Below are 57,671 nucleotides of genomic sequence, written 5' to 3'. Positions count from 1 at the left end.
AATAACGACTAAAAATAATAGTAAAGGCTTGAAGCTTCGTCTGTTGTTCTCAACTCTACTATTCACATTTATCACTTCATTTCATGTGGTTTAATACTACATATGTAGTAATTTGATTATAACTACATCTGTAGTATTTAGAAAATTATAGCACATTTTTTTGTTAAGGCAAATTAACTTTGGTAAATATGCTTAATTAATTGCGAAGAAGCTAAAAGGTGATTTTATTCTAAGATGGGAATTTCCCTTACAATAGTACCTGTCACACATATTGCTCGCTTAAGTTTGCAAAAAAAGCATCCTCTTCAAGAAGATGCGTCCTTTACACTATTTCTTACATTTAATCATAATAAAGTTAATTGCTGGTGCATTTTCATGGTGCTTATTAGGTTCGTCTATGGCTGAAAACTCTGCTAGTCCATATTTACCAAATTCTCGTTTTACACTTTCAGCATCATAAAAGAACATTTTTAAGCCTTCCATAATCTCAAAATAATCTTTATCTATTTGTTTGCCCTTGCCAAACATTGGCGCATCCTGTGAAACAGTTGTAATAATCATATAACCGCCTGGTTTTAACTGGTTATAGCAATCGCTAATAAACTTTTCTCTCTCCTGTTTATTTAATAAGTGAATAAGCCCGTGACTAAATATTCCATCATAAAGCTTATTCTCAAAAGGCATCTCATTAACTGAACCATGAAAGATATTAATATCGAGCCCATTGTCCCGCGCCAGTTCAATCGCTGTCTTGGAGATTTCAATACCTGTAACATTTATGCCGTTTTCCATAAAAACCTTTGCATTTCTGCCATAGCCTATACCTGGTATTAGTATGTCCTTCATATTTTTTTCGAGAAAAAAATCCTTTGTTAAGATTGCTGAATCTGTAGGATCAAATCCCCACATCGTTTGTTTTTCAAGAAAGCTTGATTCCCAGAATTCCATTTTCCCTATCTCCTTTTGGTTTTTATTGTGTACAGCACCATTTTAATTAAAGACAAAAAGACTCTCTAATAACTATAATAGGTGTTTGTATTTTTGTAAATCATTATTAGTGTACTGTTTACATATCCCTTGAAACTCTTTCAAACCATATGATAAAAACAGTATGCCTGCTTAAAGACAAACTGTTTTTATCATACTTCATCTATTTCACGAATTAATTCTTTTTATCTGTTGATGCGAGTAATCTAGATAAGGTAATACGGCTCCCGCCTGGTAAATTGACTAACCAGATACCTACAAGAACAAAGGAAATTCCTAGCAATGTAATCACTTTGAGCTCTTCATTCAGAAATAAAAATCCAGACAAAGTACCAACGACGGGAACAATCAGTAAAGAAACTGACGCTTTACTGGCTTCTGTTTTAGAGAGGACATAAGACCATAAAACAAAAGCCAATGCAGAAGCTAAAACGCCAGAATATAATAGATACAATACAGCCATAACATTCCAGTTTGCTGTTCCACTTTCAAAACAGAAGGAATAAAGAAACAGCCCTGCTGCTCCTGCCCCCATCTGCCATGTTGTAAATTGCACATTATCACAGCCTTGTAATTTCTTCTTGAAAATTAAACTGGATAAAGCCCACGTAACTGCGGAGCTTAAAGCGAGAATTGGCGCCCATATTGTTCCTCCTAGGTGTATATCCATTGCTAGAAACAAGCCTATTATTCCGATTAATATTCCAATTGTTTTGTTGAGAGTTAGTTTTTCTCCAGGAATGAAATAATGGGCGAGAACAGATAAAAACAGTGGCATGCTATATGTTAATACAGATGTAAGACCTGCACTTATGTAATTCAATGAAATTTGGATGGCGATATTGAAGTATGTTGTCTGTAGCAATCCGCATAGTATGTACCACTTAAGCTGCCCTTTTGCTGGCATAGGAGTTCTTTTTAAGAGAGATAACCCAAACAGCACGATAGTGCCCAGAAGGAAGCGATAGGCTGCAAACAATACTGGCGGAAATAAGTCATTGCCCATTTTCATGATTACAAAATTAAATCCCCAAATTAAACATAAGAAAAGCATAATCCCCTTCATGACCTATATCCTCCAAGTCTATTATCTATATAAATTTCTATGACAAAAAGGACCTAAAATGGCCCTTTTTGAAAAACAATGTTATTTATCTAATTGCTCTCCATTACTCGCAATAACATTTTTATACCAATCAAATGATTTCTTCTTAATACGGCGCTTTGAGCCTCTGCCTAAATCATCTTGATCAACATAAATGTAACCGTAGCGTTTAGACATTTGACTAGTTGATGCGCTTATCATATCAATACAGCCCCAGCTTGTATATCCAAATACGTCTACGCCGTCTGTTATGGCCTCTTTAATTTGTAAAATATGATCTCTTAAATAAGAAATGCGATAATCATCATTAATAACGTCGCCTTCCTTCAATTCATCCACTGCACCCAGTCCATTTTCAGCAATAAATAATGGTTTTTGATAGCGATCAAATAATTGGTTCAAGGCAGTGCGCAAGCCCTTAGGGTCAATTTGCCATCCCCAATCACTAGTAGGCAAATACGGATTTTTTATTCCTCCAGTTATTAAGTTACCAACAGCTCCTTCAAGATTCTCAGGATGGGCACTTACCGCACTAGACATATAGTAGCTAAAGGAAATAAAATCTACTGGATAATCACGGATAATTTGTTCATCTGATGCTTCTGTTTCAAGGACAACATTTTTATCAGCCAGCATTCTTGCTGTATAGCCAGGATAGTAGCCTCTAGCTAAAACATCCGTAAAGAATAAGGACTCTCGCTGTTTTTCAACTGTTTTTTGAATATCATCTGGGTCACAGCTGTATGGCACTAAAAGCTGATAGCTGATCATGCATCCTATTTTCGCATTAGGATTGCTTTCTAGACATGCTTTTTTTGCTAAAGCACTAGCAATAAATTGATGATGTGCGCCCTGATATTTTGCTTGTTCAATATGTGGATGATTTTCCTCCACAACCCCGACGCTTACAAACGGATGATGCTTTACACAATTGATTTCATTAAATGGAACCCAATATTTGACCTTATCTTTATAGCGCTCAAATACAGTTGAGGCAAAACGAACATAAAACTCAATTAATTTTCTGTTTACCCAGCCTCCATATTCTGTTGCAAGATAAAGAGGCATCTCATAATGAGATAGAGACACAAGTGGCTCAATTCCGTGCTTATTTAATTCATCAAAAACACGGTCATAGAATGCCAAGCCTTCCTCATTTGGCTCTAACTCATCTCCTTTTGGGAAAATACGTGTCCAGGCGATCGACATTCTGTACACTTTAAAGCCCATTTCTGCGAACAAAGCAATATCTTCCTTATAGTGATGATAAAAATCCACCCCATGCCTTTTGGGATAATATTTTGGACTATGCGGGTCTTGTGCTTCTTCTACCTGCTTGTGTGTCATCATATGCCACTGATCTGTCCACTGCTCTTTCGGCATGTTCTCATCAAAAATATATACATCTGAAACAGATAGGCCTTTTCCGCCAACATCACTTGCCCCCTCTACTTGCATTGCAGCTGTAGCGCCACCCCATAGAAAATTTTCTGGAAATGTTGTTTTCATATTTAACATACTTAATAGCCTCCTATATATTTCAGTCTATTTTTATAATAATAAAGATAATGCCTCTTCCCCATGTATAATTTGGTTTTTCTTTAAAGGAAGAATATCTAAATATTTATCTGAATTTGTTACAACAATTGGTGTTGTTACATCATAGCCAAGCTCTTTTAACTTTTGGATATCAAATTCTGCAATTAAATCTCCTTTTTTCACCTTTGCTCCTGTCTCAACAAAACTAGTAAAGCCTTCCCCGTTTAATTTAACGGTATCTAAGCCAATATGAATGAGGATTTCTCCTCCAGAGGTGGATGTAAATCCATAAGCGTGTTTTGTAGGGAAAGCCAAGGTTACTGTTCCATCAACTGGTGAGTAAACTTTTCCATCTTCAGGGATGACAGCAATCCCTTTACCCATCGCTCCACCCGCAAATACAGGATCACTTATTTCTTCTAATGGCTTCGCGTAACCTGATATCGGACTGATAATACTTTCTCTTTTTATCATGGAGTTATCTACAGTTAACTCTGATTTATCTGTTTTTTTTACATCATCTTCGCTTGATTCTTCTTTAAAGCCGATTAAGATAGTTAGAATACAGGAACCTATTAAAGCAAAGAAATAGGCAATAATATACCCAGTCATACCATGAGCAACTACTGGAATAGTCAGGATACTTTTTTGTACTTGGGCAATGGCAGCAGATCCAAATCCACCTGCTATTCCTCCGCCAATTGCTCCCATCGTACAAGCAATAATAAATGGTCTTTTCAGCTTTAAGGTAACCCCATAAACAGCAGGTTCCGTTATACCCATTAATCCTGCAAAAAAGGCGGATAGAGATAAGCTTTTTAGTTTTTTATTCTTTGTTTTAAAGAATACGCCAAGTGCTGCTCCTGATTGAGCTGCAACAGAAGGGCCGATCATAGCATTGATAGAGTCTTTTCCATAAACGGTAATATTGTTAAGCATGACAGGTACAAATCCCCAATGTAACCCAAATATAACGAGAATTTGCCAGCAAGCTCCTAACACGATACCTGAAATAATTGGACTTAAATTATAGATAAATAGATAACCAGATGCTATTAATCCACTTGTATAAATAGCTACAGGACCGATAGCAAGCAAGGTTAAAGGCAGCATAATTAGCAAACAGAAAAATGGCGTTAATAGGTTGCGGATACTTTCGTGAAGAAACCTTGTAAAGAAGCCTTCCACATATTTCAATATCCAAATAGCTATAATGATGGGAATAACCGTACTGCTATACTTTGCTAAAACGACTGGAATTCCTAGGAAACTTAGAGATTCATTTGCGTTTAAGGCATTTACTAAATCCGGGTATATTAATCCACCTGCTAACGCAACTGCTATAAACTGATTTACTTTAAACTTTCTTGCCGCAGTAATCGCTAATATAATCGGCATAAAATAATAGAAACTGTCACCAGCTGCGGCAATAATCCTATATGTTCCTCCAGCAGGGTCAAGGATTTCATATTTTCCGAGTACAAAATTCAACCCTTTAATTAAACCTGAAGCTGCCAATAAGCCGAGCACAGGGCTAAATATACCTGAGAGCAGATCAATAAATCGCTCAAATAAGTTACCTTTTTTTCCATCTTCCGCTGTTTGCTGTTTTGTACCTAAACCTGTCTGATCCATAATTGCATCATGCACCGATGCCACATTATTCCCGATAACAACCTGGAACATGCCCCCACTCTCTGTAACTGTAATAACACCATCTAAGTTTTCGATTGCATTTCTATTTGCTTTATTGTCATTTTTTAAAGTAAACCGCAACCTTGTAGCGCAATGATACAGGTCAGATATATTCTCTTGACCACCAATATGCTCCACTATGTCTTTCGCTAATTTTTGAAAATCCATCTAAAACGCCTCCAGATAATAATAAAAAAAGACTTGGATTCAACTAAAAATTCATGACTTTTACATGAGTTTCAAGTATAAATCCAAGTCTAGCCTCCCGCAGAGTAACAAGTTTGAATAATAATATTTAGTTTTTCCTTTCTAACAAGCGCTGAATATGAATGGTAAGATAAGTAACCTCCATATCAGATACTTTATAGGAATACTGCAAATTAATATGCTTCTTCACTTTTTGAGCAATTTCAAATGCTGTAGCGTATCTTTCCTTTACTACTTCATATAAAAAGGGGTCATCTGAGCTTTCATTTACCTCTTGTGAAAACATCCTATTTGCAAAAAATTTCAAGTGAGTAATAAACCTAAAGCCACTTAATGATTCTTCATCTATAGTCATTTTCAACTGGTAAGTTACAATATTAATAATCTCACTAATAAACTTAGTAATTTTTGCAACCGTGTTCATTCCACTGTTTAGTTGAGCATTTACAAAGTGAAAGGCAATAAATCCAGCTTCATCATCACCAAGTTCTATGTTAAATCGTTCATTTATTAATTGTACTGCCTTTTTAGCAACCGAATACTCTTCTTTGTACAATTTTTTAATTTCCCAAAGCAAACCATTTTTAACATTTAGCCCAGTTTTTATCCGATTGACAGCTAAACTGATGTGATCAGGTAAAGAAATATAGATACTTTCACTAAGCTCTTTCTTTAATTCTCTTCTGGCTAAACTAATAATATCGTCCGCTATATTTATTTCCTCGACAGATACTTCTTGAAGCAGCTTCTTGAATTTAGCATATAAACCTTTGTCCTCTAAATAAAAACGTTTTTCTATTTTCTTATTATCGATCTCCTCTCCTTTTTTCTTACTAAATGCCAGGCCTTTTCCAATTAGGATGACTTCATCCCCTTGGGAATCAATACTTATGGCAATATTATTATTGATAATTTGGTTTATTACCATATTACTACCTCCAATGAAACGTAAAAAGGCAAAACTTCAACAAATAAAAGGACATTAATCCCCTGCATTTGTTGAAGTCTTGCCTGCATAATCAGTAACAACCTTCAATTGAATTTATTTACTTGAGTCCATAATACAATATATTCTGATTTATGTAAACCTTTTCTTTTTGCTTTATTTTTAAATTTTTGCATGTAGTCAGCTTTTTATTGTTCACAAACCTTATAACTAGGCTGTCCTGCTAGTTGTATTAAGAATGTCATAACTTCTTTTTATTGCTCGACATTGTTTGACTGAGTATTAAAAAAGCTAAGTATAATGGTCAAACCTGCAATAGTTCCAACAATATTCATGGAAAATATTTTTTGTAGCCCAAACGTAATTGGAGAGCTTTCTACTATCTCTGGTAGATGTCCACTCAATGAAAGGCTTGCTAAAATCGGAAAAGCGGCTGAAAGGATAAGTGATGGAATAGCTACACACCATATTAAAGAGAAATCTAGTTTAATGGACCATTTTTTTACTAAAATAAGAGAAATATATAGACCAAATATTATTGAAATGACCAGTTTACTCCAAATAACAGGTAATAAGCTATATGTCTCACTTGCAGATTGTTGAATTTGATTATCTAAATGAAAAGCTATAATGGCTAAAGCGATTAATCCAATAAGCCAAATGAATTTTATGAAGTAGGATACCCTATTCGTTTTTTTCACTTAAAATCCTCCTTTTATTTATCTACGTTTGAAAAGTGAGTATAGTTTCAAATAATTGTATAAAAGGACATGTATGTTCTGTTTAATCATTATTGCTACTACAACACCCTATAATAAATGACTTCGTTGAAGAACAGGAATGAATAAGTAAAAATACTCAGGTAATCTAGGTCTTTCTAACTTCATTTTATTGGGGTATAACATGATAAGAAATTAAATAAGCCAAAAGAAGCTGAGATGAATTTCCAAATTTATTAACATCAGCTTTAATAATAAAAAGGTAAGCTCATGCTTTACCCATTACAGCAATAAAGAACCTGGAGATTATGCGAAGTTCCACATAGTCGTCCAAGGTCCCTTTCTTTTTTCCATTAACAAGTCTTGGATCCACCATTTAATGTTGTTAATGCTTCAATCACTTCTTGAAGCTTAAATTCTGTGACAATTTGGGATTTAACTACAGTACGCAGCGTTTTTTCTACACTTTGATTGACAGCTAATAAATCATATGGAGTTGGGTTATTGCCTTCGCTAAAAATAGCCGCTTGGATTTTTTCGCCTTCTGCATTAATAATATGGGAAAGCCCGATTTCTTCTAATGCAATCGAGACTAATACTAAAGATAAAGCATTCTCAGGTTGAATTTCAGGCAGGTTTGGAATTGCAGGTATATTCGGTAAACTCATATGAACCACCTCTCATTTTTTGTACTCTGTAATTGTATGCTTTATAAATTTATCGGGATAGGCAATTTCCTTAGGATAATAGGATTATGTTTCGAATAAAGAGATTTTTATCGAGCAAGCTTTCTAGGTGTTTATTCCTATTTTCTAATTTGCCTGTTATTTTCTAAATATATAACGCAAATATTCAATTTCAACAAAAAAACAGCTGCAAAAAAGGCAGCTGCTTCAAATAAGATAATTAGGAAATCAGAAAAAAATTAACAATAAAGTTCCGACGCTAAAACAATAGTATGTAAAATATATTAGCTTTCCTTTTTTCATTATTCCCATAAACCATTTCATTGCAAGATAGCTCATTATTAGCGTTGCAATAAATGCTGATAAGTAAGGCAAGACTAATTCCGCTTTATTTGGTTCCCCAATAAAGTCAGAGAATCCGAGGATAACTCCGCCAAGACTAACGGGAATATACAATAAAAAGGAAAATCGAAGTGCTGTTTCCTGTTTTATCCCTACTGCAATACTTGAAATAATGGTTGCACCTGAGCGGCTTATTCCTGGCGCTAAAGCAATTGCCTGCCCTAATCCCACAAGAAAAGCATCTTTAGCTGTAATATCAGCCTCTCCCTTGACTCCATTCCTATTTCGAATGAGCCACAGAGCAATTCCTGTGACAAACAGCATGATAGCAATTGTAGTCATACTTACATTTGCAGCAATAAAATCACTTAACAACACGCCTAGGACACCTGCTGGAATCGTACCGATAATGATAAAGCAAACAAACCGAAAATCGTTTTTATATTTATTATCTTTTGTCTTTAAGTACTGAAGCGTATTAAATGCTAGTCTTAGAATATCTTTTCGATAGATAAATAGGATTGCAAGTAAGGATGCAGTATTCGTTAATATTGCAAATGTAAAGCCCTGTTCTCCCAAACCTAGAATTTGACTGGCTATCATAACATGTCCGCTCGAGGAAACAGGAATCGGTTCAGTAAATCCTTGCACTAATCCGATAATGATCATTTTAATGATTAAGATAATATCCATTTTTCGTATTTTTATCTCCTTAAGTATTATTCTTTCTAATTAAAAAAGGATTTAATAGCAGCTTTATTTATGTCTAAATCTGTCTTTAAAACAGCTCCTACATTCACTACATCATTTTCATAAGAATCTTGAACAGGGATTCTTATACTATCCAATCCTTCTGATCCATTCATTATTAGCCCTTTGCTCAATGACAATAAGGATGGAGTATCTAAGTTTGTATCAATATAAGGGGTTGAGAGTCCAATAATTTTTGGCAGGTTATAAATAGTATGAACTGATATTGCTTGTTCCTTCAGCTTTGACATTACTTCCTGCTGTCTCGCGACTCGACCAAAATCACTTAATCTGTCATGACGAAAGCGGACATATCCCAACAAATCTTTACCGTGCAGTACTTGATTACCTGGTTTTAAAACCGTTCCAATTCCATAAGACATTTCATACGGAATATCGACCTGTATGCCATCTGGAGCGATAATGTCTACTAACTTAGAAAAACCAGTAAAATCAACAATTGCATAGTAATTAACATCTAAATCAAAGTTTTCCTTCAATGTTTTTCTCACTAATTCTGGACCGCCAAATGCGAATGCTGAGTTTATTTTTTGAAGCCCATGCTCTGGTACTTCAACATATGTATCTCTCATTATGGAGGCTAGTTTTATATTGTTAGTATTAGAATTATAATGGGCAACCATTAACGTATCAGAACGAGCATGTTCTTCTCCTCTTGAATCACTGCCAATCAATAATATATTTATTTCTCCTAATTGAGGTTCTGTAGGCAGAAAATCATAATCCTTTTGTCCTTTTATATTTACATCCTTTGTAGACTCTAATACGCCGCTTCTAAATTGATAAACGCCAAACGCAACAATAACAATCATCAGCAAAACTACGGCAGATAGGAAATACCGTATTCCTTTGCTTTTCCTTTTTATTGAATTTCTCTTTTCCAATTAGCTTCACCTTCTATAATTTCGAGTTATAATTTGATTTCCAAAAACACAGCTTCCACTTTATATAGTGCATATCACCGTAGATAAATCCTTCGTTCTACGATGGTAACGAATCCATCAATCTTCGTTTCTTTGCATTCCAGTATAAATAAGAATTAACCGGATCAGCTCTAACACCGCAACCGCGGCTGCTGCCACATATGTCAATGCTGCTGCGTTCAACACTTTTTTTGTTTGTCTTTCTTCTTCATTACTGATGATTCCAAGTGAAACCACCTCATCCATCGCTCGGTTGGATGCATTGAATTCGACAGGCAATGTAACAAACTGAAACAAAACAGCTACTGCCATAAAGATAATTCCTAATAATAAAAAGTTCGTTAATCCTGCAATCATTCCTATCATGATTAAAATCCATGAAAAGTTACTCCCGATATTTGCAACAGGTACTAATGCATGCCTTATTCGTAAAAAGAAATAAGCCTGTTGGTCTTGGAGAGCATGTCCCACCTCATGTGCTGCAATTGCGGCCGCCGCTAAAGAATGCCCATGATAATTCTCACTAGATAATCGGACTACTTTCGCTTGGGGATCATAATGGTCAGAAAGAACTCCATGTGTTTCTTCAATATAAACATCGAATAATCCATTTGCGTCCAATATTTTTCTAGCTGCTTCTCTTCCTGTTAAGCTCGAAGACGAGTTTATTTTTGCATACTTTTTGTAGGTTCCTTTCACTCTCAATTGTGCCCATATTGGTACAATCAAAATGATGATAAAATAAACGAAAAACATTTCTCTTCTCCTCCTGGGTAAACCATGTAGATACTAACCTTATAAAACCTCTAATTAAATCGTAAAGATTACGCTTTTCTTGTTATCTCTGTGATTAAATATTAAACTAGTATCAGCTTAGTATATCCGTTGACATTTTGTCAACAAAGGAGTATATTTCAATTGTGAAAAACGGAGGCTGAATATAAATGACGAGTAAGGCTATAAGCGAACATAAACTCGGACAACTTTTAAAGACCACATTAGAAAAACAAAATATTTCAATGAGCAGGTTAAGCATAGAAACGAAAATTGACAAAGCAACAATCTCAAGAATCATTAATGGAAAGCGAAGGGCAACACCACAACATCTGCAAGCAATTTCCGATTCTCTTAAGATTCCTGTCTATGAATTATTTACTGCAGCAGGCTATACAGAGAAATCCAGTCAAGCTGAAGATCATTTTGATCTACACTCCAAAATAGATGTTATCCAAAATATGATTAATTTATATAGTGATGACTTTAAAGTGGAAAAAGTAGAAGACCAATTAAATGGTTATAAAAATCAATTTGCATCACAAGTTGACCATAAGGATCTATTTAGCCAATTTAAGAAAAAAGTTAAAAACCTGGGCGGTGAGGGTCACTTTATAAAGCAGTTGGAGGATTTATACAACAGATTAAAATATAAAAAAGGAACTCCAGCTCAACTTATGTTAATCGGAAGCGGACTATTGTATTTTGTTAGCACTATAGATGTTATTCCAGATTACTTAATTCCAGTTGGATATCTCGACGATGCTATAGCTATTAATATCATTCTGGATAAAATATCAAAATTATAATGAATTAGAATACATTCATTATTAACAGTTTAGATGATATCCCATTGTGTATCACTATCCATACGTTCGGGATATTTATATAGTGCAGTATCATTTAGGAGTTTAAAATGCGAAATTATTTTATTAATTACATTCTGTTAGTAGGAGTCGTACTTTGGATTTCATTCTTTGGCTGGATTAAGCTAATTAGACAAGGATTATCCCATAATTTCGGATAAATGCACATGAAATGAAGTGCGATCGGTCGCTTGCTAGAGGATGATTTATTTGGTCTAAAAAGTTATAATATATATTATTAATGAGATTATTATTCAGATTAGGGCGACCGTTGTAAAAAAGGATCGCCTGCATCAGCTTAAAATGATAGTCTATTTTACCAATAGTATTAATGTCACCATAGAGATAACTTTTACATAACGGAAGAGGTAATCAAAAATGAAACAACAAAAATATATAACTTGGAAATTAATATTAAGATTAGGGACACTTGCAATAATTCTTTATTGGTATCGTGGAGAATACAACGCACACTTCAAGGAAGTAACTATGTTCCATCAAATTTTATTATATATCTCCTATCTTGCTGTCATACACTTAACCTTAGAAATAATGAAATGGAAGTTCTGGAATAATTGGTTTTATGAAGAAGTTATAAAGAACAAAGGAATTCATGAGTGAAATAAGGGTTGGGCAACTTTACCTAAATATAAATTCCAATTTAAGGGATCTCAAAAATATAAGGGAGGAATTTCATGCTAAAAAAAGGCGATATTGTTTTATATCAAATGAAAGAGTATGAAATTCTTTATGTATATTCAAGTGGTTTTGCTGAGTTAAAAGAGAAAAAAATAATAACTAACTTTTTCGAGGTGCAATTGGTTTCAATATCGCAAATAAAAAGGAAACTAACCTGAAACCCCTGCTATGTTAATTTCCTCTGTAATTGCATTTCATTAAACATAGTCCCAGAAATTACCTTTACTTATTAACCGAAGAATAAATCAAGTATGTTTGATGCACCAGAGGTTTGTTTATTATAAAACTCAGAATACCCACATTTTTTACAATACACAACGATAAACGTATTATGTTGTATATCAAACATTTTAGATAACCCTGTTCCCGTCATGGCAACTTCCTTTTTGTCAGCATCTTTGCTTCCACATTTTAGACAACCTTTACTTGTCATTATTAATCCCTCTCTAACGAGTTGATGTATTTAAATGTAGTACGGAGAAAACTCGAAAAGGTTTCAAAAGAAATTATCCTTTATTATACTTTCGTTCTTTCCTATATCTCCTCTCTGCGAAGAATAAGATGACCCCTGCCAATACTGAACCAGCATAAACAATTCCATAAATTATTTTATTTTTCATTTGCCTTTCCTTTCGATATGCATCGTCAGATCCAGATCAACTTATAATTATTAATTATAATGAGCTTCTAAAAAGAAAAATATAGTACATTAGGGTATCCACCTTTTTTCGATTAGGTACATACTCTTAGTAAATTTCTTTTCCTGTTACGGCTGACACTATTTCTGTCCTAAAAATTAGGATGTATTCTCTCTCATTCTGCACAAATATTTATGATAACTTACCTTTATAACGAGAAATAGGACAATAATAGGTAAAAAGGTTTAAAATTTATTTGAATAGTGCTTATCAGTCATTAGATTAGAAACAACTTAATTTATAAACAATGCTAGTAGGGTGCCTTTAAACACCCCAAACAGCGTTTTCGCATAAAGATCAGCAAGCAATTGCCTATACCTTTCAAATTACACTTGCCGATTCCTTTATTTATTTTACCTATTTTTTCATAATAAATTATTGTATACTCAACACCTTCTTAACTAGTACATTAAGGACTCATTATGTCCGTTATTAACACAAACCCCTCTATTAACAGATACAAATACATTTGTCATACCTTTAATCTAAGGAGGAATGTGTTTCACTAAAATATTTCCAGGTATTATGTTGACTGTTTGTGTGCAATGTCTACAATTTTAGTCTCTTTTAAATACTGCAGCATTTTTTGCTCTGCATTTTTCATTTCCGCTTGAATTAGACATTCGTCTCCGTGGACAAAATCACATTCAAACATGGAAGAAGTACCTTCAATTGCATGAATTATATCTAAAAATGTTATTTCGTCTTTGTTTCGTGTCAATCGGTATCCTCCTTGAGCACCAGAAGCAGACTCAATAATACCGGCTTTCGCTAACTTTGTTAAGATTTTAGATAGGTATGTGGTCGAAACATCTTGAGATTTCGCAAGTTGTTGAACCCCAATTGGTTTAACAGAAGAAGCAGAAACGAGAGCAAGTGTTGTATGCAGAGCATAATTTGTAGCTTTCGAAAATTTCATTTTAACACCTCATAGCAGACTTATTGACTCTATAATATCTCCGTTTAAATTTATATGTCAAGGGTAACGCAAAACCAAAAGCCACATTGTGTAGTATGAAGTACGGTTTTATTTACTTGAGATAAAATGTTGTGAAATATACGCCAAGGAGAGCTCTTGAAATTCAGGAAATCCCTCCCGCTATAAGTATCATTAGTCTTATGATACTGCTTTATAAAGCTTATTTACTACTCTGTCTATACTGAAGCTTTACGCGAAAAAATATTTATCAAATATTGAAATACTGGTCCTTGCGAGCTGCTTTTGCGATAGAGTAATTGACTATAGAAATGGAAGCCTTCATCCTGAAAGGGAATTCCAGCTACTTGATCATGCCCCTCTATACTGAATTCAGGCAAAAAGCCAATGCCCCATTTATTGTGCACAGCTTTCTTTATTGTCTCTATACTGCTTAACTCCATTGATAAAGTGAAATCTATATAATTTCTTTCTAATTGGTTCAATAAATAAGCTCTGTATGTACACCCTTCTTCTGTCAAAATGATGGTTTCATCCTTAAAATCAGCAAGCGTAAAAAATGTTTTTTTTGTGTATGTATGGTCAGGTGGCACAATGACTTTCATCTTTTGTTTTTTAATAGATATACTTTGGATTCTTTCAGAAATAAATGGTTTATCAATAATTAACCCAAAATCTAGTTCTTTATTATTAATTTTGTCTATTATCACTGCTTCTGTATCAGGAATGATTTGTACCCTTACTTCTGGATATCTTTTCTTAAACTCTGCTAAAACATGAGGTAATTCGTAAATTGCTAACGATTCAATCGTACCAATTCTTATTGTTTTGACTTCTTGATTGTTTAATATTTGCTGTGATTCTTCATATAATGCCAGCATTTTCTCAGCATAACCATATAGAAGCTCGCCTGAAGGAGTTAGTTTCATTGTTCGTCCGTGTCTTTCTAACAGTCGCTTTCCTCCATACATAGTCTCAAGCTTTTGAATATGGGTTGTAATACTGGATTGTGCATAATCCAAAACATATGCAGCTTTGGTATAATTCCCGCTTTTCACAACTTGAACGAATGTTTTGAAATATAGCAGTTCCACCTCTTTTTCCTCCTCCAACTATCGATATTATTGATAGTATATATCAAGAACTATCTGCGTTGTTAAACTTTTTCCACCCTATAATGAAGGAGAGAACAATAAGGGAGGAATTAACTTGAAAATAGAACCAAAATACTCGTTAACTTTGAATATCCAGCCTAGTGAAACAGAGGCCGCTTATGATCACTTTATGAAGAAATTATCCTTTGAAACAGATGTTGCTGATTTACTTATTGACCTGAAAAAGGGGTATAAAGGCATTACGGTTATTGATGTTAGGGATGTGCTAGCCTATCAAGAATGTCATATACCCCAAGCAATATCGTTTCCAGGAAATACAATATCAGAAAAAACGGTTGAAAAATTATCTAAGGACCAAGTTTTTGTTGTCTATTGCTGGGGTCCAGCATGTAATGGTGCAACTAGAGCATGTGCCAAACTTTCCAAATTAGGTTTTAAAGTAAAAGAACTAATTGGTGGACTTGAATACTGGAGAAAAGAAGGCGGAGAGGTAAGCGGTACTTTAGCCGAAAATGCGCCTATGTATTGGGCATATGAGCGGTAATCTGTATTATTTTTAATCGATGGAAAGACTTAGAAATAATGCAATCATTCATTATTAGCACTTTAATGTAGTACCTCTAACTTTCGTACAAAAATATACCTTGTTACAATATTAAACAGTCGTATATAATTGTATGTAGATTTTTATTACTTAGAGTGGTGATAATAGTGGCTAAAATAGATAGAAGAATTTTAAAATCGCAGGAAGCAATCAAAAATGCCCTTATTGAGCTTATGTCTGAGAAGAAGTTTGATGACATTACCATTCAAGATATTTCTGATAAGGCAAATGTGAGCAGAGGAACGATTTATCTTCACTACTTAGATAAATACGATCTACTGGAAAAGCTTATAGCAGAGCATATTAATAATATGCGAGAATTATGCGAAGCTACTTCAGAGGCAGAATACAGTGAAGCAAATTTACCTTGGTTTAAATACCTAGAAAGGAATTACCTTTTCATTTCAACTATGCTCAAAAGCAAAGGTGCTCCTTATTTCCGAAGCCAATTTCATGAGTTTTTAATAGAAGAATTCAAGGATGAGGTTGATATCTCCAAAGAAAAAAATGGCGAATTGCAAGAAGAGGTTCTTCTTCAATTTATTGTTACATCCTATGTTGGATTAGTGGAATGGTGGGTTATAAAAGACATGCCAATCTCACCAGAAGAAATGGCGTTACAAGTGGGGATTTTATTAGAAAGAAACTTGTAAATACGAAGAGCTTGTGACATAGGTATTTAAGACAAGGATAATACAGAACTATTCTATCGTTTATCGATTAATAGTTCTGTTTTCTTAACGTTGAAACAATGGACCTGCTTTAAGATTAGTCCGTTTCATTATGCGCTCGTCCTCACGCTTTCTGCGTGGTCTCATCCTTTCCTCTATATCTCTTAGTAGTCTTGTGGCCTCCGCTCCATTCCACTAAAATTTTCAATTATTGAATTAAACAAAAAAAACACCGTATAGTTAAGATATATAAATTCTTGTTTAGTTAGGCTATATAGTTTTATCCTTCCTCTTTCGCATTACATATAAATTTTGGATTCTTTCGTTTATTATGCTAACTATTGTTAGTTTCGACCGATTTGTTTATTAATGAACAGATCGACGTGAATTGTTCATTAACCTGTATTGACTATAATGCGTAAAAAAAGAATAATAAAACTGTTCCATTTTAATTGTAAAACCATTTTTTAACCTTTACTTGATAACGCTTTCTTATTTAGGGCTGATTAACGGCAATTATAATTATCAAATTATAAACGCATTATTAAAAAGTATGAAATGAATATACAAAACAAGTAAGGGGAGAAAACCTATGAAGCTTATAGCACTAGACCTAGACGGTACTACTTTAAATTCAAAAAAGGTCATTACCACAGAGACAATTCAAGCAATCCGCAAAGCTCAAAAACAAGGGCATATTGTGATGGCATTAACAGGCAGATCGGCAACACCGGTGATAGCAGAGCTCGCAAAATATGATTTGGATTTACATGTTGGCGGAAACAATGGAACAGAAATATACGCTAATGGGCAATTAATAGAGTTAACTTCACTACCTCTGCTTCAATGCCAAAAGATTGTGTTAGAACTAGAAAAAGAAGTAATGCCATATAAAATATGTACAAATATTAGTACATTTGCACATAAAGATTGGCTAGACCGCTTTGAAAAGGTGGTAGCATCCGGACTTGTCCCAAGTGACTATTACGACCACAAAGATTATAAAATGTTTACGACACCTCCACATGTGTATGGCCAGCCATTCTTTAATCAACCAGAAGAATTACTAAATATTGAATCTTCTGTAATAAAGTTTCTAATTTTAGGTCTTGACCCAATCCAAAAAAACCGGGTTAAAGCACTTTTAGAAACAATAGAGGACACTTATGTTACCTCCTCTTCTCCATTTAATCTTGAAGTTACACACGTTAATGGACATAAAGGGAATGGATTAAAGGCAATGGCCCGTTTTTTTAATATTCCGATCGAGGATACAGTAGCTATTGGGGATGAAATTAATGATATCCCAATGTTTCATGCAGCTGGTTTGTCTATTGCAATGGGGAACGCGGAGGAAGAAGTAAAAAAACACAGTGACGTAGTAACACTATCAAACGATGAAAATGGGGTAGCTTACGCTTTTGAAAAATATATTTTAACGGATTAATTAAAGGTGGCGAAAAGGATTGCTAATACGCATAAAGAATTTGTTCACAATTAAAGGGTATAGCCTTTTCATGATTTGTATGCTCCTCGTCGGCACAGGCATCTCAATAACAATGCCCTACTTATCATTGTATTCAACCGAGGAATTGGGAATGAGCGCAGGATCATTTGGGATTTTCATGGCTGTTAGCTCACTTAGTGGGGTATTCATAAATTCCTTTATTGCCAAGCGGTCAGACAACGGTATTAACAGAAAATCAATCATAGTAATAGCAATGCTCTCTTCTGCTATTGGATACGTATCCTACTTATTATTTCACAACTATTTTGTTCTGCTAATTGTAGTTACACTATTTAACGGCTTAGGGGCTGCTGCTATGCCTCAAATCTTCGCATTCGCACAGGAATCGGCTAACGCTAGTAAAAGTGATGATAAAACATTTGCACTGTCTACATTACGCTCCCTTGTTTCACTTGGGTTCCTTATTGGACCGTTAGGAGGTACTTTGATCTTAGGAATAGCTGGCTATAATGGACTGTTTGTTGGTACTTCCGCCATTTTCCTGATAATTGCAGCACTCGTAGTCTTTTTTCTCCGTAATCAAAGTAACACTATTCCTACTAAAAAGAAGAATAAATCACAAACTTCTGTTTCTATTTTTAAAAACAGGCAAATAAGATACCCCTTTTTCGCCTTTATTCTTCTCTTTGCTGTTAATGCTATCAATGCCATAAACACACCACTTTTTATTGTTAATGAACTGCATGGCAGCCATGCTATTGTGGGGATTGTCGTCAGTGTTTGTGCAGGCTTAGAAATTCCAATAATGATTGCGCTTGGTGCCTTAAGCAGAAAAATAACCAATCATTCTTTAATGATGATCAGCTGTTTTATTGCCGGTCTTTATTTTATTATTCTATCAACCTCCACAGCTTCTTGGGTGCTTATAGCCGCACAGTTACTTCAAGCTGTTTTCGTTGCAATAGTTATGGGCAATGGGCTTAGTTACTTTACCGACTTGCTTCCTAATTCACCTGGAATGTCTGCAACTATTTACTCAAATGGCTCTACTATTGGAAGATTAGTAGGCAATCTTGGTGGCGGTCTTTTTGCCACATTGATAGGCTATCGGTTTGTTAACATAGTTTGTCTGCTACTAGTCCTGCTTTCCTTCTTTATCCTTTGGAGAGTGAAGGCTTATCGAAGGATAGATAATACATTAGAGAAAGCTCATACTTTATAGCTAAAGTAAAAGGACACCCTATCATAAATCAGGGTGTCTCCATTTCATTTTTTAATTTAAGAAACGACAGGAAATTCATCTCTAATATCACTTACATTAGGGTTTATTATTTCAACAAGGGTGAATTGATTATCTTCGTATTCAAATTTTAGAATGCAGCAATTTCCAATTATTACTTGTTGGTTGATATTGCTTGTGTTTTCCCAATATCTCATGAAGTTTCGGCAAGCTCCACTATGTGACACAGCTAGAACAATCGCATTATCTTCGTCCATTATTTTTTTACAAGTCGTAACCATTCTTTGTTGAACTTCCTTTTGATCCTCTCCGCCATACTTCACAAAAAAATCATTGTAAGGCAAGGGTGGATTTAGATCTTCGCTTTCTCCTTCAAAGGTACCAAAACTGAATTCCTTTAAACCTTTTAATCTTGTATATGGCATATTAGTTATTAGCTCAAGTGTGTCACAGGCCCTTTCAGAAGTAGAACAATATGCTTGATCGAACACAATGTTGCTCTCTTTAAAGTATTCTGCAGCAGCCTTAGCCTGATTAATACCCAATTGTGTGAGTGGTGAGTCACACCAGCCTTGGATCTTCCGTCTTTGATTAAATAATGTTTGTCCGTGTCTCATAAGATACAGTGTCTTTTTCATTTTTTTCCTCCTCCATTATTTTAAAAATCTGATTTGTATATTCTCTATGTAAATTATCCAACAAACCAAAAGAAAACGCTACCATATTTTCATATGTTTGCCTAGAAGACATAGGTTAACAAATAGCGTCATATTAAATATCTATTTACTTATAAAACAAAAAATGACCTATTTATAAATGAAAGCAGGCTACTTTGTACTTAAGGAAAAAAGCCAGCAGCGATTAGCAGCTGGATGATCATTTTCTAAATATTGCTGGTACACTCGGTCCCATATACGGAAAGTATATTTGTTCTCCTGGAGGTCTTGGTGAAATCATAAATTGATAGCCGCCAATATTATAATGATATGGCGCACTTCCCAGCAGTTTTTGGTTCCATGCTCCATATGCTGGATTAGGAAAGTTTTGATAAAGTGTTCCATTAAGCCCTGTTATGATACTAGGATGCAAAATAATCCCCCCTTCTAATGGTTATTTTATGCGGGAAGATGCAAGCATGCTTTAGGTCAAACACATATAGACATACAAAAATAACCTCCAATAAATATTGGAGGTTTTGAGCTTTCAAGTGTTTTTCTTTAGATCAAGTCCTTATAAAATGCACAAATATTAACATCAAGAAAGAAATAGCTATTATACTTGAAACCCATAACCAAGCCATTTCCATGTTTCCCGAATCAAGCGCAACATAAATGGCTGTCGGAATGGTTTGTGTTTTGCCAGGTATATTCCCTGCAAACATTAACGTTGCCCCGAACTCCCCTAATGCTCTTGCAAAGCTTAAAATAGCTCCTGAAACGATTGTTTTAATGGCAAGCGGAATAGATATAAACATAAATAAATGGTATTCACTTGCTCCATCTACGCGAGCAGCATTCTCAATATCTTCATCAACTGCCTCAAACCCTGTTCTGGCAGATTGATACATAAGTGGGAACGCAACGATAGTTGAAGCAATTAACGCAGCCCACCAGGTAAACATGATTGGCTGCTTAAAAAACCACTCAAGCAATTGACCTACTGGACTATTTCGTCCGAAAATGATGATTAACAAAAAACCTACAACGGTGGGCGGCAAAACTAACGGTAAGAGGAAAATCGTATCAATTATAATTTTGCCTTTGAACTTCCTGACTGCCATTAGTCTTCCTAAAAACACACCTAAAATAATTACTAATATCGTGGAAACAGCTGCTATTTCAATTGATAATTGAACGGGTGTCCAAAAATTCGTTGCCATTTAGAATTAATTTAAACCCTTGAATCCATATTCTTCTAAAACCTTCATAGCGGCATCACTCTTTAAATACTCGTAAAATAGTTCAGCCTCTTTAAAATGAGAGCTATTTTTAATAACCCCTACTGGATAAATAATTGCATCATGTGTATTTTCCTCTGCAGCAGCAGCTATTTCAACTTTATCAGAAGTTAATGCATCTGTTTTATAGACAATACCTGCATCCACATTATTCGTTTCCACATATGTAAGTACTTGCCTTACGTCTTTTGCATATACGACTTTCCCTTCAACCTCACTCCATAGTCCAAGACTTTCTAATGAATCCTTACCATATTGTCCTGCAGGAACAGATTCTGGAGTACCAAGGGCTATCTTATCCGCTTTAGTTAAATCCTCAAACGTATTTATTCCTTTATCTGCGCCTTTAGGTGTTACAAGCACAAGCTCATTACCTACTAGATCTGTACCATCCTTTTCATCAATAATGCCATCCTCCACTAGCTTTTGAAATTTATCCTCTGCTGCAGAAAAGAAGATATCTGCAGGCGCTCCTTGAGAAATCTGTTGTTGCAGTGCCCCAGATCCTCCAAAGTTAAAGCTAAGTTTAATATTTTCATGTTCCTTCTCAAAGCTTTTTTGAATATCAGTCAAAGCATCTTGTAAACTAGCAGCAGCTGAAATTGTTAGTTCAACATTCTCCTGCGGTGATTCTTGCTTATCTTGTTCTTCTGTTGCTCCCGATTGTTCATTAGTAGCACAACCAGTAATGAGGATTAATACCATAAACATGGAAAATAAAGAAAGCCATAGTTTTTTCATATTCTTACTCCTTTTTATAATTGGTTATAACTAATTATAACTAATTATAATCAATTTAAAAGGTCGAAATCTGTAAAAAAGAGGCAATTGTGTGAATTTTTAATAATTCATCCTTTTTTTAAGCATTTACGTTAAAATACAAAGTGGAGGGATGCATATGTCAAAAGAGTTTTCCTATACAATTGAAGAAGTATCTCAACTATTAAAGGTATCGAAATTAACTATGTATGACATTGTTAAAAAAGGAGAAATTCCTGTATTCCGTGTTGGCAGACAAATGAGAATCGACGCAGATGATTTAAATGCTTACATAAAAAATCAAAAATCAAACCAAATAATACCTGTAAAAATAACTGATTTTGAGTCTCCCAGAAACGAAATAAAGAACCCACATACCATTGTTATTAGTGGACAGGATATGGTCCTTGACATACTCGGTAAATATATGGAGAAAGACTCTACTTATCAAGCATTACGCTCTTATACAGGAAGTTTAAATAGTCTTATAGCAATGTATAATGGCAAAAATGATATTGTTAGTTTACATATGTTTGATGGCGATACAGGAGAGTATAATGTCCCCTATTTACAAAGAATTTTAGTTGGACAGCCTTATATATTACTCCATCTCTTATCAAGGAGAGCAGGTTTATATGTGAAGAAGGGAAATCCTTTAAACCTTTCCACATGGTCTGATTTAAAGGATAAAGGAGTAAAGCTTGTTAACAGAGAAAAAGGATCAGGAGCCCGCATACTCCTTGATGAACAGCTCAGAATACATAAAATATCCTCTAGTGATATTACAGGCTACCAGCATGAAGAATCGAACCATTATAGTGTTGCATCTGCGGTTTCAAGCGGGGTTGCAGATACAGGAGTGGGAATTGAAAAAGCCGCAAGAATGGTTGGCATTGATTTTGTTCCATTAATAACAGAAAGCTATGATTTAGTAATGCTAAAAACTCCGGAAAATGAGCTAGTCATTAATAAGGTAAAGAATATATTATCCTCTGCGCAATTTCAGGCAGAAATTCATTCCTTAGGAGATTATGATATATCTAAAACCGGAACTATTATTCATGAAACCTTTTAAAAATCTCAAAAAAAATAAACCATTAAATAAAAAAAGTTACCACTGGGTAACTGAAAATAAAGCTGCCTATAGGAATATTTTCATAAGATGCTGACTATAGGTGAGCATAAGTTTCGGATCAGATGATAATTCTTAATGGAAAGGAAATCAAAATGTACAGATTGGTCCTTTCCTTGAGGGCTGCAAGCAAATAATCCAGCTGAAATCAGGCATTCTAAGGGGTGTCCAAGTGAGCTATACGTATTTGCATTGCAGCCATTCATTCCCGTCCCAAGAAAAATCAACATAGCTATTATGGTGCAATTCTCGAAATGCGAAAAAAGGTATAAGTTATTACTTGTTTAATAGAAAATTCTTTAGTGTGTCCATACTAATCTTTTCATCAACACCATTAACATATAAAGTGACTTCATCGCCATTATTTACATTTAAGTCCATAACCTTCATAATTTCTTTTCCGTTTGAAGAATCATTTCTTTTTGTAAGAATAACATCACTGCTAAAAGAACGTGCTTTATAGACAAAAGTCGTTGTATTTCTTGCTTGAAGTCCACGAGGCAATTGAACTGTTATCTTTGTTACCAACAAGTACACGCTCCCTCTTAAATGTTAGCTGGCAAGTGGTTTTGTTTGAGATTGCTTCGAGTAGTTTCTTACGATAATAGATATTAAACCCAATATTAAGGATAATATTCCAACAAATATGACATATTCTGTTCCGATGCCAGAAATGAATAATCCACCTGCAGCAGTACCAATTGTTGTTCCTACGTTACAAGATGATATAAATAAACCGTTGGCAAAGTCAGGAGCTTCAGGAGCAGAAGACATTATCCAATATTGATTGATATTTCCACCTATTCCAGCTAAAATTCCCCAAACTAACGTAATAACAGCGACAGGAATCGAAAACTGTCCAAACAGAAATAAGGCTATATAAACTGCTACCAATGCGAAGGGAAAAACCATGACAGATTTCGCGGCATTATTTGTAAGCAGCTTCCCTGCGACAATATTGCCAATTATATTAGCTCCTCCAAATACGACTAACATGATAGTAATACTATTCGAAGACATAGCTGTTACAGTTTTCAAATATTCAGCTAAATAACTGTACACTCCAAATACTGCTGAATTAAGGAAAATAACGGCAACAATCGATTGCCATGTAATAAGTTTTTTTAACACCGATAATTGACTGCCGTATGAAAGCTTCTCTTTAACAGGCATGGAAGGTATATATATCATCGTAGCAATAAATGCGATGATATTTATAAGAGCAAAGAAGGCCATTGCCATTTGTAAGGAAGCTGTATTGGCAAGGAAGCTGGCAATTGGCACACCGACAACCATGCCTGCTGAAACACCGATAAACACCTTTGAAACAGCTTTTGGGGCTTCTGCTTTGCTGACAGAGGCAGCAGCAACTGAAAAGGCTAATGAACAATAGATTGGATGAAAAAAAGCTGGTACAATCCGAGCAAGTAAGGCCACTGTAAAGTTAGTAGTAAATATAGAAACAACGCTCCCTAATACGAAAATACCAAGAACAAGCAGCATTACCTTCTTCCGGTCAATACCGGCAAAAAACAACGGCATTGTTGGACCTGAAACAGCAATCACGAGTGCAAAAAGACTAACTAACAACCCTGCTTTTGATATACTAACACCAAAATGTTCTGCCAGAGTTGGCAGTATGCCAATAACACCCATTTCCGTATTAATAATGCCAAACACACCGATCGTCAATATAAATATAAGTAGCTTGTTTTGTTTAACCAAGAATATTCACCTCTTATGAAAAATAAAAAACTGCCACAAATTTTATTAGTTACTTTTGCGGCAGAATATTTTGTTTACTGGCAGTATCTATTAATCTTCTTGTTTTGTTGGACGAATAATAATTTCACTCACTGCGACAGTTTCAGGGGTACTAATTGCATATGCAACCGCTTCGGCAACATCGCTTGCTTGCAGGCCGTTTGTACGCTGAAGATTCTCTACCCAATTTCGTCTTTCTATATCATTAATTGTTGTGTGAAGCTCCGTATCTACCGTTCCTGGAGAGATTAACGTACTGCGGATGTTGTTATGACGTTCCTCTTGGCGCAAGCCTTCCATGATGGCACGAACAGCAAACTTAGTTCCGCAATAAACAGCACCTTGCTGAAATACAACATGTCCAGCGACAGAATCCGTCGTCACAATTTGTCCAGATTGTTGTTTTTGCATGATAGGTATACTGCAGCAATCCCATTTAACACGCCCATAATATTGATATCTAACAGTTGACGCCATTCAGCAAAGCGTTTTTCTGAAAGAGATGCTGTCGGCATAATGCCAGCATTATTAAAAAGCACATCAACACGGCCATGTTTTTCAACCGCAAGATCAACCACTGCTTGCACTTCTTCTTCTTTCGTCACATCTGCAACTGCATACGAAATATCAGCATTAGGTATTGCTTCAACAATTGCCTTTAAACGGTCTTCTCGGCGAGCTGCAATCACTAATTTTGCTCCTGCTTCTGCCAGTTTTTTAGTGGTCGCTTCACCTATCCCGCTTGACGCTCCCATGATTACAACAACTTTGTCTTGAATAGAATACATATTAGATAACCTTCCTTTCTTCTCATAGACTTTTATTCTGTTGTTTGTTCTTAATTTTAGCGATAGAATCTCTCCATAACAAATACCTATATCAAATAACAAGATATGCTTGATAAGCATTTCAGTTATCTATATACTAAAACAATTAACAGGAGGTGTAATAAATGGAATTAAGAGTATTACGGTACTTTCTTGCAGTTGCCAGGGAAGGAAGCATAACCGCGGCAGCTGACTTGCTGCATGTTACTCAGCCAACCTTATCTAGACAATTAAAGGATTTAGAGCAAGAATTAGGAAAAAAACTGTTTATTCGCAGCAGTCACAGCATCATTCTGACAGATGAAGGCTTGATATTAAGACAAAGAGCTGAAGAAATTGTGAATATGGTTAGTAAATTAGAGGCAGAATTTAACTCTATGGAAGATACCGTGAGTGGGGATGTTTACATAGGTGGCGGGGAAACAGAGGCTATGAAGCAAATTGCAAGAGTAGTTAAGGATTTACAGTTAAAATACCCTAATATCCGCTATCATCTTTACAGCGGCAATGAAGAAGATGTAACAGATCGGCTTGATAAGGGCTTACTTGACTTTGGTATTTTAATTCAACCCGCCGATTTGTCCAAATATAATTACATCAATATCCCTGATAAAGATGTTTGGGGAGTTATCATGAGAAAAGACAGTCCACTTGCAGTTAAAGCTACGATTCAATCTTCTGACTTACTAAATGTTCCGTTAATCTGTTCACGACAAGCCATCCAACAATCCTACTCAAAAAATGATTTTGCCGATTGGTTTGGAGAGGATTTTGAAAAATTAAATGTGGTAACAACATACAATCTCGCCTATAATGCTGCCATAATGGTTGAGGAGTGCATTGGTTATGCAATAACCCTTGATAAGATTGTGAACACTTCCAGTGACAGCAATCTTTGCTTTAGACCACTTGATCCAAAACTAGAATCAGGATTAAATATTGTTTGGAAAAAGCACCATGTTTTTTCCACTGCTGCTTCCGTATTTTTACAAGACATTCAAACTAAATTTTCAAGTTTGTCATAAGGAATTATTTGTTTTGTAATTCTCAAAATCACAAAAAACATAGATGGATGAGCTGTTGACCTCAACTATCTATGTTTTTTTGTATACGTTAAACTTTTGAACAGCATCTTTATCTTGAATAATTCTGATTGCACAGCCCTGCCATGATTGTACTCTTAAACAAAAAACCAAGAACCGATTTTCAGTCCTTGGTTTAAACAACATAGTTAAATTCTCAAATTATTTTGAAACCGGTGCTAGCGAAGACTCTGGTGTAGTTACCTTATCATAGAAATCTACAAATTTATCTCTGTCTTCACTGTCACGGTATGCCATGGCTACACGTGGATGCTCATTAAGCACACCAGAAATCATGTAAGGAATAATATAGCCCCATTCCCACTTTTGTCTCATTTCTACCATATGCTTTTCAATAACTCCAAGAACTGGCTTAAGCTCATAGCTTGGTTTTTGGATATAGCCAACTAAAAGCTCTGTATTACAGTTTCCTGCAGCACGGCCCATTCCATATACAGATGAATCAAGGAATGTAACTCCGTGTTGATATGCAGTTAATGTATTGGCAAATGCCAGCTGCATATTGTTATGAGTATGTATTCCCAGCTTTTTATTTGGAAGCATTTCTTTAAATTTATTAACTTGATGCTCAATATCAGAAGGATCTAAGCTTCCAAAGGAGTCCACAATATAAACAACATCCACTGGGCTTGCTTTCACCATATCAAATGCTTTAATAAGCTGTTTCTCAGGTACACTGGATAATGCCATAATATTAAGTGATGTTTCGTAGCCTAAATCATGGAACAGCTTAACAAGCTCTAAGCCTTTATCTACTTCACGAATATAACAAGCTACCCGGATCATATCCAGCACACTTTGCTCACGAGGCAGGACATCATTTGGATCTACTCGTCCAATGTCGACTAATGCAGAAAGCTTTGTGAACTTTTTCTCCGGTATAATCTCTTTCAAGAAGTTGTCATCAAGAAATCTCCATGGGTTGGGCTCAGACACATTTAAAAGCTTTGCAGAATTTTTATAACCGATCTCCATATACTCAACGCCAGCTTCACTTAAACCATTATATAAGTCCTGAACAAATTCTACACTGAAATCCCAATTGTTGACTAAACCTCCATCACGGATGGTACAGTCGATAATCTTACTATGATGTTCCATAATTCTACCTCTCTCCACTAATTCTATTAGGTCATAATATAATACGTTATCTATGCTTATATCATGTTTATTGCAAGGGAGTCAACCTTATCATCGAAATCCATAAACTTTCTATACAATTAACAACGTAATAATGTCCTTTATGTAAAATGGCAATGATTTATTAAATGTATCTGAAGGATATTTTGATACTAGGATTTAATTTATAACTATACATCAACCCTCGAGATAGTACTAGAGAAAAGTGAAAAAACAGAATTCCTTATTACATGTCTTCTACGAAAAAGATATATATAAACAGCAGAAAAAAAGAATAATGGAAAATGGTGACATAACGAACCTTTCCTTTTTACTTTTAGAAATTAAATTTGTTAATGTATTTAAACCAAGGAATATGGTAATAACCCATACTAGTATGTTTGTAGGTAAAAAATGAAAACCATTTAATGCTCCAGTGTGGAGTAGAAAAACAAGACCCATAAATAAAAGAATGATGGCATTTATGAAGCTCACAATGCGTAATTTTTTAGGTAAAACCTTGTAAAATCCCCCCATTGCATACTCTCCGAATGGATATCCAAGTGAAAGTAATATTTGAAAGACTGCTATGAACACAAATATAATCGCAACTAGAATGGAAGCTATGTTGACAATTTCCATACATTCATCCCCCCCGTCTACTGTAAATTTCTAAGTTGGTTCGAAATAGAATACGTTTGACCAGTCTTCATTATTCCTGTTAACAGGTATACTTATTAATGCAAGGATATAAATTTATATTAAAACAAAGGTAATATTTCATCATCTGCTGCGGAAGCTAAAAAAAAAGACAATGCCTGCTTTTGCATTGTCCCTGTAAATTCATTTAGCTGTGAGATTTTTATCATTATCTACTGCATGAATTTCTAATCCAACTGTATCTTTTTCTGTTATTGGTCTGATGACTTTACAGGGAACACCTGCTGCAATAACATCTGCAGGAATATCCTTTGTGACAACACTTCCTGCACCAATTATAGTATTATCACCAATAGTCACTCCTGGAACAATCGTTACTGAACCACCAAGCCATACATTATCTCCTATGGTAATAGGCAATGACCTCTCATAACCTGCCTTGCGCTCTGCTGCATCCATTGCATGGTTCGGCGTATACAAACTAACATTTGGACCAATTAAGACATTATCTCCAATCGTAACTTTGGCGCAGTCCAAAATTGTACAGTTTGTGTTTGCATAGAAATTATCACCAACTGTAATGTTATATCCATAATCACAATTAAAAGGTGACTCAACCCATGCGTTCTCTCCTACTGAATGAAACAGTTTTTGAATGATTTGGTTTCTTTCCATGCGTTCCGATGGTTTTCTACTATTAAAATCATAGACTAAATCTTTTGCTTTTTCTCTTTCTGCTGTTAACTCTTCGTCCCAGCAAATGTAATATTCTTGATTTAACATTTTGTGTTTTTCCGTTTTCACTCTTTTCATCCCCTTGTTAGTTCTTTGATCAAAAATTACACGCATCTGCAAGTTCTTCCAAGCAAAATGGTAGCCCCATAATAAATACGAATGGTTTGGATTTTCTATATTTCAATATGTTTAATGATTCTTGCTGGATTCCCGCCTACCAATACATTTTCTGGTACATCCTTAGTAACTACTGCACCTGCTGCGATTACAACATTATCTCCAACTGTTACTCCTGGATTTATTATGGCACTGCCCCCAATCCATACATTGTTTCCAAACGTAATCGATTTTGCATATTCTTTTCCTGAATTACGTTCAGCTGGATGAAGTGGATGTGTAACTGTATAGATTTGCACCCCAGGTCCAAGCATACAATTGTCCCCAAATCTCACTTCAGCAACATCTAAAATGGTACAGTCATAGTTGGCAAAGAAGTTTTCTCCTACGTATGTGTTATAACCATAATCAAATCGTATATTAGGACGCATATGTACATTTTCTCCAGTAGAACCGAGTAATTCTTTTAATAATGCAGTCCGCTTTTCTCCTTCTGTTTCCAATGTGTTATTAAATAGACTAACCTTCGTTCTTGCGTTCCTTCGTTCCTTAGATAAATCTGGGTCAGCAGGATTGAACATTTCCCCAGCCAACATTTTTTCTTTCTCTGTTTTCATATTGGATCTCCCTTTCACCTTCGAATATGACAACGCATACATTTAGTATACTTGTATATACAAGTTAATTCAACAGTCAATTTCCTTTTCCGCTAGCATTTCTTTTTTGGCAAATAAAAAAAGGACTCCTTAAAAGAAAGTCCGATTCTTAGGCTCTATTCATACCCTTTTTGCATGGGGAATCTGATTGTAAATATGCTGCCTTTTCCTACTTCACTTGATACACGAATTGTTCCCTTATAGCTGTCGACAATCCATTTGGCAATAGATAAGCCAAGACCGTGACCGCCGATTTGTCTTGTTCGCGATTTATCTGTCCGATAAAAACGGTCAAAAATACGTTGCTGGTCTTTCGGTTCGATGCCGATGCCTGTATCTCTAACTTCCACTATTAACTCCTTATCACCTGTTATTAGTGCAAGCAGCACCTCTCCGCCGTTTGGAGTGTACTTAATAGCATTTTCAACCAAAATGTACAAAAGCTGTGTAAATCTTTGAGAATCACCACGAACAATCAATGCTTCTGGTGCATGGAAATTCAGGTTGATTTGTTTTGAACCGGCTAGTGTCTTTAATGAATCAATTGTTTTACTTGCTAACGGACAAAAATCAAAGGTTTCATTTACTAGTTCCAAGTTTTCCAAGTCAGAGCGTGCTATTGTCAATAAATCACCAACTAGGCCTGCCATTCTTTTCACTTCATTTTTCATATTAACAAGAAGCTTATGGGAATAGTCTTCTTCCTTAAATTCCGCGGTCATTTCCATCGCATTAATGGAGGACAGCATAACACTTAAAGGTGTTCGCAATTCATGGGATGCATCTGCGACGAATTCCTTTTGTCTTGCAAAAGTCTTTGAAATAGGGATCATTGCTTTTTTGGACATATAGTAGCTAATATAAATAGCCACTCCCATAAACAATATAGCTATCCCAAGCAAAATAAATGGCAGCATCTTAAAGAGCTGGTATGCAAAGGAGATTTCCTTTCCGATATAAAGTATGCCAATTTCTTCACCATGTTGATAGATAGGCTGCGCGACAACAAGTAATCTGACAGTCTCCTTTGTTTGCGAAGAATGAAATTCCTCTCCTCTGTCTCTGCTTTTAAACCGTCTTTCTGTTGATATATTAGCTACCTTTATTGATTCAGTGCGAATTTCATTTTCAGCCGGGTCCCAGCCGGCAAGCTTGCTTAGTATGGCAGAACGAGAGTCAGAAATCGTTTCATCCCCTAAAACAAGAGAACCAGATGTATTAACAACATAAAAGAAAAATTGGTCTACATCCTTTTCAAGGGATTTCTGGTACTGAAATTCAACAAGGCTTGTTTGGTTTGTCTTGGTTAAATATGTCTCAATGTTTGCTGCTTCCTGCACTGCACTTGCTTTCAGCTCACGCTCTTGCTCCTTGAAGATAGTAAAATATAATAACAAATAAACAACAACAATAAAAAGGAGCAAAAACAGCATAAGCAAGCCGCTGTAAAGCACCGTCAACCGATATTGAGTGCTTTTGAAGACGTCCTGATTTTTCCTGTCTTTCCATATAGAGAAAAGTGACAGCACTTTAGCTTTCAAATTTGTAACCAACCCCTCTAATGCTCTGAAGAAACCCCTGCTGACCGATCAAATCTAGTTTTTTACGGAGAAGCTTAATTGTTGCATCGATTATTTTCATCGATACATCAGCGTCAAGACCCCAAATGCGATCTAGGATTACTTCCCTTGGCAAAACTTGTCCGCGGTTTTGAACAAGCAAGTCCAGCATCTGAAACTCGCGCGGACTTAGCTGGATTTCTTCCGCTCCATTACTGATTGTCTGGCTGAGTCTATTCAAGTGCATTTCATGAATGGACAGCTTTTCTTCGAGGATAGGTGCATAATTGCGGCGGGAAAGAGCTCGCAAACGGGCAAGCAGCTCGTCAATTTCAAAGGGCTTTACAAGATAATCATCTGCTCCCGCATCTAATCCGATGATCCGGTCACCCACCGCATCCTTTGCTGTAAGCATAAGAATTGCTCCTGAGTAACCACTGCTTCTCAGTCGTCTGCAAACGGACACGCCATCCTCATTAGGCATCATCCAATCCAATATCAATATATCATAATGGGAGGCTTTCGCGTAATCGTATGCGTCCTCTCCATCCATGACCCAATCAATATTATAGCTGCCCTTCTTTTTCAGCATAAATTCCACTAGCTCACCAAGCTGCAAATCATCTTCTGCTAAGAGTATGTTCATGTAAAGCTCCTCCTTTTCTTTTCCTTCGGCTTCATTTCTATTTATTTCGTCCTTGTATCTCCAACTACTTAACTACTGTGTGCATACTACCTGTTCTTTCTTAACATTAGCTTAAGAATGCTGTTACGATATAAAAGCCTGCATACAGGGATTGACTAAGCAGTACTAAGCTAAAAATCATTGCTGGAATCCATTTGAATCTACCGAAAAACCCTTTACCTCTGTTCATCTTTCTTTCTGAAACACTACTCTTCAGTTCACCAAATGCCCGAAGAACAGACTGAACGAGAATGACAGAGCTGAGGAAAATCGCAACATGCATAATGATAATGCCATGACCATAATAAAGCGGTGCGGCAAGAAGCATGATGGAAGCTATTGCCCAGAAAAAACCTATAAACGTTCGAATCCAGAACAGCATAGATAACGCCAGCAGAGCAATTAACACCAATAGAATTAGTTCATACTGCTGTTTCGAAACTAAGTAGAATAACCCGATTGCTGCCAATAAAGCTCCTGTATGCCCAACATATCTAGAGAAAGCATCTTTAAAAGCACTCCCTTCTGCCCTAGCCTCGAGCATTTTCTTATTCCGTAGCCCACGTATTTTCCTGCCTGCCGCTAAATCACTAAAAATGTTTAACAGCAATGTATTCCATATGGATAAACAAGCCTTCACTAATGGAAAGATAGAAACAGCTAGTGCTAATGCTAGATAGACAAAAATCGGCAGTGCTCTATCATAATCTAGAAATACACTAGGATCTGTGTGAAGTAGATTTTGGATTGTCTCTGTCATTTTTATACTCCTCTCTCTTTATATTAAAAAGGAAGCACCTCTTCTTATATCCTGGTGCTTCCCACTCTTATCAACCACTCATTAAAGGGTTTCTTTTTCAACCTTTAGCTTTTCTAATTCTTTTGTGATTTCATCTTCACTCACATTGGAAAAGCTTGTCTTGTTATAGCCGCTATAATGGTTGGATGTATAGCTGCCAGCCTGAACTTCTGCTTCCATATAGAGGATTTTCTCCTCTTGCTTCGCAATACCTCTAACGATATTATCAGCATTGAAATTTACGGAAACCTTTTGGATTTGTTTAATTGATTTTGCTGTATTTACACGGGAAGCAAGCAAAATCTTCTTATGCTGAAGCTCATTATATGTCACTTGAAGCTCATTGAACCTTTCCTTCAGGACATTTGTTTGATCTTTAAGGTCAAGCTGCTGCTGTTCATACAAATGCAACTGCTGCTCAAGAGTGATTTTTTCCTGAACTGCTAATTTTGCGATGCCTTCGTCCCCTTTTTCAAGGGCCAGCTTTGCTTGGCGCGCTCTTATTCCGATAAGCTCCTTTGTTTGCTTTATAAGTGCTGCTTGTTTGTTTTCCACAAATATCTGTCTCGATAACGCTGCCTGTGCATGTGTGAGGCCCTGCTCCATTTCCCTGGTATACTCATTCAGCATGGCAATTGGATCTTCCATACTGTCCAATAAACTGTTGATATCTGCTGTTGCGATTGTTTTTATCCTTTTAAAGATGCCCATTTAAATTCTCTCCTTTTGCTCTGCTGTATTCTTTTCCCATTCGTCTAAAATCGTTGCATTGCTATAGTTAACAGATGGCTTTGGCGTATTCATAATCGAAGTGTCGATAAACTGCTGCATTGATGAAGCATGAGATTTCTTCCTGAAGAATTTAACTGCTAAAACAATCACAGTAACCAGGAAGAGAATAAAGAATAGTGTCCAAACCCATGAAAATGATGGTTCATGATGATAGCTGACCATTACTCTCTCATGGACCACCATATCCTGGTGATGCATCACGGCTTCTCCTGGACCTCCTCTGTCGTGAAAGCCTGCAGCCATTGCAGTTGAAGCACCTCCAATCTGATTAAAGATAAAGCTAATCACAAGCGTCATAGAAGCAACCATTACTCCCCAGAAAATACCTTTTTTTAAGCTAGCATTCACTGTTCTTATTCCTCCTTTCCTTTTCATATTCGTAGTTTAGTAGTCTTTGGTGAAAAGACGGTGAAAGTAAACTACCTTTTATCTCTATTAATAAAATAAAAAAGACAGCACCATTTTTGTGCTGTCCCAAACGATTAAATCACCCTTTTAAATTGACTAGTATACAAACCATAATAGAAGCCTTTTTGTTCAACCAATTCATCATGGCTGCCACGCTCGATAATTTCCCCGTCATTCAGTACAAGTATCGTGTCTGCCTCCCTGATTGTGCTTAGTCTGTGGGCAATAACAAAGCTTGTTCTTCCTTTCATGAGCTGTCCCATTGCTGCTTGTATTTGCATTTCCGTCCTTGTATCAATACTGCTTGTTGCTTCATCCAATATTAACACAGAAGGATCAGCAAGTATTGCTCGGGCAATTGTCAGCAATTGCCGCTGTCCTTGACTTAAGTTTCCTCCCTCTGCAGTCAAGACCGTATCATAGCCTTTCGGCAGCTTACGAATGAAGCTGTCTGCATTAGCAAGCTGTGCTACGTATTCTACTTCTTCATCTGTCGCATCCAGTCGGCCGTAACGGATATTCTCCCTGATAGTATCTGAGAACACATAAGCGTCCTGCAGAACAATCCCTAGACGTTGACGAAGACTATCCTTACTGATAGATTGTAATTCCTTACCGTCAATTGTAATTCTTCCGCTGCTTATCTCGTAAAATCTCGTTAACAGATTAACAATCGTTGTTTTCCCGGCACCTGTTGGCCCCACAAGAGCAATCGTCTCGCCAGGTTTGGCAGTCAATGTGATATCCTTTAAGATAGAATGACCTTCCTGATAACCAAATGATACATTCTCAAAAATCACTTCGCCCTTTATCCCCTGCACATCATGAACTGCTTGCTTTTCATCATACTCTGATTCCATATCCATTATTTCAAACACACGCTCTGCTCCTGCCACGGCAGATTGAAGCATATTAAATTGATTGGCAACTTGATTGATTGGATCATTAAATTGTCTAGAGTATGATAAGAAACTAACGACAACACCAATTGTGACCATATCTTCAAGGGCCATCCAGCCACCTGCTGCTGCAATAATTGCAAAGCTTGAATTCTTCATGACATTCATAACAGGACCAATAAATCCTGAGTAAATTTGAGCCCGGATAGACGCCTCCCGCAGCTTTACATTAATATCTTGAAATTCCGCCTTAACCTTTTCCTCACGGTGAAAAACCTTCACTGCCTTCTGTCCAGAAATGGTTTCTTCGATATAACCATTCAGTTCGCCAAGGTGCTGTTGCTGGCTTGTGAAGTATTTTCTAGTAAACTTTGCAATTTTCGAAGTCAGGAACATAACAAACGGGATTGTCACAAAACTCAACAATGTTAGCCATATATTCAGACTTACCATAAAACATAATGCTCCGATAAGTGTAACTATGCTTGAAATTAGAGTTGTAAAGCTCTGGTTTAATGTGTTGGAGACACTCTCCATATCATTTGTAGTCCTGCTCATTAATTCTCCATGTGACTGTCTATCAAAAAAACTCAAGGGCAGCTTTTGAAGCCTGGCAAATAAGTCCTTGCGCATCCCTTGCACAGTATTCTGAGAAACTGCTGCCATGAAATAGGATTGAAGCCATGTTGTGGCAGAACTGCATACATAAACTCCAAGCAAGCCTGCACAAAACCAGACAAGACCATGCGCGTTACGAGTAATAATATACTTATCTATCGAAGCACCTATTAAATAAGGACCTAAAAGGTTTAAAATAGCTGTCGCCATTGTCAGGAATACTACAAGCAATAATCCTTTACGCTGCTTGCCAATATAGCGCCATATCCGCAAGCATGTTTCCTTCGTGTTATTTGCTCGTTGTACAGGCATATTGCCGCGGAAATGTTTTGGTCCTCCTCCTAATCCCATCTGTTGTGGAGGAATGTTGGTTTTTCTTTCACTCATAGACTACATCCTCCTTTCCAAGCTGGGAGCGGTATATTTCCTGATATACTTCACTATCCTTCATTAACTGTTCGTGTGTGCCTTCAGCACAAACCCTGCCATCCTCAAGCACCATAATTTTATCTGCTTCCAGCACAGAAGATATACGCTGAGCGATGATAAATGAAGTGCTTTTTTCTAGCAATTCTCCAAGGGCCTTTTGAATGCGAGACTCGGTTCCCAAGTCTACCGCGCTTGTGCTGTCATCCAATATTAAGATGCTTGGCCGCACTAATAGAGCTCTTGCAATGGAAATACGCTGTTTTTGACCACCGGACAAATTTATGCCCCGCTGACCAAGCATCGTATCATACCCATCTGGCATACTCATTATAAATTCATGAGCACAAGCCGCTTTCGCTGCTAATTCCACCTCTTCCTGTGCTGCATCAGGTTTTCCATAAGTGATATTATCACGAATGGTGCCACTGAATAATATGGACTGCTGTAAAACCACACCAATAGATGTGCGTAAATGCTCTAAAGAAATGTCACGGACATCTACTCCATCAATAGAAACACTACCTGCAGCTACATCATATAGTCTCGGAATTAACTGCACGAGTGACGATTTTCCAGAGCCCGTTGCTCCTAAAATAGCAACCGTTTGCCCTGGACTAGCTACAAAACTGATTTCCTTTAATACATTCGATTGTCCATCATAGCTGAAAGAGACACGATCAAACACCACTTCCCCACTTGTAACCGCCTGATGGTCTGCTTGCAGCCTGTCAGTTAGAGTAGATTCTGTAGTAAGTACTTCCTGTATTCGGTCTGCGGATACTTTAGATCGGGAAATAGTAATCATCATCATGCCTATCATCATTACAGCAAACAATACTTGTGTCACATAGTTGATAAATGCAATCAAATCGCCAACCGGTAAGGCACCATTCCATGTCTCGTTTGCTCCAAACCACAAAATGACAACTAAGCTGAAGTTAAGAATAAGCATTAAAACAGGCATATTTAACGAAACAATTCGTGCTGCTTTAATAGCATAATTTGTGTAATCACCATTCGCCTTCCCAAACCGGTCATTTTCAAAATCAGTCCGCACAAACGCCTTGACTACTCGTATCCCCATCAAGTTTTCTTGCAGTACTGTATTCACCTTATCCAGCTTTTTCTGGACAACTGTATATGTAGGAAATGCGTGACGAATAAGGAAATAGAGGACAATAAACAATATTGGAATCGTTACTGCGAAAATGATTGCCAGTTTTACGCTTATCGTAAAAGCCATAATGACACTTCCAATTGTCAAAAGTGGCGAACGAATGCTGCGAAGAACTGTCATGATAAACATTTGCAGCTGAACTATATCCGCTGTTAGCCGAGTAATTAAACTTCCACCCTTAAATTGGTCTAAATTTTGAAAAGAGAAGGTCTGAACTTTGTCAAACACACTCTGCCGCAAATCAGTCGCAAAATTTAAGGAAGCAGTACTTGAAAACACCGTACAGCCAGCACCGCCAATTAAGCCAATTAAGGCTACAAGTATCATTAGCACTCCCGTTCGCTTAATCGTCTCCAAATCCCCTGCTATAACTCCTTCATTAACGATTTTCGCCATTAATATTGGCTGAAGTAAATCCATCGACACCTCAAGCACCATAAACAGTGGTGCAAGCAATGTGATTTTCCAATAAGGCTTAAGATAAACCATCAATTTCTTCATATAACTCCCCCCTTACCACGAAAACGGATTGGATTACTCCAATCCACCCCCATCCTCCAAATCCTGAGAATCCACCTTCTTTTGTAAAGGAAGTTCCCCTGCTCCCATATCTTCTTGTGCAGTTTCCGACATTTCATTCTCTTGAATTTCAAACAATTGAATAAACTCGTTTATTACCATATCAATAGCCTTCAATTCTCCAACTAAAATCGGCTGAATTGTTTGAAATTCAGGAGCCTCCAACTGCTGTTTGATTGTGGAGCGCTTCAGATTCATCATCTCCAGAAAAGCAATTGCCCTGCCACGACGAAATGTTTTTGCGCCTTTATGCCCTCTGTCCTTCCGCTTATGATGGTCCCTCCCGTGATGCTTTTCTTTTCTGAATTCCTCATGCTTCATTTTTCATCCCTCTTATCTGTATACGTTTGTATACGTTTTTTATAATAATAATGTATACGTTTGTATACATTGTGTCAATAACCTAATTGATTAGGAACTGTTTTTTGCTAAGTCGTGACTATTTCAAGAATAAAACTATTACAATTAGGTATTTATTACTGCTATTTTCACTTCACTATGGTGATTTAAAAAGTATTGTTACATTTTAAATCTGCGGAGTCTTGATAGATTTACCTATGATTTGTTGTAATTTACTATGTAATTTTGAGGAAAATTATCTCTAATTAAATTATTTTTAACTCAAATAATAGTTCTTTAGAAAGAATTTATATAAAATAATTTTTCGTTATTAAGAACAATTGTTCAAAATTCTGATGCCAGTATAATAGTATTTATAATATTCTAATATTTTATATCGGAGTTGATTCACTTGTATTTAGGAAAATTGTTATGCATTGTAAAACGAAAGCATAAATTTCATTATTTCCGGCACACTTGTATTCGATGCGGCAAATTAAATATTTTATAAACACTCTAAATTTAGTGCAAAACGAGCTGAATCCAATTTAAATTCATCCATATATCAAACAATCCCCTAGAAAATATTTTCTAGGGGATTGCTTGTTTTGATTCTATTATTAGGTGATTCTTGCACACTAAAGTAAACAACCACAAAGTAATTTACTTTAATGTGCAAGATAAATTCCATATAAAACTCAATTTCAATAAGAGGATTTGTTAGGCAATATTGGATACCTTAACTAAATCTTCCTTCCATAGTACTTCTAAAAAGTTAATAACTTCTTTTTCACATTCTTCTTTTTTAACATCATACTTTTCAGTAAGATTGACGATAATTCCATCAAAGGTTATTGGAGTACGAATAAGCTCCCAAATTGCTCCACCAGTCGTGCCTAAATTATAATATTTTCCATTTGAAATGCTGAGCATTACCTTTTCACCATTCATATCACTTACTATTTGTCCTTCTGATTGACAGATTGTTCTATTCTCTGCTAATAAAACATTTTTCAATTCACTCATTTAGACTTTCCTCCATTAATCTCTTTAATAATTACGTCTGTTAACTCGTTTGCTGTAAATCGGGACGTTGGTCTAACCAGTTTAAAGACTTGGATATTTTCAATTATTTTTGCTGATAGCTGAAAATGCCAGTTCAACAGCCCTAGTCTTTGAATAAGAAAATTCCGATACGTATGCTCAGATATTTCTTGGATAGCATTTATGCTATTAAGCTCCTTTAATTCTATGTTATCTCCATCTTGTTTATTCAATACAAAGATTCCAGCTAGTGGGATTGTTTCGCTTTCAAATAGATCCTCCATTGGCACAGAATATTTTGATTCTCTATATACAATAGGTAGATAGTTTTCTGATTTCATATTAAATTCTGCCAGACTTTCCTCCCAAAGCTTTTGGTAAGGGTATGAAGGAATCACCTGTGGAATATTATTAATAAATGTTACTGGTATTAAATCATCGCTTAAAAGTTTATATCCTTTTTTTATAAATGCCCTTGCTAAGGTTGACTTTCCTGCACCACATTCACCAACAATTCCATATGCCTTGCCATCAATAGACAACACACTTCCATGAAGAGGTAAAATATTATTTTGTAATAATATCGCTCCCATACATGTTCCAAGTATATATAGACGAATTTCATCTTCCCTATTAGGCTGCAATGGTGAAACTACGATTGCATTACCGTCTTTTATTAGAAAGATGGCTACTCCCTCTACACGAAACATAATATACTCTTTGGAGACAACAAAAGGACCAGTACAATCATCGGAAAGTTCAGACCACATTTCTGAAAGATTGTTTATAGAAATGGTTATCTGCCCTCTAACATTTGATATAATCCCTTGCTGTAATTCAGGCAAGTCTATTTCGCTAACTATATTAAAACCAAATGCTTGATATGACATTATGTTTTGTAGCTTCATAAATTACACCTCAATTATTGCATTGAAATCAGTTCGTACATATAATCTCACAACCCTCCTCTATAGAAGGTTGTGAGATTAATAGGTAAGTATTAATAATAGCTTCTTAGCTCCAAGTTAATTCTGGGAATGTTGTACCAGCGTTGAAAGAAGCATCAAGGCGCGTTCCAGGGTTTGGAGCTGCCATTGTCATTTTCACGTCCAATACTTCCAATTCAGGACTTTTCCATTCTAGTTTCATTTACTCTCACCTCCTTTCAATAACTTTTTGTTAGAAACCTGTATACAATTAAACTTCTCATTAATATTCGATAATCCAGGTCAGTATCATGCTCGACTATCGGGCCTTCCTTTATTTTCTCTAATCCAGAATGGATTGCCTCTCGGTTAAGATACTCCATCATTTGTTCGTTTTGACTCATCATTTGGACTTCATTCACAAATAACTGCCAATCTGGAACCATACGGTGAACCCAATCTGCTCCCTGTACTCCTCTAACTCTTTGATTTAAACGAACATTATCTGGTAAATAGCTTTTAGTTGATCGCCTAATTAAAGCTCTGTCTAATCCATCTTGGACAAATTGCTCTTCTGGCAGTGATAAACAGAAATTAATGACTCTCAAATCGTTAGTAGGGTCCCTTTTCCAAAGGCCATGTTTCAACGATAATTTTGTTGCTAAGGAATTCGTTGTATTCCATTGAAACACATCTTCAAAATGCTTCGCTCTTTCATCAGTTACCCTGGAATCATACCAACCGCTTCTATCCATGCCTTTAGCTGCAAGCTTTTCATATACATCAGTTTTATTTGCAAAGTTAGGATTTATTAGAATGGGGTAATTATCACTTGCTGTCCCTTTGTTTAATAATGCTGATTTACTAATAATATTGAACTTTTTAAGTCTAGATCCTCCTACTCTCTTAGAATGGAAGGTCAGTTCTTTATAAAGCTTTATCCACCGTGCTTTTTTAAATAAAGAAGAGTAATAGTCTAGAGCTGTTCCCCATGAAATAGATAAGTTGCCTCTCTCTCCACTTAAAAGCACTTTTAATTTTTCTTCCTCAGCTTTTTGAAATATCCCCTTTATCCAAAAGGAATTCTCAAAAAACTTATAGGGCATTTCCATAATATCCAGCACTTCATCTATATCTGTATAAGAGTTGCTTCCTTGAAAATCTAAATAATAATCGTTTATTCCACCAACATATTGAACAGTGGACTTAATATACGGCGTCTCATCTGCCAAAAGATGCTTTGGTGTAAAGTCGTGAAAATCTTTAGGCGGTACATAACTGAAGGTATGAAGACTTTCATTTGACTTTTTCAGACTTTTGGAAGCAAAGCTGACTACTGCTCCTGAATCCAACCCTCCGCTCAACTGTGCACCTATCTGACCATGCGTTCTTAAGCGTGAATTGACTGCTTCCTGAAAGATTGCTTGAAAAGCCTCTATATATTCTTCATTAGAACCTAATTTTAATGTTGAACCAGCCTTCAATGTCATATATCTTGTTACCCGAATTGAATTACTTGTTACAATAATGCTATGAGAAGGAGGCAGTTGTGCAATATCCTGATAGGGAGTGATAGAAGCATCTGCCGTATCAGTAACAGCAGATACTGCCAAATATTCTGCTAGCCATTCCTCATTTAATTGTGAGCTTACATGACCACTATTTAATAATGGCTCTAGTAAAGTGGCAAAGGAGAAGTGACCATTTTTGCGATAGTAGTAGAGCGTTCGTGATCCTGAAAAATCTCTTGCTCCAAATAGTCTTTTCCTTCTTTCATCCCATATCATGAAAGCAAAATCCCCTATTAAATATTTAGGTGTATCTTCGAGCCATTTATCATAAGCAAGCAGAATTAAACTGCTGTCAGTAATCGACTTACTTTCTAATTTATCTAAACCTAAAAGATTAGCAAGTTCCTTGCGATTATCAATAATGGCATCTGCTGTAATAGCATATTGGCGAATAGGATCATAGAATGGCAGCTGCTCGCCTATAGATTCTGGTGTAATCCATTGAGCCATGCAGCCAAAAAGAATTTCATTTTGTTTCCATACTTCAGTTGCATCAGAGGGAAACTTTTGAAAATGCTTCATTATGTTATAACCTTGTTCGTCCGTAGCATGGACGCCATTTAGATGATAAATACCAACAATCGCACTCATATCTGATCTCCTAACACCGAATTTACGCATTTATTCTTTATTAAGAACTAACAAGTAAAAAAAATTAATTTCCCCTTTATTTTGTTCTATATAAAGAACATATCATATTTTATCAACATTAGCAATTATATTTTCACTGAAAGTATTCTGCAGTAGTACGATGCGCGAATTTTTAAGCTAAGGTTTGATTTAAAGCTAATTCTTGGGTATTTAACATGGTCCTTAAAGCACCTTGAGTTTGAGACAATCGGTGATATGCCCCCTCTTGGATTACCTTTCCATCCTCAAGCACAATGACATTGTCCGCATTTCGGATGGTGGACAGCCTATGGGCAATAATTATTATTGTCATTTTCCCTTTAAGTAGGTCAATTGATTCCTGAATCTTCTTCTCATTTTCACTATCAAGTGCACTTGTAGCTTCATCCAATACTAGGATGGAAGGCTTTCTTAATATTGCTCTGGCCAGTATGATCCGCTGCCGCTGTCCGCCCGAAAGCTTCATTCCTCTGTCACCAATAATTGTGTCTAAGCCTAAAGGCAGTTTCTTAACGAACTCTGCCGCTGCGGCAAAAGATAAGGCTTCCCATATTTCTGCTTCTGAAGCTTCAGGCTGCACCATAAGCAAATTTTCTCTAATAGTAGTATGAAACAAGTACGGATCCTGAGATACATAACTAATAGAACTTCTAAATGCAAGCAAATTATCATCATTTAACGGTTGATTATTAATTCGCACCTGTCCTTGTTCCGGCTTTAGCAAGCCCATAATCATATCAACTAGTGTTGTTTTTCCAGCTCCTGATTTCCCTACAATGGCAGTTGTTTCATTATTACGAATACAAATATCAATGTTAGATAACGCCATTATCTGTTGTCTAGTGTCATATCGATAGCTTATGTTTTTGCACTCAATAGCAGCAACATAAGCTTGACTTTTATTCCAGTTTTTTTGAATACTAAGTTTAAATTCTTGATGCTTCTCACTTTCCTTTTGTACATTTAACACATTTTCTACAGCAGGCAGCATAGCAATAATCTGTTCCAAATTAGTTTGTATGGATGTAAACTTTGGCCATAATCTAGAAAAGATAAGAATAATAAGAACTACTTTTTCATTGGCAATATGCATCATATTAAGAGATACATACACAAACAGCACAATAAGTAAGGCTGCAGCAATCCGGTAAGCTAATGTTGATGTCGAACTAAGTCTGACTAACTTCATAACATTAGATTCAATCGCATTAGATTTCCCACGGAACCAATGTAAATAGGATTCTTCCAGCATATTGCTTTTCATATCCTTAATGCCATTAAATTGGTCGGTTATACCACCAAAGTATTCATTCATTAAATCAGTTGTTTCTCTTCCAAGTGCTTTAGAGCTTTTCAAAAACTTCTTCATATAAACAGCTAATGCCGTTCCACTTACTAGTACAATGACAGTAAGTAAAGGAGACAATAAAAACGCCAGCATTACTTGTATAAAGGTAAAAAATATTAGACTAGACAACTGAATCACACTATGAGTCCCAGACCCAACCCTTGCAATCTCTGTTGTTAATATATAGTTAAAATCTGACTTTCTTTTACCAATAAAGAACTCCCATTTTGCTCCGTTTAAGGATTTATATAAATCCAACCTTAATTTTTTTATAAAATTTTGCTGTATCCCTGTGTTGGCAATAGATTGGTATCTCTGAAGGAGAGCTTGACCTGTTATCAACAAAAAATACAAAATAAGTATAAAAGAAATATTGACATCAAAAGGAATTCTCTCAATCCCTCTCATTATGTAGTTTATTGGAAATACATTATCCATTTGCATATCGAATACTCCAATTACCGCCAACATAGGTACTAATAAATAAATACCTATGCCCTCTAATGCACTAATTAATAAGCTCAAAAAAAAGTTAAGATAAATCTTTCTCCCCGTGACCTCAACCAATTTCTTGAGAAAAAGCAATAGATTCTTCATAAAATATACTCCTAATTTCCCATTTTACGATGGTTTTCTTAATTACTGCTAAAGCCCTGTTTGTAAACAGGACCCTTCGCAAAAGTTTTCACAACAGTAAATTTGTTCATCGTTTCGGCACCGGTAACATATAATGAACCGCTGCGCACCCATGCATGTGCAATCATACTGCCATCCTCGTCCCTTGCTATTCCCATATAAAGGGTACTTTCTATTTTTCTTTTATTTAACATTCTAGTAGCAGCAATTGCCTGAACGAGACAACTGCTGTCCCAAAATGTATGCTTACTTGCTGTTATCACTGCATAAGAAACGTCTGTTATCATTTGATAATGGATAGACGAATTGATTGATGTTTCAGTAGACTGTTCTCCTAAGGAAGGTGCTATCTTTTCAAAAGGCAGTAACTTCAAGTATCTTGCCCTTCCCAAATAAAAAAATGCTTCTATCAGAAGAGTCCTTCTTTGCATATCTAACCGCATAAATTTTTTTATTTTAGAAAACACTTCTAACATCCTTTCTTATTCATCTGGAAATAATAATGCTGTTCCAGAAAAACTACAGTGATTCTTTTATAAGAACAAAACTTTACTTTTAATGAATATTTAAATTTTTTTGCATTTAACTTGAATACGCTTACCTAAACTATTATTAGGAATTAATCTTTTTAAACTATTTATTAAACTCTGAATCATCCGTTCTTTATAAAGAACTTATTGCTATTTTAACTTCTTTCTACATAGATTGCGATAGGAAATTTTACCCTATTTTTTACTATATATACCTAATCAGAAAATTCACTATCCTTATAAAAAATATCTCAGCTAAGAGGTTCTAGAAGCTAATAAAAAAAAACAGCTTCCAAAAGGGGAAACTGTTAAAAGGAGGAAGACATGATCTAATTCCTAAACATCATTAAGGGTGTAAGGGGATGGAGAGATAAGCATTTATAAGCTTTGCTTATTGGGAATTGCCAATCTAGAAGGCCTTTTACTTAACGTTCGCAAAACAGTTCATTATTATAGACAGAATTTTATGCCTACCGTTCTTACAGCCGTTGTCACAAAACACTTACAACGTCCTTTCCCAGGCACTTAGGGGTATGCTAGGAGTTATGTGATTTTACTCGGTCTGTTTAACGCAGCAAAGCGCCCAAAAGGGTGACAATACTCAATGCTTTTATTTCCTAGAAACCCTTTGGCAATTAGTACTGTTTCATTATAAATACATCCCATTTCCAAATCTAAAAACAGGAATCAAATCTTTAACAGACTTTCTGAGGATTAGTGATTACTAGCCACTTTATCACTCTCTATTACAAATGCTTATCTCATACTTCCCCTTACAAACTTACCTTATCAATTCATTTCAAAAATTCCTATACCTTTAGCGGTTTGTTGCGATTATTGTCAATCTTTTTAGGACTTTTACTTTAAATGCTCCTAGTATTTTTTACTTAAAAGTAATTTTTTTTGTGTTTACTTACTATTAAGTGGAGCCGTCAATATCTCACCATCATTTTTGGAAGAGTTAACAAGTGTTGAAACTTCATATTTTATCATTGCTTCTGTTTCATATGGGACGAGAAGCTGTTTTAGTTGTTTATAATCGTCAATCTTCGGATTAAGCCACTGATTGTAGTCCTCCTTCTTTAAAATTACTGGCATTCTGTCATGAATATCCTTTGTTATGTCGTTAGCGTTCGTGGTAATAATGGTGCATGTTGCCAAGCGGCTGTGTACCGTCTTCTTTTTTCCACACCTCATATAATCCTGCAAAGGCAAATGGCTTTCTGTCTTTCATAACAAACCGAAAAGGCCTCTTTCCGCCCTCTGTCTTTTTCCATTCGTAATATCCATCAGAAACAATTAAACATCTTCTACTTTGAAAGGCTTGCCTGAAGGATGGCTTTTCATCAATACTCTCCATTCGAGCATTAATTAGCTTGAATCCTACTTTTTCATCCTTTGCCCAAAATGGGACTAGTCCCCATCGCAGATAACTCCCAACCCTGCGTCCATTGTTATAACCTACTGCAAGAATATCCTGTCCCGGTGATATATTGTATCTTGGCGAAATTTCCTCGTAAAATTCGAAATCGATTTCAGCTTGTAGAAAGGCTAGCTCACTTATTAAGGAATATCTGCCGCACATTTTCACTCCTCCTTTTTATCTTTTTTAATAGTTTCGCCGAATTTAACTATAAACAAGCAAAAAATAAATAAAAGCTAGGTGCAAATGCAGATTGTTCCTAGCTTAGTGCTTTAGACTTTGGCAGTTAAATTTTGAATAAATCTCGCAATCCTATCAAAGCCTTTATGGATATTATCAACAGAAGAAGCATATGAGAGCCTCACGTATCCTTCTCCCATCGTTCCAAAGCAGTCACCAGGTGAAACGACTACATGCTGTTCGTGCAAAAGCTTAAGTGCAAATTCATCAGAGGTTAAACCAGTTTCCTTTATATTCATGAATACGTAAAACGCTCCCTTTGGCATCAGACAAGAAATCTTATCAATCTGATTGATCCGTTCCACCATGATGCTTCTGCGCTCTTTATATTGCTCATTCATGCTGGTATAGGCATCTGTTGGGCCTGTTAATGCCTCTATCGCGGCATATTGTGCTGGTGTGTTCACACAGGATAGCATGAATTCTTGGATTTTTTGCATTTGTGCAACGATTGGTTTAGGAGCCAGACAATAGCCAACCCGCCACCCTGTCATTGCAAAGGACTTAGATACGGAATCAATAATAATCGTCCTATCTTTCATACCTGAAATCCTTGCAATATTAAAGAAAGGCTCATCATAAGTCAAATATTTATATACCTCATCAAAAATGACATATATATCATATTCAATTGCAAGCCGAGCGATCATTTCCATTGTGTCCCTGCTAGCGACTGCACCTGTCGGATTCGAGGGTGAGTTTAATATTATCGCCTTTGTTTTAGGCGTTATTGCCTTCCTCAGGCGCTCCTCTGTGAAATTGAAGCCTTCCTCCTCAAATACAGGAACCGTTACAGGCACAGCATTATTCATTTCAATCATGCCAAAGTAATTTGTATAACAAGGATCACTTACAATCACTTCATCACCTGGATTTGTGAGGATTAACAATGATAAAGATAACCCCTGCATTCCTCCAACTGTGATAAAAATTTCATCCTCTGGATTGTAGCTGACCTTATCGAATTCTAGAAAATGTTTGCTAACTGCAACGCGCAAAGGAAGTATACCTGCATTTGGCGTATAGTGAGTTTCTCCATTGTCCATTGCCTTCTTTGCTGCATCGATAATGTTTTTCGGCGTGTCAAACTCAGGTTCCCCTATTACAAAGCTGACTACATCATCCAACCCCTGTGATAACTCATACATCTGTCTAACTTTAGCAGCTTTAATTCCTTGTATCTTCCTTGATAAATCCTTCATTGCTATTCCTTTCCGAATGGAATCATTCTGCTTGTTTAATTTTTTCAATATTCAATCTTATATTCATTAGATTCTACCATATTCACTGTTATTAATTAATAATTATTTTTATAGTCAAAATTTATGTCCCCTTATATTGCGGCTAACTCTTATTACATAACAAAAAAAAGCACCTATCCAGGTTAAGGAAAGGTGCTTTGCTTATTAATCTTCGCTTCGTTGCATTCCTGTATATATAAGGATTAAACGAAGTAATTCAAGGACTGCAACAGCAGCTGCTGCTACATATGTCAACGCTGCTGCGTTTAGAACTTTTTTTGTTTCTCTTTCTTCGTCATTGCGAATAATTCCGAGGCCGACTACTTCGTCCATGGCTCTGCTTGAGGCATTAAACTCGACTGGCAATGTCACAAACTGAAATAGTACGGCTGCTGCCATAAACACGATTCCCAGCAATACGAAGTTGCTTAAGCCAGCAATCATCCCGATCAAAATCAAAATCCAAGAGAAGTTGCTACCGATGTTTGCAACTGGAACAAGTGCATGTCGGAAACGCAGGAACGCATATTCTTGCTGATCCTGAATTGCGTGGCCTACCTCATGGGCAGCAATGGCTGCTGCTGCCACAGAATGACCATGATAGTTGTCAGAAGAGAGACGAACTACCTTTGAGCGTGGATCATAGTGGTCAGATAAAACTCCTCTTGTTTCTTCTATAGAAACATCATATAAACCATTTGAATCTAGTATTCTTCTGGCAACCTCTCTGCCAGACATATGTGAAGACGTGTTAACTTTTGAGTATTTCTTATATGCACTTCTCACTCGAAGCTGTGCAAATATAGGAACAATCAAGATTATCAAAAAATAGATTAGAAACATATTTCCCTCTCCCTTTCCTTTTATTTAGCCGGTACAGCATCCATCAGGTCATCCCCGATTTCACCGACGATTTCTTCCAAAATATCTTCCATCGAAACAATACCAACTGTTTGCCCGTTGTTATTTTTCACAATTGCTAAATGTGTGCTGCTTTGCTGCATTTTCAAAAGAGCATCCTTAATAGGAGCTGTCTCCATAAAGCTTGGGAGTTTATGGATAAATTTCCCCAACTTAATTTCTCTTCCTGCAACAATATTTGTCAGCATTTCTTTTGTGTTAATAAACCCGATAAATACTCCGTTTTCGGTAACAGGATATCTTGTGTATTCATGCTCATCTAAAATCGTAATTAATTCCGTAAATGACATGCCTTTTTCTACAGAAACAATGAGCTCCTTCGGTATCATAATATCCTTCAAAATTCGCTCATCGAAAGCAAAGATATTTTCTAAATATTCCAGCTCTGTTCTGTTGATTTCACCACTTTCATAACTTTGTGTGACAATCAGCTTTAATTCTTCCTCAGAATGGACTGATTCATGACCAGCTGGTTTTACCCCGAACATTCGAAGAAGAGCACGGGAAGAGCCGTTTAAAGCAGTTATGAAGGGCTTTGTTATTTTACCGAACCAGTATAATGGCGGCGCAAGCATAAGCGTCATTCTTTCAGCATATTGAATTGCCAATGTTTTAGGTGCTAGCTCTCCAAGAACCACATGGAGAAATGTAACGACTGATAAGGCAATCGCATAAGACAGCACTGTTGCTAAAGCTTCTGGAACATTAAACCTTTCGAATAAAGGATGAAGCATTTTCTCTACTGTAGGTTCGCCTAATGCACCAAGTACTAGTGCAGTTATTGTGATTCCCAGCTGACAGGCAGACAGGTAAAAGTCGAGATTTTGCGCAACCTTTTTTGCTATCAAAGCCTTTTTATTACCTTCTGCTATTAATTGATCGATCCGTGACATCCTTACCTTCAATATCGCAAACTCAGCACCTACAAAAAATGCAGTCAACCCGATAAATACGGCTACTAAAAACAAATTTAACACTATAAATCCGTCCAATTCATGCGCTCCTATTAATAAAGTTTGTCTTGCTAATTAACTGATTAGTTAAGAACCTCAATAGCATCCTCACTTGATTCCAAACGTGTCAATGCAACTTGTTTAATCTGATAATTATCCATTTCGGTGACTGTCCATACATACTTTCCATATTCGACTTGATCATCCAGTTGAACATTATCCACTAACTGAAACTGCATCCATCCTCCGATTGTATCAATCGTTTCCTTTTCATCAAAGCTGATGCCAAATTGCTCTTCCAAGTCTTCCAGTAATACTCGGCCATTTACTAAATAACGATATTCTCCGATGCTTTGAATATCTTCCACTTCATCTGCATCAAATTCGTCTCTAATCTCACCAACGAGTTCCTCCAGAATATCTTCCATTGTCAAGATTCCAGATGTACCTCCGTACTCATCAATGACCAATACCATATGAATTCTTTCTTTTTGCATTTTGTACAAAATATCCTGAATTCGAGTAACTTCTAATACTATTGGTAAGTCACGAATAAATTCCTTGAGCTGACGGTTTCTACCTGTTGCCATATTGGATAACATTTTTTTGATGTTGACCATTCCGACGATATTGTCTTTATCACCATCTATTGTTACTGGATAACGTGTATAATTAAACTCATCCAATACTTTAATGATATCTTCTCTATTCATATCTTGATCCAATGTAATTAAAGATGTCCTCGGGACCATAATATCCTTTGCAACACGCTCATCAAATGCGAAGACATTTTCCATATATTCTAGCTCTGTCTCGTTTAATTCTCCGCCTTGATAGCTTTGTGCCATGACTATCTTCAACTCTTCTTCAGAGTAGGCATGCTCATGTCCTGCTGGTTTTACACCAAAGATTCGCAGAATTCTCCCAGACGCACCGTTTAATGCCCAAATGAATGGGTACATAATTTTACCAAACCAATACAACGGTCCTGATAACATCAATGTCAGCTTCTCTGGAAACTCAATTGCTAATGTTTTAGGCGCCATTTCACCGACGACAACATGCAAGAAAGTAACTAGGATAAATGCAATCGCATAGGAAGCGATTGAAGATACAGACCCAGGCACATTCAACAAATCAAACACCGGGTAAAGAATACGTTCTATTGCAGGTTTTCCGAGTGCTCCAAGTCCTAATGCTGTCACGGTAATACCCAGCTGACAGGCTGAGAGATAATAATCGAGATTACCGGCCACTTTTTTTGCCATTACTGCTTTTTTGTTCCCTTCTGCAATCAGCTGATCGATTCGCGACATTCGAATTTTAACGACCGCAAACTCAGAGCCGACGAAAAATGCCGTAAGTACGATCAAGATTACAAGTATGAACAGATTTGTAAGAGTAATTATGTCCAATCAGTTCCCTCAAGTTGAGGGATTCACCTCCGTAAATAAATAGTTATAACAATGCTAACAGCGTCATAATTGCTGTCATTTTTGGTTCAATTCGTTTATATACCTTCAGTTTTTCTTCTGGTGGTACATTTTTTAGTTTTTCTTCAAGAAGAGACAGCTTTTTTTGCAAGCAATTTATTTCATCCTGTACGTCGCAAATAATCGGTTCGATGTCCACTGAAACGTCTGATTGGAGCACTTCCTTAATCTCCTCCATGGACATCCTTTGCTGTTTTAATATCTTAATTCTTTTCAGTGTTTCTAGAACGTCCTCTGGATATAGGCGGTAATTAGAGGAAGACCGCTGTACCTCCAGCAACCCAATTTGAGTATAGTAATCAATTGTCCTCGATGATAAACCGCTTAATTCCGCCACTTTTCCGATACGCAATAACGCCTCCCCAAGTTACTCACCCTTTCTATCCATTATTATTTATATATAATGATAACATGCTTTACAAAAACTGTACAGTATAACGTTACGGTTTTTATTTTTGGTTTTTTACTTCTTTTATTATATTTACCGACATACCCTGTAATAATGTACTTTTAGAGGCTGGCAGAAAACAGCATTAGAATCAATGGAGCTTAGGATTGAGTATGATGTTGTAAGTGAACCATTAACCAGTTAATCTATATATTTATTTTTCAGCTGATCTGCTCCAATTCCGCCAACAAGCATTAAAATTAATGGCAGGAAAGAAGTTCCCTTTGGCAGCCCTTCTAAGCTAATGTCTGTAACACCAAAATGATTTAACAGCATGATTATTATTTTTCCTACTATCATCAGAACACCAATTGTAAATATGCTCTCAAAGAACACCTTCCATTTCGGATATGCGAGCTTCTTGCTATCTTTAATCACTTTGTCCTTCAATTCTTTATCGCTCCTTAGCATTTCATCGATTGTAACACCAAATAAATCACTCAAATGAATGATTATTTCAATACTGGGATAGTTCTTGCCAGTTTCCCATTTGGAAACAGACTGACGGCTAACATGAATCTTCTCTGAGAGAGCTAGCTGAGACCACCCCTTTTTTTCCCGTTCTTGTTTCAAACGCTCACCAAAAATCATCTTCTTGTTCGCCTGCCTTTACACTTTTTATATTATGAAAATTAGTAATAAAGTAAAGATAGTTCTATGCGCATCAAGGCGCAACCTGTGGTTGCATCTTGATATACTGACAAAAAAAGTTAATGCATAACAGTACTATGCATTAACTTTAATAGGATTTATTCAATCATGTTCTTCACAGGAGAGTCAGCATTAAGCGTAAAATCACCACTTTCTGCATCTGCAAAATCTGGATCCGTATACTTGGAATTACTGTCACTATCTGTTGCTTCTTGGAAGGCAGTAATGCTTGTATATTCGTCGTTTTTCCAAACCCAAAGGGGCTCCTTCTCCTCTTCCTTTTCATAGATATTGCTTGAGAGAGTATTTTTTGTATTAGCAGTGAAATAATTAACAATGAATATTCCGTTATCACTTGACGAAAGGATATTTTTTTCGATTTTATTGCCGCTCGTATCGTGCTGCAGCATTAATTGTCCGCCGTCCAGTCCTTTAATATCGTTTTTGTACAATATATTTTTAGAAATAGTTGAGTCCTTTGTGCCTCCTCGATCCGTATCATAACCACCAATAGAAATCCCCGTATAATTATTTTCATATACAGTATTATTGGTAATAGCAATATTAATGGCATATTTCTTAAGATGTTCAGACGTTGCTTCAATCCCAAGGTCATTATTGTAGATAGTATTTTGGTCTATCGTAATATCCCTGCCACCATCAATATAAATCCCCCCAGCACTGTAGTCCTCTCCATAAGCAGGGTTTCCAAATGATGTATTGTTGTACACAATATTGTGATCGACCGTTCCATTTCGAACATAATCATTCTCTTTACTTGTGCCCTCATAGCCAATCATATCAATTCCAATATTGTCATTATTGCGGACAGTATTATGCGAAATTACAAATCCATCAATATTTCCATTTAAAACAAGCGCTTCACTCGCACCAAGCTTTAAGTTTTCAACAAGATTATTTTCTATCCTTATGTCTTTCATAGCTTTTGTTGCATAAAAGGCAATGCCATGACCATTTCCCTCATCATGAAGTGTTTTAATATTTCGGACAGTATTATCTTTAATTGTTATATGATTACTGTTACCTGCAACGTATATTCCCATGACCGTTTCATCTGCAAGCCTCGTAGATAAATCTGAAAACATTAGACCTTTTATAGTAATATAGCTTTTATCGATAATAGATGCGAGAGCAGTGTCCTCCTCTGCATCCTCCGTATTTTCACCACTGATAATAGCTTTTTCTCCCTTATAAGCTTCAAAAGTAATTGGGTCTGCTTTCGTTCCACTATGGTTCACATTTAAAGCCTCATAATAGGTTCCTTCCCGTATATACACAGTAGTACCAGGAGTAGCTTCTTCACTAGCCTTTTCCAATGTCTTGAACGGTTCTTCGATGGTCCCGGCATTTTCGTCGTCCCCATCTTCTGCTACATAAAGTATCTGCTTAGCTGCTGCTACCTTTGTTTCTTGTTCTTTTGTGTCTGTGTCATCCTGTTGTAAATAAACAACGAGACAGACAGCAGCGATAACAATCGCCAGTAGTAATAATATTTTTTTCATGATAACGTCCTTTTCCCTTTATCTGCTTCTCTTTTTTATCTTGAAGGAAAACTCCCTGTTTGGCAAGGAAGGTTATATTTACAGATGAAGTGTAACTCTTTGTTAATTACGCTACATCTAAAGACAGTTTATTATATAGTGCATCCCTGCCTGTAAAAATGTTCAAATCAGTACTAAAATGACAGCACTCCGCATAAAAATACTTTTGTTCTATTTACCAAATTTGTGTAGCTAGCGATTTTTCCATTTACGAAAGCATTGTTTCTTCTGGGCAAAAATAAAGGTACTTTCATCATAATTAGGATGTTTTTCAAATAGTTTTTTTAGAAATGGAGGTAGTAAGCATGATCAAATTTTATTCCTATCAAGGCATCGTCAGAAGTATAGATGATTTTCATACCGGAGAAAATGATGGCTGTTATAAAATCTTTGCATTAGAGGACAGTTCAGGCGGTATTGTTAATTTTATCATTAGTCCCTCCACCTTCTTTATCGATCAATTAATCGTGCAGCCTGGCGATCGCGTAACAGGATTTTATGATGGAAATGCCCCTGTTCCACTTATTTATCCACCACAATACCAAGCACTGGCAATCGCTAAGGAGGTTCCTTATCAAAATGTTAAAGCTGACTATTTTAATAGTCATTTAGTAAGCAGTGATGGCAGTCTGAAACTAAATTTATCGCCAAACACCCCCATACTTTTGAAAAATGGCCAGCCCTTTTCCAAGCTGCCGATAAACCGCAATCTTATCGTTCTTTATGGTCCAACCACAAAAAGTATTCCAGCACAAACTACCCCTTATCGAATTATCGTTTGGTGCTAATTACTATTTTTCCATTTTAATAATTTTATTGACATACTTATCACCTTCTTTACAGGAATATCATTTGCGTTTTTTAAGCGCTTACATTATTATTTTTAATGAAGTGTACAGTTAAATCTCTCGTTCTTATTTTTAGCTTCTATTTCATAGCTAGAAAAACTCTTGTTTTATAGCAAGATGGATTGTTTTGAAGGGAGCTGATTTACGAACTAGTTTGCTAAGCAGCTTTTTTATGTAAAGCCTTATTGCTGGAACAAACACACTCTATTGATTACTTCTGCTATTGCCTGTTTCCAATGTTTGGCTTATAACACCTAATACTTAATGGGAGTGGATTTGATGTCGATACCGAGCGGAGCTAGCATGAATATTATTATTCGCATACAATTGGAGACTAATATCATTTCTTTAGGGGAAATCGTAAATGTAATCGGAGATGAAGCCGGAGATATTATTGGGCTTGACGTTATATCCTCTAGCAAAACAAGTACGGTTCGTGATATAACCGTCCGTGTTCACAATAACAATCATGGCCAACAGGTAGTGAGTGCCATTTCCAAATTGGCAGGAGTTAAAGTTGTCAATGTATCTGATAGTACATTCCTTCTTCACTTAGGCGGCAAGATTGAAATGAAGCCAAAGGTTCGGATTAAAAACCGTGATGACCTGTCAAGGGTTTATACACCTGGAGTCGCTGCCATCAGTGAAGCGATACATGCCGACCCAAGCAAGGTTTATTCTCTCACCATGAAAAGCAATACGGTAGCGATTGTCACAGATGGAACAGCAGTGCTTGGACTTGGAGATATTGGTCCAGAAGCGGCCATGCCAGTTATGGAAGGGAAAGCAATGCTGTTTAAGCAGTTGGCAAATGTCGATGCATTTCCGATTTGCCTTGATACAAAGGACACAGAGGAAATCATTCGCATTGTCAAATCGATTTCCCCTACATTTGGAGGAATAAATCTTGAAGACATTGCCTCTCCCCGCTGCTTTGAAATAGAACAACGACTGAAGAGTGAATTGAATATCCCTGTATTCCATGATGACCAGCACGGAACAGCTGTGGCCATTTATGCCGGTTTGCTTAATGCTTTGAAAATCGTCCAAAAAAACGTCAAAGATATTAAAGTTGTCATTAATGGAATTGGAGCAGCAGGAATTGCCTGCACGAAAATCCTTTTAGCAGCAGGTGCCAAGAATGTAATCGGTGTTGATCGAAATGGTGCTATTTATCGCGGCGGTTCATACAGTAACCCACATTGGCAGGCATATGCAGAAATGACTAATCCAGAGAACCTCCAAGGCAGCCTTTCAGACGTAATAGGTGAAGCCGATGTATTTATTGGTGTTTCTGCCCCAGGTACTTTAAAGGTGGAGGATGTCCAGAAAATGGCAACAGATGCCATTGTTTTTGCTATGGCAAATCCAGTTCCTGAAATTGATCCTGACTTGGCATCCCCTCATGTACGAGTAATGGCAACAGGACGCTCCGATTATCCTAACCAAATCAATAATGTGCTCTGCTTTCCGGGCATTTTCCGCGGTGCATTAGATTGTCGGGCAAGTGAAATAAATGAAGCCATGAAATTAGCTGCCGCAGAAGCAATTGCTTCGACCGTCTCTGACGAGGAATTAAGCGAATCCTATATTATCCCTTCTGTATTCAACAATAAAGTAGTAGATAAAATTCGCGATGCAGTCGTCAAGGCCGCTGTTGAAACAGGTGTAGCAAGGAAAATACCAAACTCAAATAAATAAACTGTAATAGTTTCAGGCTGTCAGGACTTCCTTGACAGCCTTTTATATTTAATATATTAATCTAGTATAAATACTCTCCCATATGGTTATCCTTCTTGTATAAGGGAGAGTTGAGACGATGAAAAAAACAATATTAATGGTTATATGCTTTTTACTATTAGTTACGATAACAACAAAAGAAACAAAGGCCTTTTATGAGGATAATGAATTAAGTCAAATAACAAAAATCGCTGTTCAAAACAATATCCAAGTAAACACATGGTCTATGTATATAAAAGAACCAATTAAACAATTTACGAAAATGAGCGACCTTGATAAAGCAGTAGCAGCTTATATGAAAACGGAAAAAGAGTTTACATGGTCTAAAGAGCAAGCAGAGAAAGGTTATTATAAAATTGAAGGACAAAAGAAGTCATCTAAATTGGGATTGAAAGAAGAAAAGGTTTTAATTACTATTTACTCCCAAAACAACAAATACAATTTAAGTATTACATATGATATAAAAGGAAAGTGGAATGAAAGTAAATGGCCTGCCATTTACAACTTATATAAGCAAAAAATAGAGGATTATTCCGTATTTTACACTATTCAAGGAACTGCCAATATAGATCAATCCTTGTATTCAGAATCTTCCAAAGTTATGGCTAGCTTTTCAGGAGAGGAAGTTCAAAGCCTAAAGGAAGAAAACTTCATTTCCTTATCTGCTTACACGAAAAGATGGGAAAATAAACTATCTATTGGAAACAATGAATATATGAATCTTCACATTGCATACAGAGCGACTAGTCAGTCGACAGATCAAGTTGATGTTACAATTGGAACGCCTATTATTACTTCTGAGTATTAGGATTAGTAAACAAGATGTCTAAAGTAGACATCTCGTTTTTGCATTCTTATCAATGATGATGATGGGCATGAACTGGCTTTGTCTTTGCCTGGCAAAGTATTGTATTCTCATGATTATGAGTGCCTGTTTCTAATTGAATGGTCATATGTGTAATGCCTTTATGTTCGAGTTCATGCTCTAGATGGCGCAGTATTTTTTCACTTTCGGCAACTGTTAAATCATTGGCCACGACAGCATGACAGGAAAGGGCATTTAGCTCACTCGTAATGGACCAAATATGCAAATCATGAATACCTTGTATTCCTTCTGCCTTTTCCATTATTTCAATGACTTCCTTTACATTTACATTCTGTGGTGTTCCTTCCATCAATATATGCAGGGCATCCTTCATAACGAAATAACCGCTTCTCAAAATAAGGATAGCCACGATAACGCTGGCAAGGGGATCTGCCCAGCCCCATCCAAACGCCATTATTACAATGGCAGCTATAATTGCTCCGACAGACCCGAGCATGTCACTTATTACATGGAGAAAGGCTCCTCTCATATTTAA

The 57,671-nt window shown here is 36.3% G+C and carries 59 protein-coding genes and 1 pseudogene (2 of these 60 cut by a window edge); 12 read left to right on the top strand and 48 right to left on the bottom strand.

Annotated features, from left to right (window positions below; translation table 11 throughout):
• The 11 genes from pbp4 to EM808_RS12005 form a co-directional block, all read right to left on the bottom strand.
• On the bottom strand, window positions 1-66 hold the beginning of the coding sequence (pbp4, locus tag EM808_RS12055) for a penicillin-binding protein PBP4(5) (RefSeq protein WP_127738469.1). It extends 1,971 nt beyond the left edge of the window; 66 of the gene's 2,037 nt are visible here — the first part of the coding sequence; the start codon lies at window positions 64-66; its stop codon lies off the left edge, out of view.
• 261 nt (window positions 67-327) lie between these two features.
• Window positions 328-948 carry a class I SAM-dependent methyltransferase gene (locus tag EM808_RS12050; protein WP_127738468.1) on the bottom strand — a complete coding sequence of 207 codons (621 nt, stop codon included), beginning with the start codon at window positions 946-948 and terminating at the stop codon, window positions 328-330.
• Window positions 949-1,162: 214 nt separating this feature from the next.
• Window positions 1,163-2,053, bottom strand: coding sequence for a DMT family transporter (locus EM808_RS12045; protein ID WP_127738467.1), 891 nt, complete (start codon window positions 2,051-2,053; stop codon window positions 1,163-1,165).
• Between the two features lie 81 nt (window positions 2,054-2,134).
• Entirely contained in the window at window positions 2,135-3,610 is a 1,476-nt protein-coding gene (locus tag EM808_RS12040; RefSeq protein ID WP_164849648.1) for a glycoside hydrolase family 1 protein, read from the bottom strand.
• 33 nt (window positions 3,611-3,643) lie between these two features.
• Window positions 3,644-5,494 (bottom strand): beta-glucoside-specific PTS transporter subunit IIABC, encoded by a 1,851-nt coding sequence (locus EM808_RS12035; RefSeq protein WP_127738466.1) that lies wholly within the window; start codon window positions 5,492-5,494, stop codon window positions 3,644-3,646.
• A 127-nt stretch (window positions 5,495-5,621) separates the two neighbouring features.
• Window positions 5,622-6,461 (bottom strand): BglG family transcription antiterminator LicT, encoded by an 840-nt coding sequence (gene licT / locus EM808_RS12030; protein ID WP_127738465.1) that lies wholly within the window; start codon window positions 6,459-6,461, stop codon window positions 5,622-5,624.
• Between the two features lie 272 nt (window positions 6,462-6,733).
• The gene (locus tag EM808_RS12025) at window positions 6,734-7,180 is read right to left on the bottom strand and encodes a hypothetical protein (RefSeq protein ID WP_127738464.1); all 447 of its coding nucleotides are present in this window, start codon (window positions 7,178-7,180) and stop codon (window positions 6,734-6,736) included.
• A gap of 371 nt (window positions 7,181-7,551) precedes the next feature.
• Window positions 7,552-7,866, bottom strand: a complete 315-nt coding sequence (locus tag EM808_RS12020) for a hypothetical protein (RefSeq protein ID WP_127738463.1) — start codon at window positions 7,864-7,866, stop codon at window positions 7,552-7,554.
• A 246-nt stretch (window positions 7,867-8,112) separates the two neighbouring features.
• Complete coding sequence (locus EM808_RS12015; protein ID WP_412973745.1) at window positions 8,113-8,919, bottom strand: undecaprenyl-diphosphate phosphatase; 807 nt, start codon at window positions 8,917-8,919, stop codon at window positions 8,113-8,115.
• Between the two features lie 35 nt (window positions 8,920-8,954).
• Complete coding sequence (locus tag EM808_RS12010) at window positions 8,955-9,881, bottom strand: LCP family protein (RefSeq protein WP_235856604.1); 927 nt, start codon at window positions 9,879-9,881, stop codon at window positions 8,955-8,957.
• Between the two features lie 117 nt (window positions 9,882-9,998).
• Window positions 9,999-10,676 carry a zinc metallopeptidase gene (locus EM808_RS12005; RefSeq protein WP_127738461.1) on the bottom strand — a complete coding sequence of 226 codons (678 nt, stop codon included), beginning with the start codon at window positions 10,674-10,676 and terminating at the stop codon, window positions 9,999-10,001.
• Window positions 10,677-10,864: 188 nt separating this feature from the next.
• On the opposite strand from EM808_RS12005, the gene EM808_RS12000 reads away from it, so the two are divergent.
• From EM808_RS12000 to EM808_RS28565, 3 genes are all read left to right on the top strand, one after another.
• On the top strand, window positions 10,865-11,503 hold the full coding sequence (locus tag EM808_RS12000; protein WP_127738460.1) for a DUF1232 domain-containing protein: 639 nt from the start codon (window positions 10,865-10,867) through the stop codon (window positions 11,501-11,503).
• Window positions 11,504-11,938: 435 nt separating this feature from the next.
• Window positions 11,939-12,181, top strand: a complete 243-nt coding sequence (locus tag EM808_RS11995; protein ID WP_127738459.1) for a hypothetical protein — start codon at window positions 11,939-11,941, stop codon at window positions 12,179-12,181.
• Between the two features lie 74 nt (window positions 12,182-12,255).
• Window positions 12,256-12,417, top strand: a complete 162-nt coding sequence (locus tag EM808_RS28565; protein WP_164849647.1) for a hypothetical protein — start codon at window positions 12,256-12,258, stop codon at window positions 12,415-12,417.
• Window positions 12,418-12,488: 71 nt separating this feature from the next.
• Here EM808_RS28565 and EM808_RS11990 read toward each other — a convergent pair whose 3' ends face one another.
• The 3 genes from EM808_RS11990 to EM808_RS11980 all read right to left on the bottom strand — a co-directional run bounded on the left by EM808_RS11990 (window position 12,489) and on the right by EM808_RS11980 (window position 14,988).
• Complete coding sequence (locus tag EM808_RS11990) at window positions 12,489-12,692, bottom strand: zinc ribbon domain-containing protein (RefSeq protein WP_127738458.1); 204 nt, start codon at window positions 12,690-12,692, stop codon at window positions 12,489-12,491.
• A gap of 788 nt (window positions 12,693-13,480) precedes the next feature.
• Window positions 13,481-13,876, bottom strand: coding sequence for an Rrf2 family transcriptional regulator (locus EM808_RS11985; RefSeq protein ID WP_127738457.1), 396 nt, complete (start codon window positions 13,874-13,876; stop codon window positions 13,481-13,483).
• Window positions 13,877-14,112: 236 nt separating this feature from the next.
• Entirely contained in the window at window positions 14,113-14,988 is an 876-nt protein-coding gene (locus tag EM808_RS11980; RefSeq protein WP_164849646.1) for a LysR family transcriptional regulator, read from the bottom strand.
• Window positions 14,989-15,103: 115 nt separating this feature from the next.
• On the opposite strand from EM808_RS11980, the gene EM808_RS11975 reads away from it, so the two are divergent.
• The 4 genes from EM808_RS11975 (at window position 15,104) to EM808_RS11960 (ending at window position 18,974) form a co-directional block, all read left to right on the top strand.
• Window positions 15,104-15,553 (top strand): rhodanese-like domain-containing protein, encoded by a 450-nt coding sequence (locus EM808_RS11975; RefSeq protein ID WP_235856603.1) that lies wholly within the window; start codon window positions 15,104-15,106, stop codon window positions 15,551-15,553.
• Window positions 15,554-15,720: 167 nt separating this feature from the next.
• Entirely contained in the window at window positions 15,721-16,266 is a 546-nt protein-coding gene (locus EM808_RS11970) for a TetR/AcrR family transcriptional regulator (protein ID WP_127738455.1), read from the top strand.
• 610 nt (window positions 16,267-16,876) lie between these two features.
• Complete coding sequence (locus EM808_RS11965; RefSeq protein WP_127738454.1) at window positions 16,877-17,731, top strand: Cof-type HAD-IIB family hydrolase; 855 nt, start codon at window positions 16,877-16,879, stop codon at window positions 17,729-17,731.
• 19 nt (window positions 17,732-17,750) lie between these two features.
• Window positions 17,751-18,974 carry a sugar efflux transporter gene (locus EM808_RS11960; RefSeq protein WP_127738453.1) on the top strand — a complete coding sequence of 408 codons (1,224 nt, stop codon included), beginning with the start codon at window positions 17,751-17,753 and terminating at the stop codon, window positions 18,972-18,974.
• A gap of 56 nt (window positions 18,975-19,030) precedes the next feature.
• On the opposite strand, the gene EM808_RS11955 is transcribed toward EM808_RS11960, so the two are convergent.
• The 4 genes from EM808_RS11955 to modA all read right to left on the bottom strand — a co-directional run bounded on the left by EM808_RS11955 (window position 19,031) and on the right by modA (window position 21,690).
• Window positions 19,031-19,630 carry a histidine phosphatase family protein gene (locus tag EM808_RS11955; protein ID WP_127738452.1) on the bottom strand — a complete coding sequence of 200 codons (600 nt, stop codon included), beginning with the start codon at window positions 19,628-19,630 and terminating at the stop codon, window positions 19,031-19,033.
• A gap of 238 nt (window positions 19,631-19,868) precedes the next feature.
• Window positions 19,869-20,081, bottom strand: a complete 213-nt coding sequence (locus EM808_RS11950; RefSeq protein ID WP_127738451.1) for a hypothetical protein — start codon at window positions 20,079-20,081, stop codon at window positions 19,869-19,871.
• Between the two features lie 133 nt (window positions 20,082-20,214).
• On the bottom strand, window positions 20,215-20,871 hold the full coding sequence (modB, locus tag EM808_RS11945) for a molybdate ABC transporter permease subunit (protein ID WP_127738450.1): 657 nt from the start codon (window positions 20,869-20,871) through the stop codon (window positions 20,215-20,217).
• A gap of 6 nt (window positions 20,872-20,877) precedes the next feature.
• A complete protein-coding gene (gene modA, locus EM808_RS11940) occupies window positions 20,878-21,690 on the bottom strand; it encodes a molybdate ABC transporter substrate-binding protein (RefSeq protein ID WP_127738449.1) in 813 nt (270 codons plus the stop codon).
• Between the two features lie 157 nt (window positions 21,691-21,847).
• Here modA and EM808_RS11935 point away from each other — a divergent pair, with 157 nt between their 5' ends.
• Complete coding sequence (locus EM808_RS11935; protein WP_127738448.1) at window positions 21,848-22,783, top strand: substrate-binding domain-containing protein; 936 nt, start codon at window positions 21,848-21,850, stop codon at window positions 22,781-22,783.
• 333 nt (window positions 22,784-23,116) lie between these two features.
• On the opposite strand, the gene EM808_RS11930 is transcribed toward EM808_RS11935, so the two are convergent.
• The 3 genes and pseudogenes from EM808_RS11930 to EM808_RS11920 all read right to left on the bottom strand — a co-directional run bounded on the left by EM808_RS11930 (window position 23,117) and on the right by EM808_RS11920 (window position 25,392).
• The gene (locus EM808_RS11930; protein ID WP_127738447.1) at window positions 23,117-23,371 is read right to left on the bottom strand and encodes an HPr family phosphocarrier protein; all 255 of its coding nucleotides are present in this window, start codon (window positions 23,369-23,371) and stop codon (window positions 23,117-23,119) included.
• A gap of 21 nt (window positions 23,372-23,392) precedes the next feature.
• On the bottom strand, window positions 23,393-24,565 hold the full coding sequence (locus tag EM808_RS11925) for an MFS transporter (RefSeq protein ID WP_127738446.1): 1,173 nt from the start codon (window positions 24,563-24,565) through the stop codon (window positions 23,393-23,395).
• Window positions 24,566-24,655: 90 nt separating this feature from the next.
• A pseudogene (locus EM808_RS11920) lies at window positions 24,656-25,392 on the bottom strand (SDR family oxidoreductase).
• A gap of 164 nt (window positions 25,393-25,556) precedes the next feature.
• Between EM808_RS11920 and EM808_RS11915 the strand changes: the two are divergent.
• Window positions 25,557-26,456, top strand: coding sequence for a LysR family transcriptional regulator (locus tag EM808_RS11915; protein ID WP_127738445.1), 900 nt, complete (start codon window positions 25,557-25,559; stop codon window positions 26,454-26,456).
• 219 nt (window positions 26,457-26,675) lie between these two features.
• On the opposite strand, the gene EM808_RS11910 is transcribed toward EM808_RS11915, so the two are convergent.
• The 26 genes from EM808_RS11910 to EM808_RS11785 form a co-directional block, all read right to left on the bottom strand.
• A complete protein-coding gene (locus EM808_RS11910) occupies window positions 26,676-27,635 on the bottom strand; it encodes an aldolase catalytic domain-containing protein (RefSeq protein WP_127738444.1) in 960 nt (319 codons plus the stop codon).
• Between the two features lie 861 nt (window positions 27,636-28,496).
• A complete protein-coding gene (locus EM808_RS11900; RefSeq protein ID WP_127738442.1) occupies window positions 28,497-29,117 on the bottom strand; it encodes a sugar O-acetyltransferase in 621 nt (206 codons plus the stop codon).
• Window positions 29,118-29,221: 104 nt separating this feature from the next.
• Window positions 29,222-29,782 (bottom strand): sugar O-acetyltransferase, encoded by a 561-nt coding sequence (locus EM808_RS11895; protein WP_127738441.1) that lies wholly within the window; start codon window positions 29,780-29,782, stop codon window positions 29,222-29,224.
• 155 nt (window positions 29,783-29,937) lie between these two features.
• Window positions 29,938-31,362: a sensor histidine kinase gene (locus EM808_RS11890; RefSeq protein WP_127738440.1), complete on the bottom strand. Its 1,425-nt coding sequence runs from the start codon at window positions 31,360-31,362 to the stop codon at window positions 29,938-29,940.
• A complete protein-coding gene (locus tag EM808_RS11885) occupies window positions 31,352-32,026 on the bottom strand; it encodes a response regulator transcription factor (protein ID WP_127738439.1) in 675 nt (224 codons plus the stop codon). Before EM808_RS11885 ends, EM808_RS11890 begins: the two co-directional genes overlap by 11 nt.
• A 106-nt stretch (window positions 32,027-32,132) precedes the next feature.
• Window positions 32,133-32,825 carry a M50 family metallopeptidase gene (locus EM808_RS11880; RefSeq protein WP_127738438.1) on the bottom strand — a complete coding sequence of 231 codons (693 nt, stop codon included), beginning with the start codon at window positions 32,823-32,825 and terminating at the stop codon, window positions 32,133-32,135.
• An 81-nt stretch (window positions 32,826-32,906) separates the two neighbouring features.
• Window positions 32,907-33,575 carry a PspA/IM30 family protein gene (locus EM808_RS11875; RefSeq protein ID WP_127738437.1) on the bottom strand — a complete coding sequence of 223 codons (669 nt, stop codon included), beginning with the start codon at window positions 33,573-33,575 and terminating at the stop codon, window positions 32,907-32,909.
• Window positions 33,576-34,004 carry a hypothetical protein gene (locus EM808_RS11870; protein ID WP_127738436.1) on the bottom strand — a complete coding sequence of 143 codons (429 nt, stop codon included), beginning with the start codon at window positions 34,002-34,004 and terminating at the stop codon, window positions 33,576-33,578.
• Between the two features lie 134 nt (window positions 34,005-34,138).
• Window positions 34,139-35,968, bottom strand: coding sequence for an ABC transporter ATP-binding protein (locus tag EM808_RS11865; RefSeq protein ID WP_127738435.1), 1,830 nt, complete (start codon window positions 35,966-35,968; stop codon window positions 34,139-34,141).
• Window positions 35,961-37,688, bottom strand: a complete 1,728-nt coding sequence (locus tag EM808_RS11860) for an ABC transporter ATP-binding protein (protein WP_127738434.1) — start codon at window positions 37,686-37,688, stop codon at window positions 35,961-35,963. Before EM808_RS11860 ends, EM808_RS11865 begins: the two co-directional genes overlap by 8 nt.
• Window positions 37,689-37,721: 33 nt before the next feature.
• Complete coding sequence (locus tag EM808_RS11855; protein ID WP_127738433.1) at window positions 37,722-38,087, bottom strand: hypothetical protein; 366 nt, start codon at window positions 38,085-38,087, stop codon at window positions 37,722-37,724.
• A gap of 738 nt (window positions 38,088-38,825) precedes the next feature.
• Window positions 38,826-39,131, bottom strand: coding sequence for a lasso peptide biosynthesis PqqD family chaperone (locus EM808_RS11850; RefSeq protein WP_127738432.1), 306 nt, complete (start codon window positions 39,129-39,131; stop codon window positions 38,826-38,828).
• Complete coding sequence (locus EM808_RS11845) at window positions 39,128-40,057, bottom strand: phosphoenolpyruvate carboxykinase (ATP) (RefSeq protein WP_127738431.1); 930 nt, start codon at window positions 40,055-40,057, stop codon at window positions 39,128-39,130. Before EM808_RS11845 ends, EM808_RS11850 begins: the two co-directional genes overlap by 4 nt.
• Before the next feature lie 106 nt (window positions 40,058-40,163).
• Complete coding sequence (locus EM808_RS11840; RefSeq protein WP_127738430.1) at window positions 40,164-40,298, bottom strand: paeninodin family lasso peptide; 135 nt, start codon at window positions 40,296-40,298, stop codon at window positions 40,164-40,166.
• Between the two features lie 16 nt (window positions 40,299-40,314).
• On the bottom strand, window positions 40,315-42,237 hold the full coding sequence (locus tag EM808_RS11835) for an asparagine synthase-related protein (protein ID WP_127738429.1): 1,923 nt from the start codon (window positions 42,235-42,237) through the stop codon (window positions 40,315-40,317).
• A 172-nt stretch (window positions 42,238-42,409) separates the two neighbouring features.
• A complete protein-coding gene (locus tag EM808_RS11830) occupies window positions 42,410-44,221 on the bottom strand; it encodes an ABC transporter ATP-binding protein (protein ID WP_127738428.1) in 1,812 nt (603 codons plus the stop codon).
• Window positions 44,222-44,259: 38 nt separating this feature from the next.
• Window positions 44,260-44,736, bottom strand: coding sequence for a lasso peptide biosynthesis B2 protein (locus tag EM808_RS11825; protein WP_127738427.1), 477 nt, complete (start codon window positions 44,734-44,736; stop codon window positions 44,260-44,262).
• Between the two features lie 963 nt (window positions 44,737-45,699).
• The gene (locus tag EM808_RS29655) at window positions 45,700-45,987 is read right to left on the bottom strand and encodes an SOS response-associated peptidase family protein (RefSeq protein ID WP_328590380.1); all 288 of its coding nucleotides are present in this window, start codon (window positions 45,985-45,987) and stop codon (window positions 45,700-45,702) included.
• Complete coding sequence (locus EM808_RS11820) at window positions 45,917-46,375, bottom strand: SOS response-associated peptidase (protein ID WP_328590379.1); 459 nt, start codon at window positions 46,373-46,375, stop codon at window positions 45,917-45,919. Before EM808_RS11820 ends, EM808_RS29655 begins: the two co-directional genes overlap by 71 nt.
• A gap of 110 nt (window positions 46,376-46,485) precedes the next feature.
• Window positions 46,486-47,703, bottom strand: coding sequence for a pyridoxal phosphate-dependent aminotransferase (locus tag EM808_RS11815; protein WP_205685847.1), 1,218 nt, complete (start codon window positions 47,701-47,703; stop codon window positions 46,486-46,488).
• Window positions 47,704-47,859: 156 nt separating this feature from the next.
• Window positions 47,860-48,537, bottom strand: coding sequence for a zinc metallopeptidase (locus tag EM808_RS11810; protein WP_127738426.1), 678 nt, complete (start codon window positions 48,535-48,537; stop codon window positions 47,860-47,862).
• A 20-nt stretch (window positions 48,538-48,557) separates the two neighbouring features.
• Window positions 48,558-49,607, bottom strand: a complete 1,050-nt coding sequence (locus EM808_RS11805; protein ID WP_127738425.1) for a hemolysin family protein — start codon at window positions 49,605-49,607, stop codon at window positions 48,558-48,560.
• 44 nt (window positions 49,608-49,651) lie between these two features.
• Window positions 49,652-50,983, bottom strand: coding sequence for a hemolysin family protein (locus tag EM808_RS11800; RefSeq protein WP_127738424.1), 1,332 nt, complete (start codon window positions 50,981-50,983; stop codon window positions 49,652-49,654).
• 43 nt (window positions 50,984-51,026) lie between these two features.
• Window positions 51,027-51,413, bottom strand: coding sequence for a MerR family transcriptional regulator (locus EM808_RS11795; protein WP_127738423.1), 387 nt, complete (start codon window positions 51,411-51,413; stop codon window positions 51,027-51,029).
• A 237-nt stretch (window positions 51,414-51,650) separates the two neighbouring features.
• Window positions 51,651-52,100, bottom strand: a complete 450-nt coding sequence (locus EM808_RS11790) for a helix-turn-helix domain-containing protein (RefSeq protein ID WP_127738422.1) — start codon at window positions 52,098-52,100, stop codon at window positions 51,651-51,653.
• A gap of 158 nt (window positions 52,101-52,258) precedes the next feature.
• The gene (locus tag EM808_RS11785) at window positions 52,259-53,686 is read right to left on the bottom strand and encodes a right-handed parallel beta-helix repeat-containing protein (protein ID WP_412973747.1); all 1,428 of its coding nucleotides are present in this window, start codon (window positions 53,684-53,686) and stop codon (window positions 52,259-52,261) included.
• A 341-nt stretch (window positions 53,687-54,027) separates the two neighbouring features.
• On the opposite strand from EM808_RS11785, the gene EM808_RS11780 reads away from it, so the two are divergent.
• The 3 genes from EM808_RS11780 (at window position 54,028) to EM808_RS11770 (ending at window position 57,118) form a co-directional block, all read left to right on the top strand.
• On the top strand, window positions 54,028-54,510 hold the full coding sequence (locus tag EM808_RS11780) for a hypothetical protein (RefSeq protein ID WP_127738420.1): 483 nt from the start codon (window positions 54,028-54,030) through the stop codon (window positions 54,508-54,510).
• 339 nt (window positions 54,511-54,849) lie between these two features.
• Window positions 54,850-56,271 (top strand): NAD-dependent malic enzyme, encoded by a 1,422-nt coding sequence (locus tag EM808_RS11775; RefSeq protein ID WP_127738419.1) that lies wholly within the window; start codon window positions 54,850-54,852, stop codon window positions 56,269-56,271.
• Between the two features lie 118 nt (window positions 56,272-56,389).
• Complete coding sequence (locus EM808_RS11770) at window positions 56,390-57,118, top strand: YwmB family TATA-box binding protein (RefSeq protein WP_127738418.1); 729 nt, start codon at window positions 56,390-56,392, stop codon at window positions 57,116-57,118.
• A 49-nt stretch (window positions 57,119-57,167) separates the two neighbouring features.
• Here the strand turns inward: EM808_RS11770 and EM808_RS11765 are convergent, their stop codons facing one another.
• Window positions 57,168-57,671 carry the 3' portion of a cation diffusion facilitator family transporter gene (locus EM808_RS11765; protein ID WP_127738417.1) on the bottom strand. 444 nt of this gene lie beyond the right edge of the window, so the window shows 504 of its 948 coding nt (coding positions 445-948); its start codon lies beyond the right edge, outside the window; its stop codon occupies window positions 57,168-57,170.

This window comes from Niallia taxi, assembly GCF_004005475.1.
Lineage (GTDB): Bacteria > Bacillota > Bacilli > Bacillales > Cytobacillaceae > Niallia > Niallia taxi.
Note: the sequence above shows the minus strand (reverse complement) of the source record. Positions and strands in the feature narration are given on the sequence as shown.

Bases quoted from the DNA above. Each gene is read 5' to 3' on its own strand.
- EM808_RS12050 (WP_127738468.1), bottom strand. From the start codon at position 948: ATGGAATTCTGGGAATCAAGCTTTCTTGAAAAACAAACGATGTGGGGA.
- EM808_RS12045 (WP_127738467.1), bottom strand. From the start codon at position 2,053: ATGAAGGGGATTATGCTTTTCTTATGTTTAATTTGGGGATTTAATTTT.
- EM808_RS12040 (WP_164849648.1), bottom strand. From the start codon at position 3,610: ATGTTAAATATGAAAACAACATTTCCAGAAAATTTTCTATGGGGTGGC.
- EM808_RS12035 (WP_127738466.1), bottom strand. From the start codon at position 5,494: ATGGATTTTCAAAAATTAGCGAAAGACATAGTGGAGCATATTGGTGGT.
- licT (WP_127738465.1), bottom strand. From the start codon at position 6,461: ATGGTAATAAACCAAATTATCAATAATAATATTGCCATAAGTATTGAT.
- EM808_RS12020 (WP_127738463.1), bottom strand. From the start codon at position 7,866: ATGAGTTTACCGAATATACCTGCAATTCCAAACCTGCCTGAAATTCAA.
- EM808_RS12015 (WP_412973745.1), bottom strand. From the start codon at position 8,919: ATGGATATTATCTTAATCATTAAAATGATCATTATCGGATTAGTGCAA.
- EM808_RS12005 (WP_127738461.1), bottom strand. From the start codon at position 10,676: ATGTTTTTCGTTTATTTTATCATCATTTTGATTGTACCAATATGGGCA.
- EM808_RS12000 (WP_127738460.1), top strand. From the start codon at position 10,865: ATGACGAGTAAGGCTATAAGCGAACATAAACTCGGACAACTTTTAAAG.
- EM808_RS11995 (WP_127738459.1), top strand. From the start codon at position 11,939: ATGAAACAACAAAAATATATAACTTGGAAATTAATATTAAGATTAGGG.
- EM808_RS28565 (WP_164849647.1), top strand. From the start codon at position 12,256: ATGCTAAAAAAAGGCGATATTGTTTTATATCAAATGAAAGAGTATGAA.
- EM808_RS11990 (WP_127738458.1), bottom strand. From the start codon at position 12,692: ATGACAAGTAAAGGTTGTCTAAAATGTGGAAGCAAAGATGCTGACAAA.
- EM808_RS11985 (WP_127738457.1), bottom strand. From the start codon at position 13,876: ATGAAATTTTCGAAAGCTACAAATTATGCTCTGCATACAACACTTGCT.
- EM808_RS11965 (WP_127738454.1), top strand. From the start codon at position 16,877: ATGAAGCTTATAGCACTAGACCTAGACGGTACTACTTTAAATTCAAAA.
- EM808_RS11955 (WP_127738452.1), bottom strand. From the start codon at position 19,630: ATGAAAAAGACACTGTATCTTATGAGACACGGACAAACATTATTTAAT.
- modB (WP_127738450.1), bottom strand. From the start codon at position 20,871: ATGGCAACGAATTTTTGGACACCCGTTCAATTATCAATTGAAATAGCA.
- modA (WP_127738449.1), bottom strand. From the start codon at position 21,690: ATGAAAAAACTATGGCTTTCTTTATTTTCCATGTTTATGGTATTAATC.
- EM808_RS11935 (WP_127738448.1), top strand. From the start codon at position 21,848: ATGTCAAAAGAGTTTTCCTATACAATTGAAGAAGTATCTCAACTATTA.
- EM808_RS11915 (WP_127738445.1), top strand. From the start codon at position 25,557: ATGGAATTAAGAGTATTACGGTACTTTCTTGCAGTTGCCAGGGAAGGA.
- EM808_RS11910 (WP_127738444.1), bottom strand. From the start codon at position 27,635: ATGGAACATCATAGTAAGATTATCGACTGTACCATCCGTGATGGAGGT.
- EM808_RS11895 (WP_127738441.1), bottom strand. From the start codon at position 29,782: ATGAAAACAGAGAAAGAAAAAATGTTGGCTGGGGAAATGTTCAATCCT.
- EM808_RS11885 (WP_127738439.1), bottom strand. From the start codon at position 32,026: ATGAACATACTCTTAGCAGAAGATGATTTGCAGCTTGGTGAGCTAGTG.
- EM808_RS11880 (WP_127738438.1), bottom strand. From the start codon at position 32,825: ATGACAGAGACAATCCAAAATCTACTTCACACAGATCCTAGTGTATTT.
- EM808_RS11875 (WP_127738437.1), bottom strand. From the start codon at position 33,575: ATGGGCATCTTTAAAAGGATAAAAACAATCGCAACAGCAGATATCAAC.
- EM808_RS11865 (WP_127738435.1), bottom strand. From the start codon at position 35,968: ATGAGTGAAAGAAAAACCAACATTCCTCCACAACAGATGGGATTAGGA.
- EM808_RS11860 (WP_127738434.1), bottom strand. From the start codon at position 37,688: ATGAAGAAATTGATGGTTTATCTTAAGCCTTATTGGAAAATCACATTG.
- EM808_RS11855 (WP_127738433.1), bottom strand. From the start codon at position 38,087: ATGAAGCATGAGGAATTCAGAAAAGAAAAGCATCACGGGAGGGACCAT.
- EM808_RS11850 (WP_127738432.1), bottom strand. From the start codon at position 39,131: ATGAGTGAATTGAAAAATGTTTTATTAGCAGAGAATAGAACAATCTGT.
- EM808_RS11845 (WP_127738431.1), bottom strand. From the start codon at position 40,057: ATGAAGCTACAAAACATAATGTCATATCAAGCATTTGGTTTTAATATA.
- EM808_RS11840 (WP_127738430.1), bottom strand. From the start codon at position 40,298: ATGAAACTAGAATGGAAAAGTCCTGAATTGGAAGTATTGGACGTGAAA.
- EM808_RS11835 (WP_127738429.1), bottom strand. From the start codon at position 42,237: ATGAGTGCGATTGTTGGTATTTATCATCTAAATGGCGTCCATGCTACG.
- EM808_RS11830 (WP_127738428.1), bottom strand. From the start codon at position 44,221: ATGAAGAATCTATTGCTTTTTCTCAAGAAATTGGTTGAGGTCACGGGG.
- EM808_RS11825 (WP_127738427.1), bottom strand. From the start codon at position 44,736: ATGTTAGAAGTGTTTTCTAAAATAAAAAAATTTATGCGGTTAGATATG.
- EM808_RS29655 (WP_328590380.1), bottom strand. From the start codon at position 45,987: ATGAGGTGTGGAAAAAAGAAGACGGTACACAGCCGCTTGGCAACATGC.
- EM808_RS11820 (WP_328590379.1), bottom strand. From the start codon at position 46,375: ATGTGCGGCAGATATTCCTTAATAAGTGAGCTAGCCTTTCTACAAGCT.
- EM808_RS11810 (WP_127738426.1), bottom strand. From the start codon at position 48,537: ATGTTTCTAATCTATTTTTTGATAATCTTGATTGTTCCTATATTTGCA.
- EM808_RS11790 (WP_127738422.1), bottom strand. From the start codon at position 52,100: ATGATTTTTGGTGAGCGTTTGAAACAAGAACGGGAAAAAAAGGGGTGG.
- EM808_RS11780 (WP_127738420.1), top strand. From the start codon at position 54,028: ATGATCAAATTTTATTCCTATCAAGGCATCGTCAGAAGTATAGATGAT.
- EM808_RS11775 (WP_127738419.1), top strand. From the start codon at position 54,850: ATGTCGATACCGAGCGGAGCTAGCATGAATATTATTATTCGCATACAA.
- EM808_RS11770 (WP_127738418.1), top strand. From the start codon at position 56,390: ATGAAAAAAACAATATTAATGGTTATATGCTTTTTACTATTAGTTACG.